We start from the raw sequence: 56,762 nt of genomic DNA on the forward strand, positions 1-56,762 counted from the left end.
GCTGCACGGCAACAATAAGTCGGCTGCAGAGTTGTCTGCGGCCGTCGCAGCGCGAATCGGGCTTGTTGTCGTGGACTCGATGACCGAGATCGAGCGACTCGATACCATCGCGGCCGGCGCCGGTGTGGTACAGGATGTGCTGGTGCGTGTCACCGTAGGTGTCGAAGCGCACACCCATGAGTTCATCTCGACCGCACACGAGGATCAAAAATTCGGGCTCTCGCTGGCCAGCGGCGCGGCGATGCACGCGGTGGAGCGGATCTTTGCCACCAGACACCTACGACTGGTGGGCCTGCATAGCCATATCGGCTCGCAGATTCTCGATATCGCCGGCTTCGAGATCGCCGCGCATCGGATCGTCAACCTGCTGGCTGATATCGCCGGAAAGTTCGGCACCGACAAGGCGGCACAGATTTCAATCGTGGACCTCGGCGGAGGCATGGGTATTTCGTATCTGCCAGGCGATGATCCGCCGCCTATGGGTGAGCTGGCAGCGAAGCTTAGCGCCATTGTGTGCAACGAGTCGGCGGCGATCGGCCTGCCAACACCCAGATTGGTGGTCGAGCCCGGACGCGCCATCGCAGGGCCTGGCACGATAACGGTATATGAGGTCGGCACCGTCAAGGACGTGAACGTGAGTGCCTCCGCGAACCGTCGCTATGTCAGCGTCGACGGCGGCATGAGCGACAACATCCGCACCGCACTCTACAATGCGCGGTACGACGTCCGTTTGGCATCCAGAGCCAGCGACGCGCCGCCGGTATTGGCCCGCATCGTCGGAAAGCACTGTGAGAGCGGAGATATCGTCGTGCGTGATGCGTGGGTTCCCGGTGACGTTTCGCCGGGGGATTTGCTTGCGGTGGCCGCGACCGGCGCGTACTGCTACTCACTATCCAGCCGCTATAACATGATCGGCCGGCCGGCTGTGGTAGCGGTGCGTGACGGACATGCCCGCCTCATCCTGCGCCGCGAGACGATCGACGATCTGCTGAGCCTGGAGGCATGGTGAGGGTATTCGGACCCGAAAAACCGGTCGGTGTGGCAGTACTTGGCCTGGGCAATGTAGGCAGCGAAGTTGTTCGCATCATCGAGAACAGCGCTGCGGATCTCGCAGCGCGCATCGGCGCCCCACTGGTGCTGCGCGGCATTGGTGTTCGCCGGGTGGCGGCTGATCGGGGAGTTCCGGTGGAGCTACTTACCGACAACATCGACGAACTGGTATCGCGGGAGGACGTCGACATCGTCGTAGAACTGATGGGTCCCGTGGACCCGGCACGCAAGGCGATCCTGTCCGCGCTCGAGGGCGGCAAATCTGTCGTCACCGCCAACAAAGCCTTGCTGTCGACATCCACCGGCGAGTTGGCTCAGGCCGCCGAAAATGCCAATGTCGACTTATATTTCGAAGCGGCTGTCGCAGGCGCTATTCCAGTCATCCGGCCACTGACCCAGTCACTGGCCGGCGACACGGTCCTGCGGGTGGTGGGCATTGTCAACGGCACTACCAACTACATCCTCTCCGAGATGGCGAGCACCGGACGCGATTACGCGCAGGCGCTGGCCGACGCGAGCGCACTCGGCTACGCGGAGGCCGATCCTACCGCCGACGTAGAAGGCTATGATGCAGCGGCCAAAGCCGCGATTCTGGCGTCCATCGCCTTCCATACCCGGGTAACCGCGGATGACGTCTATCGCGAGGGCATCACCGGAATCACCCCGGCCGATTTCGTCTCTGCGCGTGCCCTTGGGTGCACCATCAAATTATTGTCGATTTGTGAACGAATCATTACCGATGCAGGCCAACGTGTTTCGGCTCGTGTCTATCCGGCATTGGTTCCCTTGACGCATCCGTTGGCCGGCGTCAACGGCGCGTTCAACGCCGTGGTGGTCGAAGCCGAGGCGGCGGGGCGACTGATGTTCTACGGACAGGGTGCCGGTGGGGCGCCGACCGCCTCGGCGGTGGCCGGCGATCTGGTGATGGCGGCCCGCAACCGGGTACTCGGCAGCCGCGGACCGCGTGAGTCCAAATACGCCCAATTGCCGGTCATGCCGATCGGCTTCATCTCTGCCCGTTACTACATCAGCATGTATGTCACCGACAGGCCAGGCGTATTGTCCTCGGTTGCAGCAGAATTCGCGAAGCGCGAAGTGAGTATCGCCGAGGTGCGTCAGGAAGGTGTGGTCGATGACGGCGGCCAGCGGGTGGGAGCTCGCATCGTCGTGGTCACTCACCACGCCACCGATGCGGCGGTGTCGGAAACCGTGGCCGCGTTGGCTGACCTCGATGTGGTCCAGCGTGTCGCGAACGTACTGCGGCTGGAAGGAGCAGGTCCGTGAGCGCCCCGGAGACGGCCACTCGCCGGCCTTGGCCGGGGGTGATCGCGGCCTACCGCGACCGGCTGCCGGTGAACGAGGACTGGCGACCGGTCACGCTGTTTGAAGGCGGCACACCGCTCATTCCAGCGGTCAGGCTTTCCCAGCAGACAGGTTGCACGATTTATTTGAAGGTCGAGGGGCTTAATCCGACCGGTTCCTTTAAGGACCGGGGCATGACGATGGCCGTGAGCGATGCACTGGCTCGCGGGCAGCAGGCGGTGTTATGCGCGTCGACGGGAAACACCTCCGCATCGGCGGCGGCGTATGCGGCCCGTGCCGGTATCACCTGCGCGGTGCTGATACCGCAGGGCAAAATCGCGATGGGCAAGCTGGCGCAGGCCGTCATGCACGGTGCCAAGATCATCCAGATCGACGGCAATTTCGATGACTGCCTGGAGCTGGCTCGCAAATTATCCACCGAATTCCCGGCCATCTCGTTGGTCAACTCGATCAACCCGCTGCGCATCGAGGGACAGAAAACGGCCGCATTCGAGATCGTTGACGTCCTGGGCGCCGCGCCGGATGTGCACGCCCTCCCGGTCGGCAATGCCGGTAACATCACCGCGTACTGGAAGGGGTACGTTGAGTATCACGCTGCGGGCATAGCCGACAAGCTGCCTCGCATGCTGGGCACGCAGGCGGCGGGCGCAGCGCCGCTGGTGCTGGGTAAGCCGGTGCACCGGCCGGAAACCATCGCGACCGCGATTCGCATCGGCGCGCCGGCGTCGTGGGCGTCGGCCGTGGCGGCCCGGCAGCAGTCGAAGGGGCGCTTCTTGGCCGCCACCGACGAGGAGATCCTCGCCGCCTACCACCTGGTGGCCGGCGCCGAAGGCGTCTTCGTGGAACCCGCCTCAGCGGCGAGTATCGCCGGTTTGCTCAAAGCCGTCGAGGACGGTTGGGTGCCGCGCGGCTCGACGGTGGTGTGCACGGTGACCGGCAATGGTCTTAAGGACCCCGACACGGCGCTGCGGGACTTGCCGACCGTGTCACCCGTGCCCGTGGATCCGGTCGCCGTCGTCGAGAAACTGGGGCTTTCGTGAAAGGCCGCCGGTGACTCAGCTGTTGCCTGCAGGGCTGTTGGCCGGCGCCGTGGTGGCGGCGTCCAGCGCCAACCTGGGCCCGGGTTTCGACAGCATTGGCCTGGCGCTGAGTCTTTACGACGAGATCGTGGTCCAGACAACGGATTCCGGTCTTGTTGTGGAGGTCGAGGGCGAAGGTGCGGGCCAGGTACCGCTGGGACCGGCGCATCTGGTGGTCCGGGCAATTCACCGTGGGATGCAGGCTGCGGGAATCAGCGCCGCGGGCTTGGTGGTGCGATGCCGCAACGCTATCCCGCATTCCCGGGGTGTCGGCTCGTCCGCCGCCGCCGTTGTCGGTGGGCTGGCAGTAGTTAATGGTCTTGCCGCACAGGTAGAGTCGATACCGTTCAGTGAGCCGGAGCTGATCCAGCTCTCATCGGAGTTTGAGGGTCACCCCGACAACGCCGCCGCGGCCGTCTTGGGCGGCGCGGTGGTCTCGTGGACCGACCGCCGCTACGACCCTCCCGGCTACGCAGCCGTCCGGTTACGGCTGCACCCTGACATTCGTTTGTTCCTCGCGGTTCCCGAAGAACGCTCGTTGACTGCGGAAACCCGGGTGCTGCTGCCCGCACAGGTCAGCCACGACGACGCCCGGTTCAACCTCAGCCGCGCGGCGTTGTTGGTGGTGGCGCTCACCGAACGGCCGGATCTGCTGATGGCGGCCACCGAGGATGTCCTGCATCAGCCCCAGCGTGCTCCGGCGATGCCGGCATCGGCGGAATACCTGCGGCTATTGCGGCGTTATGACATCGCGGCAGTGCTTTCCGGTGCCGGGCCTGCGGTGATCGCATTGAGCACGGAGCCGGAGTTGCCTTTGGAGACGGTCGAGTACGGGGTTGCAAACGGGTTTACCGTCAGCAAGATGGCTCCCGGCGACGGGGTTCGCTGGAGTTCCGGAGTCACCGTCGCCCGTTAACCGCCATCGATGCGGGCTGCGGATCCTTGCGCCGGGCACCGAAGCGCGTTATCCTCGGACTCGTCCAGCACTCGCAGGGCCGGCATCTGCATCGATACTGTCTTGCCACTAGGACCACCAATTCCTCTCGTGACGATGGTTCGCCGTTTGAGCCGACAATCCGGACCCGTCGCAGAGTCGATGATTGGGAGTACTCAGCGATTTGGCTGAATGTAACGAACCCCTTGCATGACGCAATCAGCGAGGGAAGAAAGGAAATCCGTGACCGAAACGGACCTCATTACGGCTGGCGATAGCACCGAGAACAGTCAGCCGTCTCAATCCGTGATTACCCCCACCCCCGAGCCCGCCGCGCCCGGCGCGGAAACACCCACGCCCCCGGTGTCCGGTCCTGCCTTTCCCGGTGCCGACGCGCCCACACCGGTGGAGGCCGGCATCTCGCCGGACGGCTCGCTGGCCGGCATGGTGCTGCCTGAACTGCGTGCGCTTGCCAATCGGGCCGGGGTCAAGGGCACGTCCGGGATGCGTAAGAGCGAATTGATCGCAGCGATCCGGGAAATCCAACAACGGGCCAATGGCGCGCTGCCGCCCGGCGAGGATCGCTCGCAAGACGGCGGCTCCCAGGCCGGTGCCGAGACGCCGGCCGCTCAGGCGCGGGCCGAAGCGGTGACCGCGGTCCCCGAGCCGGCGCACCGCGCCGGCCGCGTGGAGGTGGGCACCCCCCCTGACACTGGGGATAAAGAGGGCGGTGACCAGCAGGGTGAGCCCCAAGCCCGTGGTGACGAGGACAGTGAGGGGCGTGCCGGGCGGCGCGGACGGCGGTTCCGTGATCGTCGGCGCCGCAGCGAACGGTCGGCCGACAGCACCGACGCGGAACTGCGTGAGGACGATATCGTCCAGCCGGTGGCGGGCGTCCTCGACGTCCTCGACAACTACGCCTTCGTGCGTACCTCGGGTTACCTCGCCGGCCCGCACGACGTGTACGTCTCGATGAACATGGTGCGCAAGTATGGCCTGCGCCGTGGTGATGCGGTAACCGGCGCGGTGCGGGTACCCAGGGAGGGCGAGCAGCCCAACCAGCGGCAAAAGTTCAATCCGCTGGTGCGCCTGGACAGCGTGAACGGCGGTCCGGTCGAAGACGCCAAGAAGCGCCCCGAATTCGGGAAATTGACGCCGCTGTACCCTAACCAGCGGCTGCGGCTGGAAACCACGAGCGACAAGCTGACCACCCGGGTCATCGACTTGATCATGCCGATCGGCAAGGGTCAGCGAGCTCTTATCGTGTCCCCACCCAAGGCGGGTAAGACGACGATCCTCAAGGACATCGCCAACGCGATCGCCACGAATAACCCGGAATGCCATCTGATGGTCGTGCTCGTCGACGAGCGGCCGGAAGAGGTCACCGATATGCAGCGCTCGGTCAAGGGCGAGGTCATCGCCTCGACATTCGACCGGCCGCCGTCGGATCACACCTCGGTGGCCGAGCTGGCAACCGAACGTGCCAAGCGGCTAGTCGAGCAGGGCAAGGACGTGGTGGTGCTGCTCGACTCGATTACCCGGTTGGGCCGAGCCTATAACAACGCGTCGCCGGCCTCGGGCCGCATCCTTTCCGGCGGGGTCGACTCCACGGCGCTGTACCCGCCGAAACGGTTTCTGGGCGCGGCACGCAACATCGAGGAAGGTGGCTCGCTCACCGTTATCGCCACGGCGATGGTCGAGACCGGCTCACAGGGTGACACGGTTATCTTCGAAGAGTTCAAGGGTACCGGCAACGCCGAGCTCAAGCTCGACCGCAAGATCGCCGAGCGGCGGGTTTTCCCCGCGGTCGACGTGAACCCCTCCGGTACCCGCAAGGACGAGTTGCTGTTGTCCCCCGACGAGTTCGCCGTCGTGCATAAACTGCGCCGGCTGCTCTCGGGCCTGGATTCCCACCAAGCCATCGACCTGCTGATCTCGCAGTTGCGCAAGACCAAGAACAACTATGAATTTCTGATGCAGGTGTCCAAGACGGCACCGGGCGGTTTGGATAACGACTAGGCTCCGTGGGAGCCCGGGCTGCCGCCGACACGACAGCGCCGACCCATTTGTGGGCCGTCACAACCACATCGGATGCCGCTGGTGAGTGGCTATGCCGCGGCGGGAACAAGGCAGGTGGGCTCGCCCGCCAGGGCGAGGGGCTATCGGGAAAACGGCCGGAACCGGCAGGCCCGGTGCCCGCAACCGGGCAGTGGGAATGCGCGAACTCATCCCGGTGTTTGGGATAATAATGGTTGACCTGGCATAATTGAGAGTTGACCACCTCCCCCATCCCAGTCTCTGGCTTAAACTCGGTTGCCGAGGCTCGGGGCTAATGATCGAAGAGGGTTTTATGAAATCTGGTATCCATCCCGCCTACGGCGAGACCACGGTGGTGTGTGGATGCGGAAACACCTTCCAGACGCGCAGCACCAAGCCGGGTGGCCGCATCAATGTTGAGGTGTGCTCGCAGTGTCACCCGTTCTACACGGGCAAGCAGAAGATCCTCGACAGCGGCGGTCGGGTGGCTCGCTTCGAGAAGCGCTACGGCAAGCGCCAGGTGGGCGAGCGGGCTAGCTCAGGGAAGGCAAGGGGGTCTGAGAAGACCCACAAGTAGCTGGTTTGCCGACGCCCGAACTGTGCGCCGATCCCGCACAGACCGGGCGTCGGTTCGTGTGTGGGGTTAGGAGGGTCGACATGGCGCAGAGCGTGCCGGCGATTGACGCGTTGCTCGCCGAACACGCCGACCTCGAGCGTCAGCTGGCAGACCCCGACCTGCACGGTAAGCCCGCCGCTGCCCGCAAGGCGGGTCGCCGGTTCGCGCAGCTGGCGCCGATCGTCGCCACCTACCGCAAGCTCGAGTCCGCGCGCGGCGACTTGGAGACCGCGCGCGAGCTGGCGTCGGCCGACGCATCGTTTGCCGCAGAGGTAGCCGAATTGGAAACCCGGGTGGCCCAACTGGACACCCAGCTGGCCGATATGCTGGCGCCCCGCGACCCGCACGATGCCGATGACATCATCTTGGAAGTCAAATCCGGCGAGGGCGGGGAGGAGTCGGCGCTATTCGCTGCCGATCTTGCTCGCATGTACATTCGTTATGCGGAGCGGCGGGGTTGGACGGTGACGGTGCTCGATGAGACTTTCTCGGATTTGGGCGGGTACAAGGATGCGACGTTGTCCATTGCAAGCAAAGGAAACTCCGCCGACGGAGTGTGGTCGCGCCTGAAGTTCGAGGGCGGGGTGCACCGGGTGCAACGGGTACCGGTGACCGAATCCCAGGGCCGGGTGCACACCTCGGCGGCCGGCGTGCTCGTCTATCCGGAGCCCGAGGAGCTCGGTGCGGTGCACATCGACGAATCAGATCTGCGCATCGACGTTTACCGCTCTTCCGGCAAGGGAGGGCAAGGCGTCAACACCACCGACTCGGCGGTGCGGATCACCCATCTCCCCACGGGTACCGTCGTCACCTGCCAGAACGAGCGCTCGCAATTGCAGAACAAGACCCGGGCATTGCAAGTGCTGGCCGCGCGTTTGCAGGCAATGGCCGAGGCGCAGGCGCTGGCCGACGCAGCCGCGGATCGGGCCAGTCAGATCCGTACCGTGGACCGCAGCGAACGCATTCGCACCTACAACTTCCCGGAAAACCGGGTCACCGACCACCGCGTCGGCTACAAAGCGCACAATCTCGATCAGGTCCTCGACGGCGACCTGGATGCATTGTTAGATGCACTGGCCGCCGCCGACCGGCAGTCCCGGCTGCAGCAGGAATGAGGACCCGACTACGGCGTGCTATCGAGTCCGCGGCTGCGGTGCTAGCCGACGCGGGAATCGATTCGGCCCGTTGCGATGCAGAGATGCTGGCAGCTCATCTGGCGGGAACCGACCGCGGCAGGCTGGCGTTGCTCGACCCACCCGATGAGTTCTTTACGCGCTACCATGACCTGGTCGACGCGCGTTCGCGCCGGATACCGTTGCAGCATCTCACCGAGACGGTGGCCTTCGGGCCGGTGGTGCTGCGCGTTGGGCCTGGTGTGTTCATACCTCGCCCGGAGACCGAAGCCCTGCTGGCATGGGCGATCACGCAACGTCTTCCGGCCCGGCCGGTGATCGTCGACGTTTGCACCGGATCGGGAGCTCTGGCGCTCGCACTGGCCCATCATTGGCCTGCGGCCTGGGTGCTCGGTATCGACGACTCCGAAAATGCTCTGGATTATGCGCGGCGCAATGCCGCGGGCACCGGGGTGCGGCTGGTGCACGCCGACGCGACTACTCCGGGGCTGCTCGCCGAACTCGACGGCTTGGTTGATCTGGTGGTGGCCAACCCACCTTATGTTCCAGACGGCACCGCTCTAGAACCCGAAGTGGCCCAATATGATCCACCTCACGCAGTGTTCGGCGGCCCGGATGGGATGACGGTGATTGCGGCGGTAGTCGGCCTGGCCGGGCGCTGGCTGCGCCCGGGCGGTATGTTCGCCGTCGAACACGACGAGACAAAGTCCGGCTGCACCGTCGAATTGATTTACCGTACAGGACTTTTCGATGACATCATTGCTCACAAAGACTTGCCGGGTCGGCAGAGGTTCGTGACAGCCCGCAGGAAAGAGCAACGCCGTTGACTCACCTGTTCGACTGCACCCAGCCCCATCAACGATCCCAAGGACTTGCGGCGGCGGTCAATGCGGTCAAAAGCGGGCGATTGGTAGTGCTGCCGACGGACACCGTCTACGGGGTCGGCGCCGACGCTTTCGACAGTGCCGCGGTGGCCGCGTTGCTCGCAGCCAAAGGTCGCGGGCGCGATATGCCGGTGGGCGTGCTGGTCGGTTCCTGGCACACCATCGAGGGCCTGGCGCTCACCCTGCCCGACGCGGCCCGTGATCTGGTGCGGGCATTCTGGCCGGGTGCGTTGAGCTTGGTGATCCGCCAGGCCCCGTCGCTGCAGTGGGATCTCGGTGATGCCCGGGGCACGGTGATGCTGCGGATGCCGTTGCACCCGGTGGCGATCGAATTGCTGCGTGAGGTGGGGCCGATGGCGGTATCCAGTGCGAACGTCTCCGGTCACGCACCCGCAGCCGATGCGGCTGAGGCCCGCCGCCAGTTCGGCGATCTCGTCGAAGTCTATCTTGACGCGGGCCCGGCCGGCCGGCAGGCCGCCTCGACCATCCTGGACCTGACCGGGTCCGCCCCCCGCATCCTGCGAGCGGGTCCGGTGAGCGCCGAGGATATCGCCGCGGTGCTCGGGATGGACCCCGCGCGATTGACGGCGTGATCCTCCCGCGGGGCACTAGCCGGCCAACCGTCTCGAGCCTGAGGGTGCTGCAGTACGGTGTTGTCGGTGCATAGCGGTATGGACACTCATAGCGGCGGTCTGCTCGCCCTGTCCGATCTGCCCGCGGGTGTTCCGTTGCGTGAACTGGCCCTGGTCGGGGGAACGGCCGCGATCATCACCTATTTCGCAACCGGACCGGTGCGGCTGCTGGCCACCCGGGTGGGCGCGGTGGCCTATCCGCGAGAACGCGATGTCCACGTGACACCCACACCGCGGATGGGCGGGTTGGCAATGTATCTCGGTGTTATTGCGGCTGTCTTCCTGGCATCCCAGCTTCCGGCTCTCACCCGGGGTTTCATGTATTCCTCCGGCATGCCGGCGGTGGCGGTAGCCGGTGCGGTGATTATGGGCATCGGTCTGATTGATGATCGGTGGGGTCTGGATGCGCTAACGAAGTTCGCGGGTCAGATCACCGCGGCCAGCGTGCTGGTCACCATGGGCGTCGCCTGGAGCGTGCTGTACATCCCGTTCGGCGGTATCGGCACCATTGTCTTGGACCAGGTGTCCTCGATCCTGCTCACGTTGGCGCTAACGGTGGCGATCGTCAACGCGATGAACTTTGTCGACGGTCTCGACGGGCTGGCAGCCGGGCTGGGGCTGATCACGGCGTTGGCGATCTGCATATTCTCCGTCGGTCTGCTTCGCGACCACGGTGGTGACGTGCTGTTCTACCCGCCGGCGGTGATTTCGGTAGTGCTTGCCGGCGTCTGTTTAGGGTTTTTGCCACATAACTTTCACCCCGCCAAGATATTCATGGGCGACTCCGGGTCCATGTTGATCGGCTTGATGCTTGCGGCCGCTTCGACCACCGCAGCCGGCCCCATTTCGCAGAACGCGTACGGCGCCCGCGACGTGTTTGCCCTGCTATCCCCGTTTCTCTTGGTGGTGGCCGTGATGTTTGTGCCGATGCTCGACCTTTTGCTGGCGATCGTGCGCCGGACCCGGGCCGGCCGCAGTGCATTCAGTCCCGACAAGATGCACCTGCATCACCGGCTCCTGCAGATCGGGCATTCGCATCGCCGCGTGGTCCTATTGATTTATCTGTGGGTGGGAATCGTGGCGTTCGGTACCGCAAGCACGATCTTCTTCAACCCGCGTGGCACCGCCGCGGTGATGCTGGGCGCACTCGTAGTCGCGCTGATCACGACCCTAATACCGCTTCTGCGCCGTCGCCAAGACCTCTACGACGGGGAGTAGTAACAGTCTGTCATTATATGATACGGTGCAGGTAGAATCCGAAAAACCCGCTCGGGTTGCCGGCCCCCGGCCGCCGGACGCAAGTCCGATTACGCCGATTGACGACCGACACAGGATGCTGGCCTTGGGTGATTCCGGAGCTACCAGAGCCTTCCGATACGCTCAGCGGGTCACCGATTTATCGGTCAGGCTCCATCTACCCGGGATTGAGGTACTGCAGTGACGACACCCGCGCAGGACGCGCCGTTGGTGTTGCCCTCGGTTGTCTTCCGGCCGATTCGCCTTCTTGTCATCTGCGTCGTGCTGGCCACGGCGGTCAGCATCACCGCCGGCGTGTTCGGCCGCGCGATCGTCGGGGGGTTCCTCGGCGTGGGGCTGTTGATGGGTTTGCTGAACGCCGCCCTGGTGCGGCGATCAGTCACGGCCATCACCGCCGAGGCGCATCCATTGAAAAAAAAGATGGCGCTGAATTCCGCGGGGCGGTTGTTGATCCTCACCGTGATTGGTTTGACGATTGCGTTTGTCTTCCGCCCCGACGGGCTCGCGGTGGTCTTTGGGCTGGCGCTTTTCCAAGTGTTGTTGGTGGCATCGACAGTATTGCCGGTCTGGAAAACGCTGCGCACTCCGGGCGCCGAGTCGCCGGCGACACCGGGTCACCCGACCCCGGGTGGCGAGGGCGCTGAGAGCAAAGGAACCCGTGATGAGTGAGACGATCTTGGCAGAGGCCCAAATCGAGGTCGGTGAGCATGTCACCGCCACCTGGCTCGGGATGACCGTCAACGTCGATACCATCCTGTCGACCGCGATCGCCGCGGTGATCGTCATCGCCCTTGCCCTCTTCTTGCGAGCCAAGGTCACCTCATCAGACGTGCCTAGCGGCGTGCAGTTGTTCTTCGAGGCGATCACCATCCAGATGCGGGATCAGATCGAGAGCACCATCGGCATGCGGGTGGCGCCGTTTGTGCTGCCGCTGGCGGTGACCATTTTTGTGTTCATCCTGGTTTCGAACTGGCTAGCGGTTCTCCCGCTGCAATACACCGATGCGGCCGGGCGAACCACCGAGTTGCTCAAGCCGGCGGCGGCGGACATCAACTACGTAATGGCGCTCACCGTATTTGTGTTCGTCTGTTATCACCTCGCAGGGATCTGGCGCAGCGGCCTCGCCGGGTATCCCGCCAAGGTGCTCAAGGGGCACGTATGGGAGACCCTGCCCAAGGCCGTCGGGGTGATCTTCTCGCCGATCAACGTCGTCGAAGAAGTCGCCAAGCCGATCTCGCTGTCACTCCGACTTTTCGGCAATATCTTCGCCGGTGGCATCATGGTGGCTCTGATCGCTCTTTTCCCGCCGTATATCCTGTGGGCACCCAACGCGGTATGGAAGGCCTTCGACTTGTTTGTCGGATTCATCCAGGCATTCATCTTCGCGTTATTGACGATCTTGTACTTCGGCCAGTCAATGGAGCTGGATGAAGAACACGGATAGAGAACACGGATAGAACGGCCAGTGGCCGGGCACACAACAGAAAACTGGTAGACCCCTACCAGACACCAAGGAGGATAAGGAATGGATCCCACAATCGCTGCCGGCGCCCTCATCGGCGGTGGACTGATCTTGGGCGGCGGCGCCGTCGGCGCCGCTATCGGCGACGGTGTAGCGGGCAATGCGCTGATTTCGGGTATCGCAAGGCAGCCAGAGGCCCAAGGGCGACTGTTCACTCCATTCTTCATCACCGTCGGCCTGGTGGAGGCGATGTACTTCATCAACTTGGCGTTCATGGCGCTGTTCGTGTTCGCAACACCGGTCAAGTAGTCAGCCGTGATGGATTTCACTACTCATGTACCAGGGTCACGTGAGCGCTGATGGTCTGGCCGCCGGCCGGGCAGTGGCGGAAGGCGGCAACAACTTCCTCATCCCCAACGGCACCTTTTTCTTTGTGCTGGTCATTTTCCTGATCGTGCTCGGCGTGATCGGCACCTTCGTGGTGCCGCCGATCATGAAGGTGCTGCGGGAACGCGAGAACATCGTCACCAGGACCCTGGCCGACAACAAGACGGCCGCCGAGCAGTTCGCCGCAGCGCAAGCCGACTACGAGCACGCGATGGGCGAGGCCCGCGCCCGGGCGTCGGCCCTGCGCGACGACGCCCGGGCGCAGGGCCGCAGAATCCTTGAGGACATGCGGGCGCGCGCCGAGGAGCAGGTGGTGGCGACCCTGCACAGCGCCGGTGAGCAACTAAAACGGGAGGGCGATGCGGTGGCCGCGGATCTGCGCTCGCGGGTGGAAGCCATGTCGGCGACCCTGGCCAGCCGCATCCTGGGCGTCGACATCACCACAGTGACCACCGCGACGGCAATCACCAGGACGGCGGGGCGGTAGCGGCCATGTCGACGTTTATCGGGCAACTGTTCGGGTTCGCGGTCATCGTGTTCCTGGTGTGGCGGTACGCCGCGCCGCCGGTGCGCAACCTGATGACGGCTCGGCAGAACGCAGTACGCACGGAGTTGGAAGAGGCCGCAAGCGCCGCGAAGCTACTGGCCCAGGCGAGCCAGGCTCACGCCAAAGCCCTCGAAGACGCCAAAGCTGACGCGCAGCGGGTCACCGAGGAGGCGCGCCTGGACGCCGAACGCATCATCGAACAACTCCGAGCTCAGGCCGACGCCGAGGTGGAGCGCATTAAGGTACAGGGGACGCGGCAGGTCGAGTTGCTGAGGGCGCAGCTGATCCGGCAGCTTCGCCAGGATCTCGGTTACGAATCCGTGCAGCGCGCAGGGGAATTAGTGCGTGAACACGTCGCTGATCCGGCGCGGCGGTCGGCCACCGTCGATCGTTTTCTCGACGAGTTGGATGCGATGGCTCCTTCGGCGGCGGATGTCAAGTATCCCGTGTTGGGCAGGATGCGTACCTCCAGCCGGCAGGCGCTGACCGGCCTGCTGGAGCGATTCGATGAGATAACGCCCGCCCTCGACGACAGGGGATTGGCGGTTCTGGCCGAGGAGCTGGCAGCGGTAGCCAAGCTGCTGGGTGGTGAACTCGTTATCACCCGGTATCTCACCCAGTCGAGCGAGGACGCGGCCCCCCGCATCCGGTTGATCGAGCGGCTGATTTCCGGCAAAGTCGGAGACCCTGCACTCGAGCTGTTGCGCAGCGCTGTGGCGGCACACTGGTCGGCCGATTCGGACCTGGTCGACGCGGTAGAATATATTGCGCGGCAGGCACTTTTGGTGCGGGCTGAACGCGCCGGTCAGGTCGACGAGGTAGAAGATCAGCTGTTCCGGTTTAGTCGCATTCTGGACGCCCAGCCGCGCCTTGCGCTCCTACTCGGCGACTACGGCGTACCCGCCGGGGAGCGGATCCAGCTGCTGCGCAACGTGTTGGAGAGCGCCAGTTCCGGCGTCAACCCGATCACCGTCGCGCTGCTGTCCCAGACCATCGAGCTGATCCGTGGCCGGCCTGCCGAGGAGGCGGTGCTGGAGCTGGCGGAAGTGGCGGTGGCTCGCCGCGGCGAAGTCGTGGCACGCGTCGGCGCGGCAGCCGAACTCAGCGAAGCTCAGCGCACTCGTCTCACCGGGGTGTTGAGCCGTATCTACGGTCATCCGGTGACCGTGCAGCTGCAGATCGACCCGGCGCTGCTGGGGGGGTTGTCGATCTGCGTCGGCGACGAGGTGATCGACGGTACGCTCTCGTCTCGTCTGACTGCCGCCGAAACCCGGTTACCCGACTGAACAATCACACCAATCAGGAAGACGAAAGATCATGGCAGAGTTGACAATCTCCGCGGATGAGATTCAGGGTGCGATCGAGGAATACGTTAGTTCCTTTACCTCAGACGCTACCCGCGAGGAGGTCGGCACGGTCATCGATGCCGGGGACGGCATCGCCCATATCGAGGGGTTACCGTCGGTGATGACCCAAGAGCTGCTTGAGTTCCCGGGCGGAATCCTTGGGGTGGCGCTCAACCTCGACGAGCACAGCGTCGGGGCGGTGATCCTCGGGGATTTCGAGCAGATCGAAGAAGGCCAGCAGGTCAAACGCACCGGAGAAGTGTTATCGGTCCCGGTCGGCGATGCGTTCCTCGGCCGGGTGATCAATCCGCTCGGGCAGCCGATCGACGGTGGCGGGGACATCGACGCCCAGGCTCGGCGCGCACTGGAAGTCCAGGCGCCGTCGGTGGTGCAGCGTCAAAGTGTCAAAGAACCACTGCAGACCGGTATCAAGGCCATCGACTCGATGACGCCGATCGGTCGCGGGCAGCGTCAGCTGATCATCGGCGACCGCAAGACGGGCAAGACCGCGGTCTGCGTTGACACCATCCTTAATCAGCGGAAGAACTGGGAAAGTGGAGATCCCAAACTGCAGGTGCGATGTGTGTACGTCGCGATCGGGCAGAAGGGCACCACGATCGCCGCGGTGCGCCGGGCTTTGCAAGAGGGCGGCGCTATGGACTACACCACAATTGTCGCCGCGCCCGCATCGGAATCCGCTGGCTTCAAATGGCTCGCTCCTTACACCGGTTCAGCGATCGGCCAGCACTGGATGTACGAGGGCAAGCATGTGCTGATCGTCTTCGACGACCTGACCAAACAGGCGGAAGCCTACCGTGCGATTTCGCTGTTGCTGCGGCGCCCGCCCGGCCGGGAAGCCTATCCCGGCGACGTGTTCTATTTGCACTCGCGTTTGCTGGAGCGCTGCGCGAAGCTCTCCGACGAGCTCGGTGGGGGTTCGCTGACCGGGCTGCCGATCATTGAGACCAAGGCCAACGACATTTCCGCCTACATCCCCACCAACGTGATCTCCATCACCGATGGCCAGTGCTTTTTGGAGACCGATTTGTTCAACCAGGGCGTGCGCCCAGCGATCAACGTCGGGGTGTCGGTGTCCCGGGTGGGCGGTAATGCGCAGATCAAAGCGATGAAAGACGTCGCAGGGTCGCTGCGCCTGGATCTCTCGCAGTATCGCGAACTCGAAGCCTTCGCCGCCTTCGCTTCCGATCTAGATGCCACGTCCAAGGCGCAGTTGGAGCGCGGCGCCAGGCTGGTCGAGCTGCTCAAACAACCCCAGTACCAGCCGATGCCCGTCGAGGAGCAGGTGGTGTCGATCTTTTTGGGCACGGCCGGCCATCTGGACTCGGTGCCCGTCGAAGATGTCAGTCGCTTCGAAACCGAGTTCCTGGATCATATGCGTGCCTCTGAACAGGAAATCCTCAGGGAGCTCAGGGAATCGCAGAAGCTCACCGATGAGCTCCGTGACAGGCTGACCGAGGTGGTCAATCACTTCAAGAAAGGGTTTGCTCCCACGGGCGGTGGCTCGGTGGTCCCGGAGGAGCACGTCGAAGCCCTTGACGAAGAAAAGCTGGGTAAAGAAGCGGTACAGGTCCGCAAGCCGCCGCCGCCGAAGAAGAAGAAGTAGTCGACTATGGCTGCCACACTCCGCGAATTGCGCGGACGCATCCGCTCCGCCGGTTCGATCAAGAAGATCACCAAGGCCCAAGAGCTGATCGCAACGTCACGCATAGCCAGGGCGCAGTCCCGGCTCGCGGCCGCCAGGCCGTACGCGTTTGAAATCACTCGCATGCTTACCACGCTGGCTGCCGAATCCGCGCTGGACCATCCGCTCTTGGTCGAGCGCCCTGAGCCAAAACGGGCGGGCGTCCTAGTGGTGTCGTCCGACCGTGGCCTGTGCGGTGCCTATAACGCCAACATTTTTCGCCGCGCCGAGGAGCTGTTCTCCTTGCTCCGACAGGAAGGCAAGACTCCGGTACTGTACGTGGTTGGTCGCAAAGCGTTGGGTTACTACACTTTCCGGAATTGGGACATTACCGAGTCGTGGGCAGGATTCTCCGAGCAGCCCCATTACGAGAATGCCACTGCGATCGCATCCACGCTGGTGGAAACGTTCATGGCCGGAGCCGACGACACCGGGGAGGACCCAGGCGCCGATGGCGTCATCGGTGTTGATGAGTTGCACATCGTTTACACCGAATTCAAATCGATGTTGTCACAGTCGGCGGAAGCTCGCCGGATCGCCCCAATGGTGGTGGAATACGTGGAGGAGGAGATCGGTCCACGCACGCTGTACTCCTTCGAACCGGATGCCACCACGCTCTTTGAGTCACTGTTGCCACGCTATCTGACCACCCGGGTCTATGCCGCGCTTTTGGAATCTGCGGCGTCGGAATTGGCATCGCGTCAACGAGCCATGAAGTCTGCTACCGATAATGCCGACGACCTCATTAAAGCCTTGACGCTGGAAGCCAACCGTGAACGGCAAGCCCAGATCACCCAGGAAATCAGCGAAATCGTCGGCGGTGCCAATGCACTCGCCGAGGCCGCAAAGTGAACTCCCATCGATAGGTCCCACGAGGAAGTGCAGAAGAAGATATGACTACTGCCGCTGAAAAGATTGTAAAGACCCACGGCGGGAACGCCAATGGCCGTGTGGTCCGGGTCACCGGACCTGTGGTCGACGTCGAGTTTCCCCGGGGTTCGATACCCGAGTTGTTCAACGCGCTGCACGTCGATGTCACCTTCAAATCGCTGGCGAAAACTTTGACGCTGGAGGTAGCACAGCACCTCGGTGACAACCTGGTGCGCTGTATTTCTATGCAGCCCACCGACGGCCTGGTGCGCGGCGTCGAGGTGATCGATACGGGCGGCCCGATTTCGGTGCCGGTCGGCGAAGGCGTCAAGGGTCACGTCTTTAACGTGCTAGGCGATTGCCTGGACGAGCCGGGGTACGGAAAAGATTTCGAGCACTGGTCTATTCACCGCAAGCCACCCTCTTTCGAGGATCTTGAGCCGAGAACGGAAATGCTCGAGACCGGTCTGAAGGTCATCGACCTGCTGACCCCGTATGTGCGTGGTGGCAAGATCGCACTGTTCGGTGGTGCCGGCGTGGGGAAGACGGTGTTGATCCAGGAGATGATCAACCGCATCGCCCGTAACTTCGGTGGAACCTCGGTATTCGCCGGTGTCGGTGAGCGTACCCGCGAGGGCAATGACCTGTGGGTGGAGCTGCGAGAAGCCAACGTCCTCAAGGACACCGCCCTGGTTTTCGGCCAGATGGATGAGCCGCCGGGTACCCGCATGCGAGTGGGGCTGTCGGCGCTGACCATGGCCGAATGGTTTCGTGACGAGCAAGGCCAGGACGTCTTGTTGTTCATCGACAACATCTTCCGGTTCACCCAAGCCGGTTCAGAAGTGTCGACGCTGCTGGGCCGGATGCCCTCGGCGGTGGGGTATCAACCCACGCTGGCCGATGAGATGGGCGAGCTGCAGGAACGTATTACCTCGACCCGGGGCCGTTCGATCACGTCGATGCAGGCGGTTTACGTGCCAGCCGACGACTACACCGACCCGGCACCCGCGACCACGTTCGCTCATCTGGACGCGACTACCGAGCTGTCCCGCGCGGTATTCTCCAAGGGCATTTTCCCGGCTGTAGATCCATTGGCATCGAGTTCGACCATTCTTGATCCGAGCATTGTTGGCGAGGAGCACTACCGCGTTGCACAGGAGGTAATTCGGATTTTGCAGCGCTACAAGGATCTACAGGACATCATCGCCATCCTGGGCATTGACGAGCTCTCTGAAGAGGACAAGCAGTTAGTCAACCGGGCCCGGCGCATTGAGCGGTTCCTCTCGCAGAACATGATGGCGGCTGAGCAGTTCACCGGCCAGCCGGGTTCGACGGTCCCCGTGAAAGAAACAATCGAGGCGTTCGATCGGTTGTGCAAGGGTGACTTCGACCATGTTCCCGAACAGGCGTTCTTCTTGATCGGTGGCCTTGACGACTTGGCCAAGAAAGCTAAGAGCTTTGGCGTCAAACTGTGATCTCACCATGACGAAAGGTGATGCGGCATGGCTGAAATGGATGTCGACATCGTCGACGTCGACCGGAAGATGTGGTCCGGTCGGGCTACATTCATCTTCACTCGCACCACCGTCGGCGAGATCGGCATCATGCCCCGTCATATCCCGTTAGTGGCACAGCTCGTCGAAGATGCCATGGTGCGGGTCGAGCGTGAGGGCCAGGAGGACTTGCGTATCGCGACACATGGCGGATATTTGACGGTAACCGAAGACGGGGGTGTCATCATCCTCGCCGAATCAGCGGAGTTCGCTTCGGAGATCGATGAGGCTACCGCCAGACATGACGCCCAGTCCGGGGATCCCAGGATTGCAGCTCGGGGACGGGCGAGGTTGCGCGCCTTGGGCGTACTCGAATAAGCCAGCCGCAGCCGATGAGCGCGCCCATGATCGCAGTGGCCGTGCTGGCCGCCGTGTTGTTGCTAATCGTCGTTGCGCTGAGCTATCGGTTGTGGAAGTTGCGCCAGGGCGGGATTGCGGCGATCATGCGGGATATCCCCGCGGTCGAGGGCCACGGGTGGCGGCACGGTGTCGTTCGTTATCACGGCGGGGAGGCAGTGTTTTACCGGCTTTCCAGTGTCCGTTTGTGGCCCGATCGCCGGCTTAGCAGGCGGGGAATCGAGGTTGTTTCGCGGCGGTCGCCGCGAGGCGACGAGTTCGACATCATGACCGACGAAATCGTAGTTTTAGAGCTGCGCGACACCACGCAGGTTCGCCGGAGTGGTTATGAGATCGCATTGGACCGTGGAGCATTGACCGCGTTTTTGTCGTGGCTGGAATCCCGCCCTTCGCCGCGCGCACGCAGAAGCAGTGCGTGATCGGCGGGGTGTTCAGGTCTCGGGCCGCGTTGTCGGCGTGGCAGCGCCGGGTTGCCACAGTACATCGCCGCCCGAGTTCGCCCGCCGTGCCAGAATAAACAGCAGATCCGAGAGACGGTTCAGATACCTGGCCGGCATTGCACTTACGGTTTCCGGGTAGGCTTCGATCGCGGCCCACGCTGAGCGCTCAGCACGGCGAACGATGGTGCGGGCGAAGTGCAGTAAGGCTGAGAGCGCTGATCCACCGGGTAGCACAAAAGAATTCAGTGCGGGCAAGTCTGCGTTGTGTTCGTCACACCATTTCTCGAGCCGCTCGATGTAGGGCTGAGTGATTCGCAAGGGCGGCGACTTTGGATCCTTAACGACCGGGGTGGAAAGGTCCGCTCCGGCGTCGAACAAGTCATTCTGTACCTGCTGAAGCACATGCATGACTTGCTGGTCGGGGTTTCCGAGCGCGAGCGCGAGGCCGATCGCTGCGTTCGCCTCGTCGCAGTCTGCGTACGCCGCCAACCGAACGTCCGTCTTGGCGATCCGGGAGAAATCACTTAAGCCGGTGGTACCGTCATCGCCGGTACGCGTATAAATGCGCGTCAAGTGTACAGCCATACGTCAAACGGTACCGGCCGGTGACCGGGCTGACTGACAGGGCGATACCCTCTCGCTAAACTAACCCGAGTGGCTGAGCGTTTCGTGGTTACCGGCGGCAATCGGTTGTCGGGCGAAGTTGCGGTCGGTGGCGCCAAGAACAGTGTGCTGAAGCTGATGGCCGCGGCGTTGTTGGCCGAGGGCACCACCACGATCACCAACTGCCCCGACATCCTCGACGTCCCGTTGATGGCGGAAGTACTGCGCGGGCTCGGCGCCCAGGTGGAACTGGCTGGCGACACCGTCCGAATCACTTCTCCGGATGAACCCAAATATGATGCCGACTTCGCTGCGGTGCGGCAGTTCCGCGCCTCGGTCTGCGTGCTGGGACCGCTGGTCGCCCGGTGCAGACGGGCCAAGGTTGCTCTGCCCGGGGGCGATGCGATCGGCTCGCGTCCGCTCGACATGCACCAGGCCGGCCTCCGCCAACTGGGTGCCAACTGCAATATCGAGCACGGTTGCGTCGTGGCTCAGGCGGACACCCTGCGCGGCACAGAGATTCAACTCGAGTTCCCCTCGGTGGGGGCTACCGAGAACATCCTGATGGCAGCCGTCCTGGCCGAGGGTGTCACCACCATTCACAACGCGGCCCGGGAGCCCGATGTGGTCGATCTCTGCACGATGCTCAACCAGATGGGCGCGAAGGTCCAAGGCGCGGGCTCACCGACGATGACGATTACCGGCGTACCGCGGCTATATCCGACCGAGCACCGCGTAATCGGAGACCGCATCGTGGCGGCCACCTGGGGCATCGCCGCGGTGATGACCCGCGGCGACATCACGGTGACCGGGGTTGATCCAGCCCACTTGCAGGTGGTGCTGCACAAGCTGCACGACGCCGGTGCCACCGTCACCCAGACCGACGACAGTTTCCGGGTCACGCAGTACGAGCGGCCGAAGGCGGTCAATGTCGCGACACTGCCGTTCCCCGGGTTCCCCACCGATCTGCAGCCGATGGCGATCGCGTTGGCCTCGATCGCTGACGGAACATCCATGATAACCGAGAACGTGTTCGAATCCCGGTTCCGATTCGTCGAGGAGATGATCCGCCTGGGCGCCGATGCGCGCACCGACGGACACCACGCCGTCGTGCGTGGTCTCCCGCAGCTCTCGAGCGCTCCGGTGTGGAGTTCGGACATCCGTGCAGGTGCCGGCCTGGTGCTTGCGGGGCTGGTCGCCGATGGCGACACCGAGGTACACGATGTCTTCCACATCGATCGTGGCTATCCCCGCTTCGTGGAAAACCTCGTCAGCCTTGGTCCAGGCGCCGCGCCTCAAGGACGCCGAACGCGCCGTCAGCGACCTGCCCATCCCCAGTGAGCGGCTGCTCGCGCAGGTCGACGACGTCGTAGAAAGCGCAGGCGTGACGCAGCCGCGCGAAGAATTCCCGGCCCGACGCGGGAAAGTGCGCCGATATCGGGTGTTGCACCCGGTCCAGGGACAGGCGCTGCACGATGCCGGGCACACCAAGACAGTGGTCACCGTGGAAATGGCTGAGGCACAGCCGGGTCACGCTGGTCGCCGGGATACCGGCCAGCGTCAGTTGCCGCTGGCTTCCCTCGCCTGGATCGAACAACAGCCCCTCACCGTCCCAGCGCAGCAGGTATCCGTTCTGGTTGCGACGACGGGTGGGCACCTGACTGGCGGTACCGAGCACGATCAGCTCCCGGATCGACACCTATCGAGACTACGGTCCACCGCGGCGTCGGGGGCGTCGGGATGACGGGTTCTGGCAACCGCTTTCCCGCCGTCGGCACCGACAGCGGCCCGAGCCCCCAATGTGACTTTGGGCCACGGCGGCGGTGACCTGCGGCCCTGCCGGTGAACCGACCGTCAGCGCATGATCACAACCGGCGTGCAGGAAGGAGGCAGGCAATGCGAGCCCGGCCAGGGGATGTGGTTATCCGGAATAGGTATGCCTGGTGATGCCGACGTGACCGGCGGGTGAGCAGATGCGGCCCGCCTATCGTGAGCAGCTGGCCGAGCTGAGCGGACAGTTGGCGCAGATGTGCGAACTGGCCGGTGTGGCCATGGAACGCGCGACTCACGCGTTGTTGCAGGCCGATCTGGTGCTGGCCGAGCAGGTGATCAGCGACCACGAGAAGATTGCTGCAATCAGCGCGCGCGCCGAGAAGAAAGCGTTCCTGTTGCTGGCCCTGCAGGCCCCGGTCGCCGGTGACCTGCGGGCGATCGTCAGTTCGATTCAAAACGTCGCCGAACTCGAACGGATGGGGGGGTTGGCGTTGCACGTCGCCAAGATCGTCCGGCGCCGTCACCCACAACACGCTCTTCCGGAAGAGGTCAACGGATACTTCGCAGAGATGGGCCGATTAGCGGTCGAGTTGGCGGCCGAGGCCCAGGAAGTGTTGCTGTCCGGGGATCCGGACAAAGCCGCCCGAATCCGCCGAGAAGATGACGCGATGGATGATTTGCATCGGCAGCTATTCGCGGTCTTGATGGACCGCCGCTGGAAACATGGTGTGGAGGCGGCCGTGGACATGACGCTGCTGGGCAGGTTCTACGAACGCTTCGCTGACCACGCTGTGAACGTGGCCCGCCGCGTGATCTTCCAGGCGACCGGAACACATCCCAACGACGAAACCCGGTTCAGCGCCGGCTGAACCGCTCCGCCACTGCGGGTGGCGCTACCCGCCGACAACCAAGCGACAAGCCGGCCACGGCAAGTCAGTCAACAGTTGGGATGGCAAGCAAGCCCGATCGTTTAGGCCGGCCTCAGCTGCCGGCATCTGCCGGGCTCATCTGGGGCCGGGTGGTGCTGCTCAGGGGCATGACTTCCAGCAGGTCGTCGGGTCGCGCCACGACGCGGATCCCGAACCGGCGACTGGTGCGCTCCACGGTGGCGCGAAGCCACTCGGTGTCGGTCTGCGAGGCGCGCTCAAGCCGGATCCGCCGTACCCGCAACGGGATCAACCGCAGCGAGACCAATTCACCGCTGGCCGGATCGGTACTGGTCAAATACAGCAGGCCGAGATCACCGCGGAATGACTCGTGTCCGCCGATGCCCTCGTAATCATTGATGACGTCGCCGCAGCCGTACAGGATCGGTTTGCCGCGGTATATCTCGATGGGCCTGGGGTGGTGTGAGGAATGCCCGTGAACTATGTCCACGCCGGCATCGATGAGCCGGTGCGCGAACCCGATTTCGTCCGGTGTGACGGCGTAGCCCCAGTTGGGCCCCCAATGCACGGAAACGATCGCCACGTCGCCGTCACGCTTGTGCGCGAGCACCCCTGCCGCCACGTCGTCGGCGACCCGGCTTGACAGGTCCCGGACCAACCACACCCCGGCCCGGTCGCGCTGTGCGGCCCACGACTCGGGAACGCCGGACGATTTCGTCGCCACCGAGCCGACGAGCACCCGGTGTCCACCGGGAACCGTCACCGCCGCCGGGCGGCGCGCGATGAGCTGATCGGCTCCCGCCCCGGCAGCCTGGATTCCTGGCGGGGTGAGGGCCAAGATCGTATCGGCTAACCCTTGATAGCCGAAATCGAGAATGTGGTTGTTGGCCAGGGCGCACACGTCGGGCCGAAACACCGTGAGCACCGGCAGGTTGTCGGGGTGCATTCGATAGCACACCGTTTTGTGCTCGGCGAACTCGCCATCGGCGGTGATCGTTGTTTCCAGGTTGATCACGCGAACATCGGGTGCAACATCGTCAAGGAGCGCCAGTACGTCACCCCAGGGCCAGCTCCAATCCACCGGACGGGGAATCGGCCCGTTCGCTCGCTCGGCGAGGTGAACATACTCTCGCGCATCCCGCACGTACGGCTCGCGCAAGTACGGGTCACCGGGGTGCGCCAAAATCTGATCGACGCCGCGCCCGAGCATGACGTCGCCACCCAGCAGCACTGTGATCATCGCGGGTTCACCTGCCACCCCCGATCACCGCCTCCCATAGGTTAATCGATCGGCCACCTCACTGCCGCCACCTTCGCATCACCCCCGGACGACGGCAACGGCCAAACGTTGGCGGCTAAAAGGCCTAATGGCCCTACCACGGCTGAAAACCGGCACCTAGATTATGGGTTGCCGATTCTCAATCACCCAGGCACAGCATGAATTTCAGGAGAACACCATGACGACGGCCAAAGACATCATGCAGCGTGGGGTGACCTATATCGGTGAACATGAGACGATGACCGCCGCGGCCCGGCACATGCGCGACTCGGGTGTGGGGGCATTGCCGATCTGGGGGGACGACAACCGTCTGCTCGGCATGCTCACCGACCGCGACATTGTCGTCAAATGCATCGCCGTCGGTCGTGATCCCAACACCACCACGGCCGGTGAGCTGGCGCAGGGCCGGGTCTATCACATCGGCGGTGAGGCCAGTATCGAACAGATGCTCAGCATGATGGAGGAGCATCAGATCCGGCGGCTGCCGGTCATCGAAAACCACCGGCTTGTCGGAATCGTCAGTGAAGCCGATATCGCCCGTCATCTCCCCGAGCACGCCATCGCCGAGTTCGTCAAGGCCATCTACGCACCGTAGTAGATAACGTAATAGACGAGTTGTTATCGGGTTGCGCCGCTCAGTCGCCCCGTTGCCGACGGTTCGAGGGCCGCGGCGTCGGGTCACGGCTATCACGGTGTCCCCGGCGTGGCGCCCACCGGGGCGGGAAAGCGGTCGCTGACCCCGGTGCTGCCGGCTTGCCGGGCGCAGTGCGCAGAGCAGTAAATCGTCCCCTCGGCCTCTACCCCATGGCCTAGGACCCGACAGCCGCAGTGCGCGCACGTGGGAGCCAATTTCATTGCCGCGCACTCAATGCTGTCGAAGGTTGCGCTATGGCCATCCACCCAGGTGACGGTGAATGCTTTATCGTAGTCATTGCCGCAGGTAGCGCAGATAGCCATCGGAATCGACTCCTTTCCTCACCGGTAGGGGATCACAAATCCGGGGTTGGTCACGTTCACGGCCCGACCGGCGTTCCGCCGCGCCGTGTCGCCGCGCCGGGTTGCCAGCGCCCGGGTATCGATGCGGTTTTGCTCCATGACGCAGAGCAACCGCAACGGGATGTCGGAACCGGCCACCTTCTCGGCGGCCCACCGCGCAGCGCCAACCGCTGTCTGCGACCCATCGGTGCCAACGACCACCGACGTCGGCGGACCATACTCCATCATGTGCGCCCTTGGGCAGTGGTCAACGGGAGAACGCAAAAACGCTATCGAACACGTCGCAATAGGTCAGGAGGCTTTAGTCCTCACTTGGTGATTCGTTGTTCCTTATTCCGGTGGTCCCTGTCCCGGCGGCCCGCGCTGACGATGGGAGCGCTCGCAGGGCGTTAGCCGCGCGGCTCGGCAAGCTTCAGCTTGACGAAGTTGGCGATTCCCAAACGCCGATACAGTCGCCGACGTCCCGCCGATAGCTGTGGCGCCGCCGATTCCGCACCGATAATTTCGGGCTCGACGACAGCGTAGGTCTGGTCCCTGACCCGAATCGTTGCCTGCCCAGCGCTTAGCACGTTACGCAGCCAATCGACGTGTGTGCCGTAGGGCAACGGGACGATAAACCCATCCGACACCGTCTCTGCGACCACCGGTGTCGCGTACCGCCGGCCCGAGTGACGTCCGGTGTGCCCGATCACCGACGCATACCAGTGTTTGCGCCCGGCCAGTCGCATCATCGCCGGGTTGAGCATGAACTTGTTGAACACGCGCAGCGTGTCCCGGATCGACCATCTGCTGGGGTGGTCCATGCCCCGATGGTGTGCCCCCGCCGTCTCCTCGGGGCAGGGTCATCCGGCCGCACCCTTTGGTGACCTTGGTCCCTATCCCGGCTCGCCCGGCACGGAAACGATGAAGACAACACCCGGCTAGGACCCAGCATGCAGATCATTCACAAGAGCGCCGACGATCTTGTCGTCACGCCGAATTTCACCGACTATCAGCAGATCTGCTCAACCTTCGACTGGGCCGATGTGCCGCCGTTGTGCGAAGGCATGGGCGGCGGCTGCAACATCGCCTACGCCGCCGTCGACCGCCACGCCGAGGGTCCGGCGCGAACCCGCACGGCACTGCGGTTCATCACCGATCCCGGCCCCGACGGCCGGATCGCGACCAGGCAATTCAGCTACGGCGAACTGGCCGGGCTGTCGAGGCGGTTCACCGGCGTCCTGCGCTCGCTCGGCATCGGCAAGGGAGACCGGGTCTTCACGGTCATGGGTCGAATCCCCGAACTGTACATCGCGATCATGGGCGCCCTGCGCAACGGCAGCGTCGTGTGCCCGATGTTCTCGGCCTTCGGGCCCGAACCCATCGCCACCCGGGTCGGCATCGGTCAGGCCGATGTTTTGGTGACCACCACCTCGCTTTACCGGCGAAAGATCGCCCAGGTCCGCGACCGCCTGACATCGGTTCGACACATCGTGCTGGTCGACGGTCGGAACACCCCCGAGGGGGTGTCGAGCTTCTGGCATCTGATGAGCGCATCCGACGAGAACTCCCCGATCGAGCCCACAACTGCCGACGACCCGGCACTGCTGCACTTCACCAGCGGCACCACCGGGACGCCGAAAGGCGCCATCCACGTGCACGGCGCCGTCGCGATGCACTACGTCACCGGCCGGTATGCGCTCGACCTGCATCCCGACGATATTTTCTGGTGCACCGCCGATCCGGGCTGGGTGACCGGAACCTCCTATGGTGTGATCGCCCCGTTGTTGCTCGGCGTGACGTCGATCGTCGACGAGGCGGAATTCGACGCCGAGCGCTGGTACACCATCCTGCAAGATCAGGGCGTGACGGTGTGGTACACCGCACCCACCGCGATCCGGATGCTGATCAAAGCGGGTCCCGAACTCCCCGCGCAGTACCGGTTTCCGCGTCTGCGTTTCATCGCCAGTGTCGGTGAACCACTAAACCCGGAGGCGGTCTGGTGGGGGAAACGCGTTCTGGGCCTGCCGATTCACGACAACTGGTGGCAGACCGAAACCGGCGGAATCATGATCGCGAACACACCCGCGTTCGATATCAAACCCGGATCGATGGGCCGGCCGCTGCCCGGCGTGCACGCATACATAGTGCGACACAATGACGACGGCAGCGTTTCGGTGATCGACGAGCCGGATGTCGAAGGTGAGCTTGCGCTCAAGACCGGCTGGCCGTCGATGTTCCGGGGTTATCTGCACGACGAAGAGCGCTACCGCAAGTCGTTCACCGACGGGCTGTACCTCACCGGGGATCTGGCGAAAAAGGATGCCGACGGCTATTTCTGGTTCGTCGGCAGGGCAGACGACGTCATCAAGTCGGCCGGGCATCTGATCGGCCCGTTCGAAGTCGAAAACACCCTGACCGAGCATCCCGCGGTCGCCGAGGCGGCGGTCATCGGCAAACCGGATCCGGTGGTGGGCGAGATCGTCAAGGCGTTCGTCACGCTGAAGGACGGCTTTACCGGCGACGAGGAGCTGCGGCTGGCGTTGCTGGCTCATGCCCGCAAGAAGCTGGGCGCCGCGGTCGCCCCCAAGGAGATCGAGTTCGCCGACTCGCTGCCGCATACCCGCAGCGGAAAGATGCCCGACGTGGCGACCGAACAAGTCGCGCACGCGTTCCCGCTCGCGGAGTCCGTCGACCATCGCATTGAACCCGCGCTGCAGCTCACCAAGTTCGGTGCCATCGAACACGACCAAATCGCCACGTAAATCACCCTGCTCGACCCGCTTGAGCGCGGACCGCACCACCCGTACCGGCGTCGCGATCAGCCACGACAGGACCCACATCAGGACGGATCCGAAGATCAGCGTCATCATCGAGATGAGCAGCACTGCGACCCCGAACTGGGTCTCGGTCAAATTGTGCAGCAACAGCACGAAAATCACGGTGACGGCGATGCCGATGACAGGCACACCGGACCCGAGTAGCCACACTGTCATGATCCGGCCCACGATGCCCGTGGCCAGGCGCCGCGGCGGAGGTCCGGCCTCGAGAGCTTGGGCGGCTACCGGGCGCAGGGCGAACTCGGTCAACAGGTAGCAGCCGGTGGCGACTAGGACGCCACAAAAGCTCACCGCGAACAGGAACCGCGGGATGAACTCGCTGTTGACCAGGCCGTAGAGGGTCGTCAACAATGCCGCGCCGACACCCCACAGGACGAGGTGCACCATCGCCACCCGCCACGGAGCCAGGAAGGTGTCGCGCTCATTGGCTCGGGTCGGTTTGCGTTCCTCGATCGCCCACCGCATCGCCGCCACGGTTCTTCGGGTGATCCAGTAGGTGCCCACCGCCAGCACAATTACCAGCCAAAGCGGGACAATCGCGAAAGTAAGCCATACCGGCGCGTCGCTGAACACACTGGGCACTGGAAAAGCCACCGTCACCAGCAACAGGGCGACACCGATCCCGATCAGGTTCGCGGCCAGCATGAAGACGGTGAGGATGACCTGAATGCGCACCCGGCGGTGGCGCTGGCTGTCCGACACCCGGCCCAGCAGCCAGGATCCGTAGGCGGGGGTTTCCGGGAGGCGGCCGCTCTGGTGGGTCAGCGCCTCAAGCACCCGGCCCAGGTGTTGGGTCACCGTCTTCCTGGCCGTCATGGTGGCGCCAGCTTAATTTGTCTCCGCCTATTCCGAAGCCGGTGGCTTATGGTGGGTCGGGTGCGACTCGTGATCGCCCAGTGTACGGTCGACTACCTCGGTCGGCTTACCGCGCACCTGCCGCCCGCGCGCCGGCTGCTGTTGTTCAAGGCTGACGGGTCGGTTAGTGTGCACGCCGATGGCCGCGCCTACAAGCCGCTGAACTGGATGAGTCCGCCGTGCTGGCTCACCGAGGAACTCGGCGGGCCGCAGCCGGTCTGGGTGGTGCAGAACAAAGCCGGAGAGCAACTGCGGATCACCGTTGAGCAGATCGAGCATGATTCCAGCCACGAGCTGGGTATCGACCCGGGACTGGTTAAGGACGGCGTCGAGGCCCACCTGCAGGCGCTGCTCGCCGAGCATGTCGAGCTACTGGGGACGGGATATACGCTGATCCGCCGGGAGTACATGACCGCGATCGGGCCGGTTGACTTGCTGTGCCGCGACGAGCACGGCCACTCGGTGGCAGTTGAGATCAAGCGTCGTGGCGAGATCGATGGTGTTGAGCAGCTGACCCGCTATCTCGAATTGCTCAACCGTGATAGCGTGCTCGCGCCGGTGAAGGGAGTTCTTGCCGCCCAGCAAATCAAACCGCAGGCCCGCACGTTGGCTGCTGACCGCGGTATCCGTTGCGTCACAATCGATTACGATAAGATGCGCGGTCTGGACAGCGGTGAGTACCGGCTGTTTTGAGTTTCGCGGAGAAATTATGGGTTAGGCTGATGATATGCCCCGCCGCCGCACCTCAGCTCGTCGGCAGCAGCCGCTCTGGTTGTTGCCGGTTGCCCGTAAAGCGGAGACCGGACCCGACGGCCACGACTACGAAGTGCGGCCGGTCGCCGGGGCCCGCGCCTCTAAGAGCTATAGGTGTCCGGGTTGCGATCACCAAATCCGCTCCGGTGCAGCACATGTAGTGGTGTGGCCCGTTGATTCACCATTCGCCGGGGTAGCTGATCGGCGTCACTGGCATACGACCTGCTGGGCCGAACGCACCCGGCGGCGTCCAACCCGAACGCGGTTCTAGATCCGCGAGTCTGACACGGAAGCTGGTTCAACCAACTCGATCAACACGCCGCCCGCGTCCTTGGGGTGAATGAAGTTGATTCGCGAGTTCGCCGTTCCGCGCCTGGGTGTCTCGTAGATCAGCCGAACACCTTGAGCGCGCAATCGCTCGGTCAGCGCTTCGAGATCACTGACCCGGTACGCCAGTTGCTGCATGCCGGGCCCGCGTTTGTCTAAGAACTTCGCGATCGCCGACGACTCGTCGAGCGGGGCCATCAACTGGAGTTGCGCGCTGCCGGCGGGAGCACCTCGTACCGCCAGCATCGCTTCGTGAATTCCCTGCTCCTCGTTGACCTCCTCGTGCACCAGGATCATGCCGAGGTGGTCGTGGTACCACATGATCGCCGCGTCCAGGTCGGGAACCGCCAGTCCGACGTGATCGATAGCCGTAACCAACGCGGTGGCCAGGGCGGGAGGTGCGTCGATTTGATCGGTGGTCATAACCTAACGGTAACCTGACGGCGAAGATTGTGCTTCACCGGCCGGTGGACCGGCCGCTCGCACCCGCCCAGGAGGTAGTTATGACGACATCGGTGATCGTTGCTGGAGCGCGCACCCCGATCGGCAAGCTGATGGGTTCCCTGAAGGACTTCTCGGCCACTGACCTGGGCGCCATCGCGATTGCGGCGGCGCTGGAGAAGGCACAGGTTCCACCTTCGCTGGTCGAGTACGTGATCATGGGCCAGGTGCTGACCGCGGGTGCCGGCCAGATGCCCGCGCGTCAGGCCGCGGTGGCGGCCGGCATCGGCTGGGATGTGCCCGCGTTGACCATCAACAAGATGTGCCTCTCCGGCCTGGATGCCATCGCCCTTGCCGATCAGCTCATCCGGGCCGGGGAGTTCGACGTGGTGGTGGCCGGGGGACAGGAATCGATGACCAGGGCGCCGCACCTGCTGATGAACAGCAGGGCCGGCTACAAGTACGGGAATGTCACGGTTTTAGACCATCTGGCCTACGACGGTTTGCACGACGTCTTTACCGACCAGCCGATGGGCGCGCTTGCCGAGCAGCGCAACGAAGTCGATAAATTCACCCGTGAGGAACAGGACGAATACGCCGCGCGCTCACATCAGAGAGCGGCCGCGGCGTGGAAGGACGGTCTCTTCGACGACGAGGTGGTGCCGGTCAGCGTCCCGCAACGTAAGGGTGATCCCTTGCAGTTCAGCGCGGACGAGGGCATTCGCCCCGATATCACCGTCGAATCGCTGGCCGGGCTGCCGCCGGCATTCCGGCCGGACGGCACGATCACCGCGGGGTCGGCGTCACAGCTTTCCGACGGTGCTGCCGCGGTTGTGGTGATGAACCAGGACACGGCCCGAAAGCTGGGGCTTACCTGGCTAGCCGAGATCGGCGCACACGGTGTGGTGGCCGGCCCGGATTCGACGCTGCAATCACAACCGGCCAACGCGATCAAGAAAGCTCTCGCCCGGGAAGGCATTACGCTGGATCAGCTCGCAGTTGTGGAGATCAACGAGGCGTTCGCGGCGGTGGCCCTGGCCTCGATACGGGAACTCGGTGTGGACCCGGAAATCGTTAACGTCAACGGCGGCGCGATCGCGGTAGGGCATCCGCTTGGCATGTCGGGGGCCCGCATCACGTTGCACGCCGCCCTGGAGTTGGCGCGCCGCGGTTCCGGCTACGCGGTTGCCGGCCTATGTGGCGCCGGCGGCCAGGGTGATGCCCTGATCCTGCGGGCCGGCTAACGCCGAGCCGCCGCGGGTGTTTGCCGGCCGATGTGGTGCGGGCCACATGTGAGTTTCGCCATAACGGCGGATGGTAGTGCCGCTTGAGGGTGTTCACCTCGTGCCGACACCGGGATCCCGGTCTGCGCAACCGGCTGGAGGGGCATCCGAGGCGCATGACAGACTTGACACTGTGACACGTCCTGGACCCCGGATTGGGCCCGCCATGGCCGGAGCCGTCGATCTGTCGGCGCTGAAAGAGCGAGCCCAGCGGAAGGCGTCACCCGGCGGCAACGCGGCCGCTGGGGCGTCGGCGGAAGCGGTCGGCACCGAGGTCACCGAGGCCAATTTCGAAGAAGAGGTGCTGGTCCGCTCCGGGCAGGTGCCGGTCGTGGTGCTGCTGTGGTCTCCGCGCAGCGACGTCTGCCGCCAGTTGGCCGACGCCCTGGCGGGCCTGGCCGCCGCCGACAGCGGTAAGTGGTCACTGGTTACGGTCAACGTCGAAGCCATGCCCAGGGTGGCCCAGATTTTCGGCGTCCAAGTGGTCCCCACTGTGGTGGCGCTGGCCGCGGGACAGCCGATCTCCAGCTTCCAGGGCATGCAGCCAGCGGCGCAATTGCGCCGCTGGCTGGATTCCCTGCTGTCTGCGACGGCTGGCAAGCTCACCGGTGCACCGGGTTCCGAACAACGGATCGACCCGGCGCTGGCGCAGGCACGAGAACAACTGCAGGCTGGTGATTTGGTGGCCGCGCGTCACTCCTATCAGGCGATCCTGGACGCCGATCCGAACAGTGGTGAAGCCAAGGCGGCGATCCGCCAGATCGATTTTCTGACCCGGGCCACCGCACAGCGGCCCGACGCTGTAGCGGTTGCCGATGCGACCCCGGACGACATCGATGCCGCATTTGCCGCGGCCGACGTGCAGATCCTCAACCAGGACGTCAGCGCCGCGTTCGAGCGCCTGATCGCACTGGTGCGACGCACGTCCGGCGACGAGCGCACCAAAGTGCGCACTCGGCTGATCGAACTGTTCGACCTTTTCGACCCGTCGGATCCCGAGGTCATCGCCGCGCGGCGTAGCCTTGCCAATGCGCTTTACTGAGGTGCGGTCATCGGAAACCGGGTCACGGATATGCGTTGGCTCCCGCCGGGCGCCACTCAGCGGGTTCTAGCCACACAGCCGACAGGGGTGGTAACACCAGCACCGCCGACGCCGGGCGGCCGTGCCACGGCTCGTCGGTAGCGTCGACGCCGCCCAAGTTGCCGACGCCGGAACCCTGATAGGCCGTGGCATCGGTGTTGAGCACTTCGCGCCACCGGCCGGCGCTGGGTAAGCCGAGCCGGTAGCCGGTGTGCTCCGTGCCGGCGAAATTGAACACGCAGGCGAGTACCGAGCCGTCGCTGCCGTAGCGTAAGAAGCTCAGCACGTTGTTGGCCGAGTCGTTGGCGTCGATCCAGGAATACCCGTCGGGGGTGGAGTCCCGGCTCCACAGCGCGGGGTGGCTACGGTAGATGGCGTTGAGGTCGCGCACCAGTCGCTGGATCCCAAGCGAAAAACCCTCCTCCTCGAGTTGAAACCAGTCCACGCCGCGCTGTTCGGACCATTCGGCTCGCTGGCCAAACTCCTGACCCATGAATAGCAGTTGCTTGCCCGGGTGCGCCCACTGGTAAGCCAACAGGCTGCGTAGCCCGGCGGCTTTCAGGTGATCGTTGCCCGGCATCCGTGCCCATAGGCTGCCCTTGCCGTGCACCACCTCGTCGTGGCTGAGCGGCAGCACGAAATTCTCGCTGAACGCATAGAGCATGGAAAACGTCATCTCGTGGTGGTGGTAGCTGCGATAGATCGGATCGTGGCTAAGGTAGCCAAGAGTATCGTGCATCCATCCCATGTTCCATTTCATCGAAAAACCCAGGCCACCAAGGCTTGTCGGTCGTGACACACCTGGCCACGACGTCGATTCCTCGGCGATGGTGACAATGCCAGGAGCTACCCTGTGCGCAGTGGCGTTCATTTCCTGCAGGAATCGCACCGCTTCGAGGTTCTCCCTGCCGCCGTAGATATTCGGCGTCCAGGCACCCGGAGGTCGTGAGTAATCCAGATAAAGCATCGACGCCACCGCATCCACCCGTAGGCCGTCGACGTGAAACTCTTGTATCCAGTATAGCGCATTGGCCACCAGGAAATTGCGCACCTCGTGTCGGCCGAAATTGAACACATAAGTACCCCAGTCGAGTTGCTCGCCACGCGCGGGATCGGCATGCTCATAAAGCGGTGTGCCGTCGAAACGGCCCAGCGCCCAGGAGTCCTTGGGGAAGTGGGCTGGTACCCAGTCGACAATGACACCGATGCCGGCTTGATGCAGCGCGTCGACGAGAGCGCGGAAATCGTCGGGGGTGCCAAACCGAGAGGTCGGTGCGTAGTAAGAGGTTACCTGGTATCCCCACGATCCGGCGTACGGATGCTCAGCCACAGGCAGCATCTCGACATGGGTAAACCCCTGCGCCACTACATAATCGGTTAGCTCTCGGGCAAGCTCACGATAGCTCAGTCCGGGACGCCACGATCCCAGATGGACTTCGTAGGTACTCATCGGCTCGACCACCGGATTTTTCTGGGCGCGCTGCCTCATCCAGTCATCATCTTTCCACGTGTAGTTGCTCGACGTGACTCGCGAGGCGGTATGCGGCGGCACCTCGGTAGCGAACGCGAACGGGTCAGCCCGGTCAGTAACCACGCCATCGGCGCCATGAACCCGAAACTTGTAGAGGCCATCACGGGGGAAGTCGGGCCAGAACAATTCCCATACTCCCGAAGAGCCCAGCACCCGCATCGGGGCATCGTTACCGTTCCAGCCGTTGAAGTCGCCGATGAGGCTGACACCCTTGGCATTGGGTGCCCACACAGCGAACGACACGCCCTCGACTACACCGTCGGCGGTGGTGAACGAGCGGGGATGCGCACCCAATACCTCCCATAACCGCTCATGGCGGCCCTCGGCGAACAGATGCAGGTCGATCTCACCTAACGTCGGCAGGAAGCGGTAGGCATCGGCAACGGTATAGACGCCGGAATCGGCGTAGCTTATCTGCAGCCGATAGTCCATGAGACCGACGAACGGTAGCGCAACTGCGAACAGCCCGGACTCGATGTGCTGCAACGTGAACCGCTCACCCCCGATAAGCGCGACGACTTCGGTCGCGTGCGGTCGGAACGCTCGGATTATGGTGTGGTCGCCGTACTCGTGGGCGCCTAAGACGCCGTGGGGATTGTGATGTACACCAGCCACCAGCCGTGCCAGGTCGCCGGGATCCGGAGCCAGGTCGGCCACCGTGAAGCGTTCAGTCGGTGTCATTTCGGGAATCACCTCCTGCGCAGCAAGGTGAATCGGGATTCTTCCGGGACCGGGGGCATGTTGATGATGTGGGCAACCGCGCGAGCCGGATCGATGCGAACGTAGTTGGCTTGCCCCCATTGGTATTGCTCGCCAGTTATTTCATCGCGAACCCAAAATCGTTCGTAGGGCTCCCTGCCCAGTGCTGCCATGTCCAACCACAAGGTTGCCTCTTCGGGAGCAAATGCGTTGAGCGTAACTACTACCAGCACGCAGTCTCCGGTAATGGGGTCGAACTTGCTATAGGCGAGTAGCGCGTCGTTGTCGATATGGTGGAAATGGATGGTGCGCAACTGCTGCAACGCTGGATGCAGTCGGCGGATTGCGTTGAGCCGTGCAATAAATGGTTCCAAAGATCGTCCTTGCGCGAGAGCGCTGGCGAAGTCGCGGGGTCGCAACTCGTATTTCTCGGAATTCAGGTATTCCTCACTACCCTCATGCAGTGCGTGATGCTCGAAAAGTTCGTAGCCGGAATACATTCCCCATGACGGACCCATGGTCGCCGCCAGCACCGCCCGGATGGCGAACATCCCGGGTCCGTTGTGCTGCAGTACCGCGTGCAGGATGTCCGGGGTGTTGACGAACAGGTTGGGCCGACGATAGTCGGCGAGTTCGGCAATCTCGCGGCCGAACTCGGTGAGCTCCCCCTTCGACGTGCGCCAGGTGAAGTAGGTGTAGGACTGGGTGAAACCGAGTTTGGCGAGTCCGTACTGGCGTACCGGCGGGGTGAAGGCCTCGGATAAGAACAGCACGTCGGGGTCGGCCGCTTTGACCTGGGCGATCAACCAGGCCCAGAAATCGGGCGGCTTGGTGTGCGGATTGTCGACCCGGAAGAACTTCACGCCGTGATCCACCCAGTAGCGCACCACGCGCAGCACTTCGCCATACAAGCCGGCCGGGTCATTGCTGAAGTTCAGCGGATAGATGTCCTGGTATTTCTTGGGTGGATTCTCCGCATAGGCGATGGTGCCGTCGGGCAGTTCGGTGAACCACTGCCGGTGGTCCCGGGCCCAGGGATGATCGGGTGCGCATTGCAGCGCAAGGTCGAGCGCTACCTCCATTCCCAGTTCGCGTGCTGCCGCGACGAACCGGTCGAAATCCTCGATCGTGCCCAGTTGGGGGTGGATAGCATCGTGACCGCCCTCATCGCTGCCGATCGCCCACGGAGAGCCGACATCGCCAGGCGCGGCAGTTACGGCGTTGTTGCGGCCCTTACGGTGGATCTTGCCGATGGGATGAATCGGCGGCAGATAAACCACGTCGAAACCCATATTGGCGATGCGCGGCAGCGCCGCCGCCGCGGTGGCAAAGGTGCCATGCACCGGATTGCCGTCGGCGTCCCAGCCGCCGGTAGAGCGCGGAAACATCTCGTACCACGCGCCGAAACGCGCCAGGGGCCGATCCACCCAGACGCCGTATTGCTCACCGCGGGTCACCAGTTCGCGCAACGGATAGCGGGCCAGCAGCTCGCCGATCTCAGGTGTCAGCGCCGGCGCGGCCCGGGTCACCGGATCACCCGGCGCGCGCAACGCAGCCGCGGCCGCCAGCAGCGGCTCGCGTTGCGCACGCGGCACCCCGGCGGCGGCGCGCTCGAAGAGCCGGGCACCCACCAGCAGATCGTTGGACAGTTCCGTCTCTCCCTGGCCGGCATCCAGTTTGGCCACCGTCGCGCGGCGCCAGGTGTGGATCGGGTCACCCCACCCGTCGACCCGGAAGGTCCACAATCCAACGCGGTCCGGGATGAACTGGCCATGAAAGACGAAAGGTTCCGCACCCATCGTCATCGGCAGCAGCAGCGGTTTGACACGGAGGTGAGCACCGGGGGCTTCCGGGTCAAGGACCGGCACAGCCGGGGTGCCGCGCAGTTCGGGAACTTGCGGGTAGCGTGGCCCCAGATAGCGCACGACCAGGGTCGCCGCAACGGCCTCATGACCTTCCCGCCATACCGCGGCGCGGACCGGCACGACCTCGCCGACCACCGCTTTGGCGGGGTACTTGCCGCAGGAAACCACGGGCTGGACGTCATCAATCACGATCCGACCGGGCACCCGTTACTCCGTTCCGTTCCGATTGCCGGGCTCCTCCCGGACCGGGTGACGGCCCACATCGTCGCCGGGGTTTTGCCGTTTTCGTCGCCGCGACCAACCCGTGCAGTGCTCCTTTGCGACAATCTGTTCCTCGCTGTTTCTCGGCAACACCCGTCCCGCGGTACCCACCGGCGATACCCACCGTAGTGCCCGGGCACTCCGTGAGTGCCAAGCAGCCGCTTCGACGCGCTGCGGTGAGCCGAGCCGTCAGTAAGGTAGTGATCCGTGAAAGCTCTCCGCCGGTTTACCGTCCGCGCTCACCTGCCGCAGCGGCTGGCCGCGCTGGATCAGCTGTCGACCAACTTGCGATGGTCCTGGGAGAAGCCGACGCAGGATCTCTTCGCGGCCATCGACCCGACGCTATGGGAACAATGCGGCCATGACCCGGTGGCACTGCTGGGCGCGGTGAGCCCCGCCCGGCTCGACGAGTTGGCCGTCGACGCCGATTTCGTGGCCAGGCTCGACGAATTGGCGGCCGACCTGAACGACTATTTGACCCGTCCGCTCTGGTATCAGCAGCAGGAGCGCGACGGCCTTGCCATGCCCACCGGGATCGCCTATTTTTCGATGGAATTCGGGGTGGCCGAGGTGCTGCCCAACTATTCGGGGGGCCTTGGCATCCTCGCCGGAGACCACCTGAAGTCGGCATCCGACCTGGGAGTGCCGCTGATCGGGGTGGGACTGTACTACCGCTCCGGGTATTTCCGCCAGTCGCTGAGCGCCGACGGTTGGCAGCGCGAGACATACCCTTCACTGGATCCGCAGGGGTTGCCGTTGCGGTTGCTGAGCGACGGCGGCGAGCCGGTGCTGATCGAGCTGGCTTTGCCGGACTCCGCGCAGCTTCGGGCGCGAATCTGGGTAGCGCAGGTGGGGAGGGTTCCGTTGCTTTTGTTGGACTCCGACATCCCGGAGAACGAGCACGGCCTGCGCAGTGTCACCGACCGCCTCTACGGCGGCGACCAGGAGCACCGCATCAAGCAGGAGATCCTGGCCGGTATCGGCGGGGTGCGGGCGATCCGGGCGTTCACCGCCATCGAAGGCCTGCCCGTGCCTGAGGTGTTCCACATGAACGAGGGGCACGCCGGATTCCTCGGGATCGAACGCATCCGGGAACTGATCACCGAGTCGGGGTTGGATTTCGACACCGCGCTGGCAGTGGTGCGGTCCAGCACGGTGTTCACCACGCACACCCCGGTGCCGGCCGGCATCGACCGCTTTCCGGTAGAGATGGTTCGACGCTACTTCGACGACACCGGGTCAGCTGCGCTGCTGCCCGGTGTGCCGACCGACCGGGTTCTCGCGCTGGGAGCCGAGGATGACCCGGGAACGTTCAATATGGCGCATATGGGTCTGCGGCTGGCGCAACGGGCCAACGGGGTCTCACGGTTGCACGGCCGGGTGAGCCGGTTCATGTTCAACCAGCTGTGGCGTGGGTTCGACCCCGAGGAGGTGCCGATCGGGTCGATCACCAACGGCGTGCACGGGCCCACCTGGGCCGCACCGCAGTGGTTGCAGCTGGGGCGTGAACTGGCCGGCTCGGATTCGGCGTTGCGGGAGCCCGCGGTGTGGCAGCGACTGCAGCAGATCGACCCGGCGCAGCTGTGGAAAATCCGCTCGCAACTGCGAGCGCTGCTGATCGACGATGTTCGGGTACGGCTGCGCCGATCCTGGCTGGAGCGGGGCGCGGCCGAGGCTGAATTAGGTTGGATCGCAACGGCATTCGATCCAGAGGTGCTAACAGTCGGGTTCGCGCGGCGGGTCCCGACGTACAAGCGGCTGACGTTGATGCTGCGGGACCCGTACCGGTTGGAACGGCTGCTGCTCGATGAGGAACGGCCGATTCAGATGATCGTTGCCGGCAAGTCGCATCCGGCCGACGAGGGCGGTAAGGCGCTGATCCAGCAGGTGGTTCGGTTCGCCGACCGCCCGGAGGTGCGTCATCGCATCGCTTTTTTGCCCGACTATGACATGTCGATGGCCCGGCTGTTGTACTGGGGCTGCGATGTCTGGCTGAACAACCCGCTGCGCCCTTTGGAGGCGTGCGGCACATCGGGGATGAAAAGTGCCCTTAACGGCGGGTTGAATCTGTCCATCCGCGATGGCTGGTGGGACGAATGGTACGACGGTGAAAACGGCTGGGAGATACCGTCTGCCGACGGTGTGATGGCAGAAGACCGTCGGGACGACCTGGAAGCCAGCGCCCTCTATCAGCTGCTGGAGCAGGCGGTGGCACCGAAGTTTTACGAGCGTGACGAGCGCGGGGTGCCACCGCGATGGATCGAAATGGTGCGCCACACGCTGCAGGCGCTGGGCCCCAAGGTGTTGGCGTCTCGCATGGTGCGCGAGTATGTCGAGCAGTACTATCGTCCGGCGGCTCAGTCGCTGCGCAGGACCGTTGGTGCCGGCGCCGACGGTGCCGAGTTCGGACCGGCTCGAGAGCTGGCCGCTTACCGCCGACGCGTCGAAGAGGCATGGCCGAAAATCCAGATCACCGACGTCGACAGCACCGGACTGCCCGACACGCCGCTGCTGGGGTCGAAGTTGACCCTGACCGCGACCGTGCAGCTGGCCGGGCTGCGACCGGATGAGGTGGCGGTGCAGGCGGTGCTGGGCAGGGTGGACGCCAATGATGCGCTTGTGGATCCGGTCACCGTCGAGATGGCGCACCTGCGCAGCGCCGGTGCCGGCAAAGAGGTCTTCTCGATGACCACAGCGCTGCCGGTAGCCGGGGCGGTCGGTTACACGGTTCGGGTGCTGCCACAGCACCCACTGCTGGCCGCGCCCAGCGAACTTGGCCTGGTCACCCTGGCATGACGTCGAGTGACGCGCGCAGCCGTTGGAGCGCCCTGCGAACCTGCGTCGGATCGGTGGTCGGCCAGAACGGCGGCAGTGAGGCGCGCAGGTAACCGCCGTAGCGGGCGGTCACCATTCGGCAGTCAAGCACCGCGATCACCCCGCGGTCGCCGACGGTGCGCAGCAGCCGGCCCGCTCCCTGCGCCAGCAGCAGCGCGGCGTGGCTGGCGGCGATCGCCATGAACCCGTTGCCGCCGTGCGCGGACACCGCACGCTGCCGGGCGCTCAGCAGTGGGTCGTCGGGCCGCGGAAAGGGGATCCGGTCGATGATGACCAGCGACAGCGACGGTCCGGGGACGTCGATGCCCTGCCACAGCGACAGCGTGCCAAACAGCGAGGTCGCAGGGTCGGCGGCGAACTGATCGATCAGCGCGGCGGTGCTGTCGTCGCCCTGGCACAGCACCGGGGTGGACAGCCGCTCCCGCATGGCCTCGGCGGTGACGCGGGCCGCCCGCATCGACGAGAACAGTCCCAGCGTGCGCCCCCCGGCCGCGCTGACGAGTTCGGCGATTTCGGTGAGCTGCTCAGCGGAGCCGGTGCCGTCAAGGCCCGGAGGCGGCAGGTGGGCGGCGACGTAGAGGATTCCCGCCTTGGCGTGCTGAAACGGTGAGCCCACGTCGAGTCCCCGCCAGCGCGGGCGGTCCGGCTCCGCGGCGGTCGGTGGGCCGCTGAGACCCCAGGCCGTGGCCATCGCGTCGAAGGATCCCCCGAGAGCCAGCGTGGCCGAGGTCAACACCGTCGTCGAGCGGGTGAACACCTGGCTGCGCAGCACCCCGGCCACCGACAGCGGCGCCACCCGCAGCGCGGCCCGTGGCAGATCGTGGCTATCCTCGCGGTCCAGCCAGACCACGTCGCCGCGATCGGGGACCGCGGGGCCAAATGACGCCAAAATGCGTGACGCCGTTTCGGAGATTTCGGTAAGGCCGGTGACCGCCTGGGCGCGCGCCGCTGCCGCCGCGGTGTCCGCAGGTGATGTGTCGATCGCCGACCGCGCCGCGCCCGCAGCGTCGCGCAGCGCGGTGAGGTGCGTCGCCAACGGGTCGCCGAGGCGATCGATGCGGCCGGGAGGCATCTCGTCGATCGCCACGGTGAAGGCCGCCGACGCCGCTTGCAGCCGTTGGATCAGTTCCGGTTCAACCAGCCGGACGACCCGCCGGGTGGTGACGGCGAGCGCCGTTGGCGTCAACTCCCCGGTGGCCACCGCTGTGACGCGGTCCACCAGCTCGTGGGCCTCGTCGACCACCAGCAGCCGGTGCTCGGGCAGCACCGCCGACTCGCTCAGGGCATCGATGGCCAGCAACGCGTGGTTGGTGACCACGACGTCGACGGTGAAGGCCCGGTCCCGCGCCCGCTCGGCGAAGCACTGAGCGCCGAACGGGCAGCGAGGGGCGCCCAGACATTCCCGCGCCGAGACGCTGACCTGAGCCCAGGCCCGATCCGACACACCGGGCCGCAGATCGTCCCAGTCCCCGGACGCGGTGCTCGACGCCCACGCGGTGAGCCGCTGCATGTCGCGGACCGACGCGGGGGCCCCGGGCGGCTCAAAGAGCTCATCTTGCGGGTCGTTCCCGGCGTCGGCGTGGTCCGCGGCACCATTGTGTATCTTGTTCAGGCACAGATAGTTTCGCCGGCCCTTGAGAAGTGCGAACCGGGGCCGGCGGGGCAGCTCATCGGACAGCGCGTCGGCCAGCCGCGGCAGATCGCGATCGATGAGTTGGCGCTGTAATGCGATGGTCGCGGTGGACACCACCACCGGCGTGTCGGCCGAGACCGCATGCATGATCGCCGGGACGAGATACGCCAGCGACTTGCCGGTGCCGGTCCCGGCCTGGACCACAAGGTGCTCACCGGTGTCGAAGGCGTGCGCGACCGCTTCGGCCATCAACAGTTGGCCGCGGCGCTCGCTGCCGCCGATCGCGGCCACCGCGGTGGCCAGCAGCCGGGGCACGGACAAATCTGGCGTGGCTTCTCCCAAGTGGCGGCGGTGTTATCCGGCGGGGATGTGCAGTGTCGGGATCGCCGGCTCACCGTGCGACAAGTTCAGACCCTCCCACGGTAGGCTGCGCAAACCGGATTCCACCAGCTTGCGCGCGGCAGTCAGGTCCACGTCGACCACCGCTCGCCCGGCGCGGACCAGCGGGGTGGTCAACACTCGGTGCGGCTCCGCGACGTCGGGCGGGCGGCCCGCCGGGTGCACGATCTCCTCGGTGATGGTGCCGGTGGGACGCGCCAGCCGCAACGCCTCCTTGCGGCCGCCCAGGGACTCTTTGCGGCTGCTGCGCTTCTGCACCGGCCGGCCGTCCACTTCCACCAGCTTGTACACCATGTTCGCGGTCGGTGCACCCGATCCCGTCACCAGCGCCGTGCCGACCCCATAGCTATCCACCGGCTCGGCGCGCAGTCCGGCGATGGCGAATTCGTCGAGATCACCGGACACCACAATTTTGGTCTGCGTGGCGCCCAACCGGTCGAGCTGCTCGCGCACCTGACGGGCCAGCACCCCCAACTCGCCGGAATCAATGCGCACCGCGCCGAGTGCGGTTCCGGCGGCCGCTACGGCGTTGGCCACCCCGGTTGTCACGTCGTAGGTGTCCACCAGCAGCGTGGTGTTGGGGCCCAGCGCGTCGACCTGCGCACGAAACGCGGCCAGCTCGTCAGGTCCGTCGGCGCGGGTGTGCAGCAAGGTGAACGCATGGGCGGCGGTGCCCTCCGCCGGAACGCCATATCGGCGCTGGGCCTCCAGGTTGGACGACCCGGCGAAGCCGGCGATATAGGCCGCACGGGCCGCCGCAACGGCGGCCCGCTCGTGCGTGCGCCTAGAGCCCATCTCGATGAGCGGGCGGCCGTGGGCGGCACTGACCATACGGGCCGCCGCTGAGGCGATGGCGCTATCGTGGTTAAAGATCGACAGCGCCAGGGTTTCCAGCACCACACATTCGGCGAAACTGCCGTGCACCGAAAGCACGGGCGATCCGGGGAAATACAGTTCCCCCTCCAGGTAACCGTCGACGTCGCCGCGAAACTGAAAATCCCGCAGATACGCCAGCGTTTCCCGGTCGAGGAATTCGGCCAGCATGTCCAGAGCGACGTCGTCGAACCGGAATTCCGGCAGCACTTCCAAAAACCGGCCGGTGCCGGCGACCACGCCATAACGGCGCCCTTCGGGCAGGCGGCGGGCGAACAGCTCGAAGGTGGTCCGGCGATTTGCGGTGCCGTCGCGCAGCGCCGCCGCGAGCATGGTCAGCTCGTACTTGTCGGTCAGCAGCCCGACAGGAGACGAGTCGTGCACAGCGCAACGGTATCGGGCGCGGCAACCCGCCCGGTATCCTGGAGTCATGGTTGCCTCAGCGCCTACCAAGCCCGACACCACCGGGCAACGGCATGTCGATGCGGGCGATGCCACGGCAGGTCCGTGGGTCACCATCGTGTGGGACGATCCCATCAACCTGATGAGCTATGTGACATATGTCTTCCAGAAGCTGTTCGGCTACAGCGAGCCGCACGCCACCAAGCTGATGCTGCAGGTGCACAACGAAGGCAAGGCCGTGGTGTCGTCGGGCAGTCGGGAGGCCATGGAAGTCGACGTGTCCAGGCTGCATGCCGCCGGGTTGTGGGCAACGATGCAGCAGGACCGATAGCTCTCAAAGGACTTTCGGGATCGCCGTGCGCAAGTGGAAGCGGGTCGAGACGGCCGAGGGCCCCCGCTTTCGATCCGCATTGGACCCGCACGAGGCGGCGTTGCTCAAGACCATGGTCGGCTCGTTGATCGCCATGCTCGACGAGCGGGAGTCGTCCGCGCCCCCGGACGAACTCGAGCAGATCACCGGCCTACACACCGGAAACGCCGAACCGCCCAGCGACGCGACACTACGCCGGTTGCTACCTGATTTCCACAAGGCCGACGGTTCGGAGAACACCGATAGCCTGAACGCCGCGCTGCGCAGCCTGCATGAGCCGGAGATCATTGACGCCAAACGTGTTGCCGCACAACAGTTATTGGACTCCGTCCCGGACGCTGGCGGCCGGTTCGAGCTGACCGAGGAAGGCGCGAACGCCTGGATCGCCGCGGTCAACGACGTCCGGCTGGCGCTGGGCACCATGCTGGGCGTCGGCCCCGACGGGCCGGAGCGGCTGCCCGACGGCCATCCGCTGGCTGCGCATCTCGAGGTGTATCAGTGGCTGACCGTCTTGCAGGAATACCTAGTATTGGCGTTGATGGGTAAGCCTGCCCGATGAATTGCCTATGAATTCCATCACCGACGTAGGGGGCATCCTCGTCGGCCACTTTCAGCAACTGGACCCCGATGTCACCATGGGCAGCGGTTGGGCGACGGGCGTCACCGTGGTGTTGGCTCCGCCTGGCACGGTGGGTGCCGTCGATTCCCGAGGCGGCGCTCCCGGCAGCCGGGAGACCGATCTGCTCGACCCCGCCAACACCGTGCGATACGTCGATGCGGTGCTGATCGCCGGCGGCAGTGCCTACGGGCTGGCGGCCGCGGACGGCGTCATGCGCTGGTTGGAGGAACGCGCTCGCGGTGTCGCGCTGGCCGGCGGGGTAGTCCCCATCGTGCCGGCCGCGGTGATCTTCGATCTGGATGTCGGTGCCTGGAAGCGGCGGCCGACCGCCGAGTTCGGGTACGCGGCCTGCGAGGCGGCGGGGGTGGACATTGCCGTCGGGACGGTCGGTGCGGGGGTGGGCGCCCGCGCCGGCGCGCTTAAGGGCGGTGTCGGGACCGCGTCGGCGACGCTGGAGTGTGGGGTCACCGTCGGCGCACTCGCCGCGGTGAACTGTGCGGGCGACGTCATCGACCGGGCTACCGGCCTGCCGTGGCTGGCGTACCTGGTCGACGAGTTCGGGCTGATACCGCCGCCGGCCGAGCAAATCGCCGCGCTGGCGCGGCTGAAAACCCCATCAAGCTTGCTGAACACGACGGTGGCGGTGGTGGCCACCGACGCCGTGCTCAGTCCGTCCGGGTGCCGGCAGGTCGCCAGTGCCGCCCACGACGGACTGGCCCGGGCGATCCGGCCGGCACACACCCCCGTCGACGGCGATATGGTGTTCGCGCTGGCCACCGGCGCCGTCGCCGGGGCGCCGTCGGCTATCGAGACGCCGGCGGCATTTTCTCCCGAGACGGCGCTGCTGAGCGCGGTCGCCGCGGCGGCGGCCGACTGCCTGGCCCGTGCCGTGCTGGCCGGTGTGCTCACCGCCGAGTCAGTGGCCGGAATACCGACGTATCGCGGCATGTTGCCGGGAGCGTTCGAGCAACCGAAGGGAAACCGGTGACGTGCTGCTGATTCGAGCTGATTTGGTGGACGCGATGATCGCACATGCCCGCTCCGACCACCCGGACGAAGCCTGCGGAGTGCTCGCCGGCCCGGAAGGATCCGACCGGCCGGAGCGCCACATCGCCATGGCGAACGCCGAGCGGTCGCCGACGTTCTACCGGTTCGATTCGGCCGAACAACTCAAGGTGTGGCGTGCCATGGAAGACGCAGGTGAGGCCCCGATCGTCATCTATCATTCGCACACCGCGACCGAGGCCTACCCGAGCCGGACCGACGTGAGCCTGGCCGCCGAACCGGATGCGCACTATGTGGTGGTGTCCACCCGAGACCCGGACCGGCCCGAGGTGCGCAGCTTTCGCATCGTCAACGGCACTGTCACCGAAGAGCCGGTCAAGATCGTCAAGCAGTATCAGAGGCACTATCAGATCAGGGAAGAATCCGAGCCATGAGTGTCATCGTGTCCATTCCGACTATCCTGCGCGCCCACACCGGCGGCAAGAAGCGCGTCGAAGCCAAGGGCGACACGCTGGCCGCCGTCATCGACGACCTGGAGGCGCGTTACTCGGGCATCTCCGAGCGCCTCATCGCTGACGGGAAGCTGCACCGCTTCATCAACATTTACGTCAACGACGAAGACGTGCGATTCTCCGGCGGCCTGGACACCGCTATCGCCGACGGCGATTCGGTCACCATCTTGCCCGCGGTCGCCGGTGGGAGCAGATGACCCGATACACCTCACTGCTGCAGGCCCTGGGTAACACGCCCCTGGTCGGGCTGCCGCATCTATCACCGCGCTGGGACGATTTGGTTGATCGGGATCCCCCGGCACCGCACGTGCGGCTGTGGGCCAAACTCGAGGATCGCAACCCCACCGGGTCGATCAAGGACCGGCCGGCGCTGCGGATGATCGAGCAGGCCGAGGCTGACGGGCTGCTGCGGCCCGGGGCCACCATCCTGGAGCCCACTAGCGGCAACACCGGCATCTCGCTGGCGATGGCGGCCAAGCTGAAGGGCTACCGGCTGATCTGCGTGATGCCGGAGAACACCTCGGTGGAGCGGCGCCAGATGCTCGAACTCTACGGTGCCCGGGTTATCTATTCACCTGCCGAAGGCGGCTCCAATACCGCGGTGGCTACCGCGAAAGAACTGGCCGCGGCCAACCCGTCGTGGGTGATGCTCTACCAGTACGGCAATACGGCCAACACCGACGCGCACTACTACGGCACCGGCCCCGAGCTGCTGGCTGACCTGCCCGAGATCACCCATTTCGTCGCGGGGCTGGGTACTACCGGCACGCTGATGGGCACCGGCCGATTCCTGCGAGAGCGTGTTCCCGGCGTCCAGATCGTGGCCGCCGAACCCCGCTACGGTGAAGACGTCTATGCGCTGCGCAATATCGACGAGGGCTTCGTTCCCGAGCTCTATGACTCCGACGTGCTCACCGCCCGGTACTCCGTCGGCGCCGCCGACGCAGTGCGCCGGACCCGCGAGTTGATCGACGCCGAAGGCATTTTCGCGGGTATTTCTACGGGCGCGGCGCTGCACGCCGCGCTCGCGGCAGCCGCGAAGGCCGTCAACGCCGGTGAGCGCGCAGACATCGCGTTCGTCGTCGCCGATGCGGGCTGGAAGTATCTGTCCACCGGTGCCTACGCCGGGACCGTGGATGAGGCCGAGCATGCCCTGGAAGGGCAGCTGTGGGCGTGATCCGCGCCACGACGCGATGCCGGCGTAGCCGGGATCAAGGAGTGGCGCTCATGATCCGCGCCACGACGCGATGCCGGCGTAGCCGGGATCAAGGAGTGGCGCTCATGATCGACGCCGACGACGATGATGCCGGCGTGGCCGGGATCACGGAGTGGCGCTAAATGGCCGCCCGGCGGGCCGGACAGTCGTCGGCGCAGCAACCACAGGCCAAGAAACCGCCCCGCTGGGTGCTTGGTGCCGCGACGATTGTCACCTTTGTGGCGCTGCTCTACGTGGTCGAATTGTTCGATCAGCTGACGGGTCATTCGCTGGACTACGACGGCATCCGGCCGCTGGAAACCGACGGCCTCTGGGGGATCATCCTCGCGCCGCTCCTGCATGCGAGCTGGGCTCACCTGATTGCCAATACCCCTCCAGCGCTGGTTCTCGGTTTCCTGGCGACCTTGACGGGTTTGGCCCGGTTCGTCGGGGCGACCGCGATCATATGGATCCTCGGCGGCGTCGGCACCTGGCTGATCGGCAATGTGGGATCGACCTGCGGTGAGACCGACCACATCGGGGCCTCCGGCCTGATCTTCGGCTGGCTGGCCTTCCTGGTGGTCTTCGGTTTCTTCACCCGCACCGTCTGGCAGATCGTTCTCGGTATGGTAGCGGTGGTCTTGTACGGCGGCATCATTTGGGGCGCACTACCGGTGCTTCACATGTGTGGAGGCGTGTCCTGGCAGGCGCATCTGTGCGGCGCGCTCGCCGGTGTGCTGGCGGCTTACCTGCTGTCCGGGCCGGAACGCCATGCCCGGCTCCGCCGCAGAGCCGAAGTGGTGCGCCGGTGATATCGCCCCTAGCTCCCATCGGCATCTTCGACTCGGGCGTCGGAGGGCTGACGGTGGCACGCGCAATCATCGACCAATTGCCCGACGAAGACATCATCTATGTGGGCGACACCGCCAACGGCCCCTACGGACCGCTGCGCATCCCCGAGATCCGCGCGCACGCGTTGGCGCTCGGCGACGATCTCGTCGCTCGTGGCGTTAAAGCACTGGTGATCGCCTGCAACTCGGCATCGGCGGCGTGCCTGCGAGACGCCCGCGAACGCTACGACGTGCCCGTCATCGAGGTGATCCTGCCCGCGGTACGGCGCGCGGTGGCCGCCACCCGCAACGGCCGCATCGGAGTGATCGGCACCCGGGCGACCATCGCCTCACGGGCCTATCAGGACGCGTTCGCCGCCGCCCGCGACACCGAGATCACCGCTGCGGCCTGCCCGCGGTTTGTCGATTTCGTCGAACGCGGGATCACCAGCGGGCGTCAGGTGCTCGGTCTGGCAGAAGGCTACCTGGAACCGCTGCAGCGCGCCGGAGTGGACACCGTGGTGCTCGGCTGCACACACTATCCCTTGCTGTCCGGCATCATCCAGTTGGCAATGGGAGACAGCGTCACGCTGGTTTCCAGCGCCGAGGAGACCGCGAAGGAGCTGGTGCGGGTGCTTACCGAGCTGGATCTGCTGCGTCCGCACCATGCGCCGCCGGCAACCCGGCTATTCGAGGCCACCGGCGACCCGGAGGATTTCATCAGACTGGCGAGCAGGTTCTTAGGACCGGCCATTACCGGTGTTCAACCTGTTCGCCGTCACCTGGATGTGCGGTAGGCGCGAAGAATGATCGCCGGTGCAGCAGCGGTGTTCGCCATCGCGGCGGTGGGCGTGGCACAGTAGTGACCGTGCAGATCACCGTGCTCGGTTGTTCGGGCAGTGTCGTCGGCCCGGACTCACCGGCATCGGGTTATCTGTTGCGGGCGCCGGACACCCCGCCACTGGTGATCGACTTCGGCGGAGGAGTTCTCGGGGCGTTGCAGCGCCACATTGATCCCGGTTCGGTCAATGTGCTGCTGTCTCATCTGCACGCGGATCATTGTCTGGATCTCCCGGGACTTTTCGTGTGGCGTCGCTACCATCCGACCCCGCCTACGGGTAAGGCGCTGATGTACGGGCCGAGTGACACCTGGGCGCGGCTGGGTGCGGCGTCATCGCCATACGGTGGGGAGATCGACGATTGCTCGGATATCTTCGATATTCGCCAGTGGGTCGACGGTCAGCCGGTGACGCTGGGGGCGTTGACGGTGACGCCACGGGTAGTGGCGCACCCCACCGAGTCCTATGGTCTGCGGATCACCGATCCCGCCGGGGCATGTTTCGTCTACAGCGGCGACACCGGCAGCTGCGAGTCACTCGTCGAGTTGGCCCGTGACGCCGACGTTTTCCTCTGCGAAGCATCCTGGACGCATGCACCGGACCGCCCCTTCAATTTGCACATGTCGGGAACCGAGGCCGGTCGGGTGGCGGCGGCGGCCGGTGTGCGCGAGCTGTTGCTCACCCACATTCCGCCGTGGACGTCGCGCGAGGACGTGATCAGCGAAGCCAAGGCCGAGTTCGACGGTCCGGTGCACGCGGTGGTGTGCGGTGAAACGTTCAACGTTCCGCGCTGATGCCGGGCTGCCGAATCCGAACACAGCGCCACGCCCACGGCCGGGCCGGGCCGTTCGAACCCGCATCGGCCCCCGGCTAATGTTGGCGGGGTGTCTAAACGAGAAGACGGCCGCCTCGACGACGAGCTTCGCCCGGTCGTCATCACCCGCGGGTTCACCTCGTACCCGGCGGGCTCGGTGCTCGTCGAATTCGGCCAGACACGGGTGATGTGCACGGCCAGCGTTATCGAGGGGGTGCCGCGCTGGCGTAAGGGGTCGGGTTTGGGCTGGCTCACCGCCGAATACGCGATGCTGCCCGCGGCGACACACACTCGCGCCGACCGGGAATCGGTGAAGGGCCGCGTCAGCGGGCGCACCCAGGAGATCAGCCGGCTCATCGGCCGGGCGTTGCGGGCCGCGATCGACCTGGGGGCGTTCGGGGAGAACACCATCGTGATCGACTGCGACGTGTTGCAGGCCGACGGGGGAACTCGCACCGCGGCGATCACGGGCGGCTACGTGGCGTTGGCCGATGCGGTGACCTACCTGTCCGCGGCGGGTCAGCTTTCCGATCCGCGGCCGTTGTCGTGCGCGATCGCGGCGGTCAGCGTCGGTGTAGTCGAGGGCCGGATCCGGGTGGACTTGAACTACGAGGAAGACGCGCGCGCCGAAGTCGACATGAATGTCGTTGCCACCGACACCGGAACCCTGGTGGAAATCCAAGGGACTGGTGAGGGTGCGACGTTTCCGCGCTCGACGCTGGACAAAATGCTCGACGCCGCGTTCCGGGCTTGTGACAAGCTGTTCGCCGCCCAACACGAGGCGCTGGCCTCGCCGTATCCCGGGGTGTTGCCCGAAGGACCCGCCGGCCAGAAGGCGTCGGGAAACTGACTCGGCTGCTGGTCGTCAGCCGCAACCGGAAGAAACTGGCCGAGCTGCGCCGGGTGCTGGAGCGGGCGGGTATCTCCGGGTTGACGCTGCTGTCGCTCGATGACGTCGCGCCATTTCCTGACACGCCGGAAACCGGTGCGACGTTCGAGGACAACGCGCTGACCAAGGCGCGTGACGCGTTCGTTGCGACGGGCCTGGCGAGCCTTGCCGACGACTCGGGGCTGGAGGTGGCGGCGCTCAACGGCATGCCCGGCGTGCTGTCGGCGCGATGGTCGGGCGGACACGGCGACGACGCGAGCAACATTGCTCTGCTGCTGGCGCAGTTGCGCGATGTGCCCGACGGGCGCCGGGGCGCGATGTTCGTCTCGGCCTGCGCGCTGGTGTCCGAATTCGGCGAGGTGGTGGTGCGCGGTGAATGGCCCGGCACCATTGCGCACGCGGCGCGCGGCGAGGGCGGCTTCGGCTATGACCCGGTGTTTATTCCCCAGGGCTGCGACCGCACCGCCGCGCAGTTGAGCCCGGCGGAAAAGGATGCGATATCTCATCGCGGCCGGGCCCTGGCGGCCTTACTGCCGGCTTTACGCCGGCTGGCTGAGGGTTGAGCCGGGCTCCTCCTCGGGCCGTTCCGGCCCGCCTCGTCGCCCGGCCGAGGGTGGCTACAGGTTGAAGCGCGCCTTGACGGCCCGGGTCTGGAAGTGTTCAACGATGATGCCCAGCAGCGGTATGGTCCCGGACAGCAGCACACCGATCGTCTTTGCGATCGGCCAGCGAACCTTGACGGCAAGGTTGAAAGCTGCCAGCACGTAGGTGAAATACACCCAGCCGTGCACGATTTCGATCCAGCGGATTTCGTGATGAAAGACCAGGTGCGAGACAATCTCGTAGCACAGCGCAATCAGCCAGATACCCGTCGCCCAGGCCATGACCCGGTAGCCGAGCAGTGCCACACGGATCTTCTCGACGGGTGTGACCGACGTGGTCTGCGGTGTCTCGGGTGTGGTCATGCGGTGGTCCTGCCCTGTTGTTCGGTGTCACGCTCGGCGAGCTCGGCCAGGTAGGCGTTGTACTGTCTGAGCACCGGGTCGTCGGGTTGCTCCCGGGCCGGGTGGGGCCGCTCGGGCAACAGCCCGGGTGGAATCTCGGTCATCACGCGGTTTTTGCGCGGCTCGGGCGGCGTTTCCTCGTAGCGGACGAACTTGCCGTAGGCGTACACGAAAAACCAGGCGAACAGCGGCCACTGGAGTGCGTACCCGAGGTTCTGGAAGGTTCCCGATCCCGACTCAAACCGCGTCCACTGCCACCAACCTAGTGCCAGGCAGCCGCCGGCGGCGACGATCACCAGCGCCATCAGCGCTGGCCTGTGGCGACGCGTAGTGGACATGCTTAGACGGTACCGCGCGATCGCTCGGGGGCGGTCAAGCGTGTCATGACCAGGGCCCGATGTGAGATACCCATCGCCCAAGCACAAGCCGGCAGATAGCACGTTCGCCAGGAGGGCGGGGACCTCATGATCGACCCCCACCGGCCGATCCGGCCACCAGCCTTCACCGAATTGGTGGCCGACGGCCAGTGCACACCACTGAGGATTTTCCCGGCGATCGAAGCGATAAAATCACTAGGCCCCGCGGGCGTGGCGAAACAGGTATACGCGCCGGCTTTAGGTGCCGGTGCTCGAGAGAGCGTGAGGGTTCGAGTCCCTCCGCCCGCACCCTATCTGCATGAGCATCACGGCAGCTCAGCGTGTCATTCCGATGTCGATCGGGATCCACGGGTGTCCGGTCAGCGCGCAGAACCGCGCCGGGTGGTCCTCGGCTCTGCTGCGGGTTGGTGGTCACCAGTGTGAGGATTCCTTTGCACCGCAGTCGCTTTGCATGATTATCCCGCTATTCGACCGTGCACCACGGTAGGAGCCGGCACGCTTGGGTCAGCGTCGCCGCCGGGCCGCCCTGACGAGATTCGATCCGATGATCAAACGCTGAATCTCGCTGGTTCCCTCGTAGAGTCGCAACAGTCGAACATCGCGATAGATCCGCTCCACCGGAACGCCGCGGATGTACCCGCTGCCGCCATGGATCTGCACGGCAAGATCGGCGACCCGGCCGGCCATTTCGGTGCAGAAGAGTTTCGCCGCCGATGGAGCGATCCGGCGATCCTCGCCGCTGACCCACAGTCGCGCCGCGTCACGGACCAGGGCCCGCCCGGCCAGCACCCCGGTTTGCTGGTCGGCGATCATCGCCTGCACCAACTGGAACTCCCCGATCGGTGTGCCGCCCTGTGTCGCCGTGGCGGCATAGGCGACGGATTCATCCAGTGCCCGCTGCGCGGTCCCCACGGCCAGGGCAGCGATGTGAATCCGCCCGCGCGCCAACGAGATCATCGCTGCCCGGTAACCGATGTCTTCGTCGCCGCCGACCAGGGCAGCAGCCGGAACGCGGACATCGGTGAAGCTGACGTCGGCGGTCCACGCGCCTTCCTGTCCCATCTTGGCGTCTTTTGTCCCCACCTGCACCCCCGGTGTGTCCGCGGGCACCAGGAAAACCGCGATGCCCGCCCCGTTGTCGTCGGCGGGGCGGGTTCGGGCAAAAACCACGAACAGGTCGGCAACCGGCGCATTGGTGATGAACCGCTTCTGCCCGGAAATCACCCATGCACCGTTTTTTGCCGAGTCGTCACGAACAGCTTTGGTGCGCAGGCCCGCCGGATTGGATCCGGCGCCCGGTTCTGTCAGCGCGAAGGAAGCGATCACCTCTCCGGCGGCCATCGGCTCCAGCCAGCGGGCTTTCTGCTCGTCGGTGCCGAAGCCGACCAAAACTTGACCGGCGATGCCGTTGTTGGTGCCGAACATCGAGCGTACCGCCAGCGACGTATAACCCAGCTCCATGGCCAACTCGACGTCCTGGACCAGGTCCAGGCCGAGTCCACCCCACTGCTGGGGAATGGCATACCCGAAAAGGCCCATCTTTTTGGCCTGGTCCCGCAGGTCGTCGGGTACCCGGTCGCGGGCCAGGATTTCCTGTTCGCGGGGAACGACGGCGTTACGGACGAACCGTCGGGTTTGCGCCAGAATTTCCCGGAAGTCCTCGTCGTCGACGGCAGCGGCCATGGACTGTCAAAGGTTCCTTTTGAAGCTGGGCAACGCGTACCTCAAGCCGTCGGAACCGCGAAACAGGTCCCGAGCGGTTGCGGAAATCATATAAGAAATATGATGCCCGACCAAAGGTCGAGCAGGCGGGAGGATGATAGCCGGTGTCATTGCTGCGCGGTCAGACCGCGATAGTCACAGGCGGTGCGCAAGGACTGGGTTTTGCCATCGCGGAGCGCTTTGTCGCCGAGGGTGCGCGCGTGGTGCTCGGCGACCTGAATCGTGCGGGTGCCGAAACCGCGGCCAAGCAACTCGGCGACGACGTCGCGGTGGCGGTGAGCTGTGATGTGACCGTCGCGGCCGACGTCGACGCGCTGGTTGCAACCGCGGTCCGGCATTTCGGCGGCCTGGACATCATGGTCAACAACGCCGGGATCACCCGCGACGCCACGATGCGCACGATGACCGAGGAGCAGTTCGACGAGGTCATCGCGGTGCATTTGAAGGGAACCTGGAACGGTATCCGCAAGTCCGCGGCGATCATGCGGGAGAACAAACGCGGCGCGATCGTGAACATGTCGTCGCTGTCGGGCAAGGTCGGCCTGGTGGGCCAAACCAATTACTCGGCCGCCAAGGCCGGCATTGTCGGCATGACCAAGGCCGCCGCCAAGGAGCTTGCCCACCTGGGTGTGCGAGTCAACGCGATCGCGCCAGGATTGATCCGATCAGCGATGACTGAAGCCTTGCCGCAACGTATTTGGGATCAGAAGATCGCCGAGGTCCCGATGGGCCGGGCCGGGGAGCCCAGCGAGGTGGCGAACGTCGCGCTGTTTTTGGCCTCCGATCTGTCGTCATATATGACCGGCACCGTCATTGAGGTAACCGGCGGGAGGTTTATGTGAGTGCACGTCAAGCCGTAATCTGTGAGCCGGTGCGCACTCCGATCGGCCGCTACGGGGGAATGTTCAAGTCGCAGACGGCGGTTGATCTCGGTGTTGCCGCATTAAAGGGGGTGCTGGCCAGGACTGCAATCCCGCCCGAATCGGTGCAGGACGTCATCCTCGGACACTGCTACCCCAACAGCGAAGCCCCGGCGATCGGCAGGGTGGTCGCGTTGGATGCCGGCCTGCCGGTGACGGTTCCCGGCATGCAGGTCGACCGCCGTTGCGGGTCGGGCCTCCAGGCCGTCATCCAGGCATGTTTGCAGGTGAGCGCGGGTGATCACGACCTGGTGATCGCCGGCGGCACGGAAAGCATGAGCAATGTCGCCTTCTACTCCACGGCTATGCGCTGGGGCGGGCATCGTGACGGCATCATGGTGCACGACGGGCTGACCCGCGGACGTATCACCGCGGGTGGGCGGCGCCATCCGGTTCCGGGCGGCATGCTGGAGACCGCCGAGAATCTGCGCCGGCGATACGACATTTCGCGCACCGAGCAGGATGAGCTCGCGGTGACGTCCCACCAGCGCGCGGTTGCGGCGCAAAAAAACGGCATTTTCGCCGAGGAGATAATACCGGTCGCGGTGCGCACACGTCAGGGTGAGGAACTGATCGACACCGATGAACACCCTCGAGCGGACGCGTCCATGGAATCATTGAGTAAGCTCAAACCGGTTCTGCTCGCACAGGATCCGGAAGCAACGGTTACCGCTGGCAACGCCAGCGGGCAAAACGATGCGGCGGCCATGTGTGTGGTGACAACGCCGGCAAAGGCGGACGAGCTGGGCTTGACGCCCCTGGTACGGCTGGTGTCGTGGGCGGTGGCGGGCGTGCCGCCCAGCGTCATGGGACTCGGGCCGGTGCCCGCGACCGAGGTAGCGCTGGCCAAGGCGGGGCTGCGGCTGAGCGAGATCGACCTTATCGAATTAAATGAAGCTTTTGCCGCGCAAGTGCTCGCGGTGATGCGGGAATGGAATTTCACTGCCGCGGATCGCGAGCGAACCAATGTGCACGGCTCCGGGATCTCGCTGGGGCACCCGGTTGGGGCGACCGGCGCGAGGATGCTGGCCACGCTCGCCCGCGAGCTCAACCGCCGCCAGGGCCGCTACGGCCTGGAGACGATGTGCATCGGCGGAGGGCAGGGGCTCGCCGCAGTTTTCGAACGGGTTTCAACCAGGTGAGTCATTCCGCGGTGCGACCACTGGCTGATGTGAAAATTGTCGAGGTGTCCAGCTTCGTCGCCGCACCGTTGTGCGGTATGACGTTGGGTCAGCTTGGCGCCGAGGTCATCCGGGTGGACCCGATCGGTGGGGCATCTGATATCCGACGGTGGCCGCTGGCAAAAAGCGGTACGTCGATTTACTGGACCGGTTTGAACAAGGGAAAACGTTCGGTAACAATCGATTTTCGCTCCCTGGAGGGACAGCGGCTGATTCAGCGGCTTATCGTTGAAGGCGGCGGCATCGTGGTGACCAACGCCGCCGGCCTGCCCTGGCTGGCTTACGAGCAACTCGCGCCAATGCGATCCGATGTTATCCACCTGCAGCTGCTGGGCCGTCGTGACGGCTCGACGGCCGTGGACTACACCGTCAATGCCGGGATCGGCTATCCGCTCGTCACCGGCCCGGTGAACTACGCGGGTCCGGTCAACCACGTGCTGCCGGCGTGGGACGTGTGCTGTGGGTTATACGCGGCGCTGGTGGTCGTCGCCGCGGTGCGCCGCCGTGAGATGTCCGGGGCCGGTGCGCGCATCAGCCTGGCGCTGGAGGACGTGGCACTGGCCACCGCTGGAAATCTCGGGTTGTTGACCGAGCCTCAGGTGAACGGCACCCAACGGCAGCGTCTGGGCAACGCCATCTACGGCCAATACGGGCAGGACTTCACCAGTCGCGACGGCGTTGCGTTCATGGTTGTGACATTGACCGGCCGCCACTTTCGCGACCTGGTGCGGGTAACCGGTACCGAGGCGGCGGTGACGGCGCTCGCCGGCGCAGTCGGTGCGAACTTCGAGGAGGAAGGGGACCGCTACCGGCATCGCGACGCGCTTACCGCCCTGTTCACCGGCTGGTTCGCCGAGCATACCGCCGAGGAGATCACCGAGGCGCTGTCGGGCACCACCGTGTTGTTCGAGCGTTACCGGACTTTCTCCGAGGTCGCCGCGGACGAGAGGGTGACGTCCAATCCGCTGTTCACCCGGCTGCACCAGGAGGGCGTCGGTGACTACCTGGCCGCCGGCATGCCAGCGGCATTCGACGGCGTCCACCCGCTCAGTGCTGCCGCTCCCAGGTTGGGGCAAGACACCGTCGACGTCCTTGGCGGGGACTTGGGATTGAGCCCGGCGGACATCGCGCGTCTGGCCGACGCGAAAACAATCGCCTGCTAAGCAGGGCATCCTACTGAGTGGGGCAGACAGAAAGGCACCGCATGACCAAACTCGCTCAGACGCTCGGCCTCACTGAGTTTCAAGCCGACATCGTATCCGCGGTGAGACACTTCGTGGA

General features: G+C 64.9%; 57 protein-coding genes, 1 tRNA gene and 2 pseudogenes (2 of these 60 cut by a window edge). 45 read left to right on the top strand and 15 right to left on the bottom strand.

Going from position 1 to position 56,762, the window contains the following annotated elements; genetic code table 11:
* The 20 genes from lysA to QJR12_RS15115 form a co-directional block, all read left to right on the top strand.
* Positions 1-1,009 carry the 3' portion of a diaminopimelate decarboxylase gene (gene lysA / locus QJR12_RS15020; protein ID WP_300584017.1) on the top strand. Its footprint begins 359 nt before the window's first position, so 1,009 of the gene's 1,368 nt are visible here — the last part of the coding sequence; the start codon falls outside the window, past its left edge; the stop codon is at positions 1,007-1,009.
* On the top strand, positions 1,003-2,334 hold the full coding sequence (locus tag QJR12_RS15025) for a homoserine dehydrogenase (RefSeq protein WP_300583868.1): 1,332 nt from the start codon (positions 1,003-1,005) through the stop codon (positions 2,332-2,334). The genes lysA and QJR12_RS15025 overlap by 7 nt, the downstream gene beginning before the upstream one ends.
* Complete coding sequence (thrC, locus tag QJR12_RS15030; RefSeq protein WP_300583870.1) at positions 2,331-3,413, top strand: threonine synthase; 1,083 nt, start codon at positions 2,331-2,333, stop codon at positions 3,411-3,413. The genes QJR12_RS15025 and thrC overlap by 4 nt, the downstream gene beginning before the upstream one ends.
* A gap of 10 nt (positions 3,414-3,423) precedes the next feature.
* The gene (gene thrB / locus QJR12_RS15035) at positions 3,424-4,368 is read left to right on the top strand and encodes a homoserine kinase (protein WP_300583872.1); all 945 of its coding nucleotides are present in this window, start codon (positions 3,424-3,426) and stop codon (positions 4,366-4,368) included.
* Between the two features lie 261 nt (positions 4,369-4,629).
* Entirely contained in the window at positions 4,630-6,405 is a 1,776-nt protein-coding gene (rho, locus tag QJR12_RS15040; protein ID WP_300583874.1) for a transcription termination factor Rho, read from the top strand.
* A gap of 331 nt (positions 6,406-6,736) precedes the next feature.
* The gene (rpmE, locus tag QJR12_RS15045; protein ID WP_300584019.1) at positions 6,737-7,000 is read left to right on the top strand and encodes a 50S ribosomal protein L31; all 264 of its coding nucleotides are present in this window, start codon (positions 6,737-6,739) and stop codon (positions 6,998-7,000) included.
* An 80-nt stretch (positions 7,001-7,080) separates the two neighbouring features.
* Positions 7,081-8,154 carry a peptide chain release factor 1 gene (prfA, locus tag QJR12_RS15050; protein ID WP_300583875.1) on the top strand — a complete coding sequence of 358 codons (1,074 nt, stop codon included), beginning with the start codon at positions 7,081-7,083 and terminating at the stop codon, positions 8,152-8,154.
* Entirely contained in the window at positions 8,151-8,999 is an 849-nt protein-coding gene (gene prmC, locus QJR12_RS15055) for a peptide chain release factor N(5)-glutamine methyltransferase (protein ID WP_300583877.1), read from the top strand. Before prfA ends, prmC begins: the two co-directional genes overlap by 4 nt.
* Positions 8,996-9,649, top strand: a complete 654-nt coding sequence (locus QJR12_RS15060; RefSeq protein ID WP_300583879.1) for an L-threonylcarbamoyladenylate synthase — start codon at positions 8,996-8,998, stop codon at positions 9,647-9,649. Before prmC ends, QJR12_RS15060 begins: the two co-directional genes overlap by 4 nt.
* Before the next feature lie 78 nt (positions 9,650-9,727).
* Positions 9,728-10,906, top strand: coding sequence for an undecaprenyl-phosphate alpha-N-acetylglucosaminyl 1-phosphate transferase (locus tag QJR12_RS15065; RefSeq protein WP_300584021.1), 1,179 nt, complete (start codon positions 9,728-9,730; stop codon positions 10,904-10,906).
* A gap of 219 nt (positions 10,907-11,125) precedes the next feature.
* Positions 11,126-11,614, top strand: coding sequence for an ATP synthase subunit I (locus QJR12_RS15070; protein ID WP_300583881.1), 489 nt, complete (start codon positions 11,126-11,128; stop codon positions 11,612-11,614).
* Entirely contained in the window at positions 11,607-12,389 is a 783-nt protein-coding gene (gene atpB / locus QJR12_RS15075; protein ID WP_300584023.1) for a F0F1 ATP synthase subunit A, read from the top strand. Before QJR12_RS15070 ends, atpB begins: the two co-directional genes overlap by 8 nt.
* Before the next feature lie 81 nt (positions 12,390-12,470).
* A complete protein-coding gene (locus QJR12_RS15080; RefSeq protein ID WP_163757639.1) occupies positions 12,471-12,716 on the top strand; it encodes a F0F1 ATP synthase subunit C in 246 nt (81 codons plus the stop codon).
* 25 nt (positions 12,717-12,741) lie between these two features.
* Positions 12,742-13,281 (top strand): F0F1 ATP synthase subunit B, encoded by a 540-nt coding sequence (locus tag QJR12_RS15085; protein ID WP_300583885.1) that lies wholly within the window; start codon positions 12,742-12,744, stop codon positions 13,279-13,281.
* Positions 13,282-13,286: 5 nt separating this feature from the next.
* Complete coding sequence (locus QJR12_RS15090) at positions 13,287-14,627, top strand: F0F1 ATP synthase subunit B/delta (protein WP_300583887.1); 1,341 nt, start codon at positions 13,287-13,289, stop codon at positions 14,625-14,627.
* A gap of 31 nt (positions 14,628-14,658) precedes the next feature.
* Positions 14,659-16,311, top strand: coding sequence for a F0F1 ATP synthase subunit alpha (atpA, locus tag QJR12_RS15095; protein WP_300583889.1), 1,653 nt, complete (start codon positions 14,659-14,661; stop codon positions 16,309-16,311).
* Between the two features lie 6 nt (positions 16,312-16,317).
* Positions 16,318-17,241 (top strand): F0F1 ATP synthase subunit gamma, encoded by a 924-nt coding sequence (locus tag QJR12_RS15100; RefSeq protein ID WP_300583892.1) that lies wholly within the window; start codon positions 16,318-16,320, stop codon positions 17,239-17,241.
* 41 nt (positions 17,242-17,282) lie between these two features.
* A complete protein-coding gene (gene atpD / locus QJR12_RS15105; protein WP_300583895.1) occupies positions 17,283-18,734 on the top strand; it encodes a F0F1 ATP synthase subunit beta in 1,452 nt (483 codons plus the stop codon).
* 27 nt (positions 18,735-18,761) lie between these two features.
* Positions 18,762-19,130 (top strand): ATP synthase F1 subunit epsilon, encoded by a 369-nt coding sequence (gene atpC, locus QJR12_RS15110; RefSeq protein ID WP_300583897.1) that lies wholly within the window; start codon positions 18,762-18,764, stop codon positions 19,128-19,130.
* A gap of 14 nt (positions 19,131-19,144) precedes the next feature.
* Complete coding sequence (locus tag QJR12_RS15115; protein ID WP_300583899.1) at positions 19,145-19,588, top strand: DUF2550 domain-containing protein; 444 nt, start codon at positions 19,145-19,147, stop codon at positions 19,586-19,588.
* Between the two features lie 12 nt (positions 19,589-19,600).
* Here QJR12_RS15115 and QJR12_RS15120 read toward each other — a convergent pair whose 3' ends face one another.
* On the bottom strand, positions 19,601-20,194 hold the full coding sequence (locus tag QJR12_RS15120; RefSeq protein ID WP_300583901.1) for a cob(I)yrinic acid a,c-diamide adenosyltransferase: 594 nt from the start codon (positions 20,192-20,194) through the stop codon (positions 19,601-19,603).
* A gap of 69 nt (positions 20,195-20,263) precedes the next feature.
* Between QJR12_RS15120 and murA the strand changes: the two genes are divergently transcribed.
* Positions 20,264-21,553 carry a UDP-N-acetylglucosamine 1-carboxyvinyltransferase gene (gene murA / locus QJR12_RS15125; protein WP_300583905.1) on the top strand — a complete coding sequence of 430 codons (1,290 nt, stop codon included), beginning with the start codon at positions 20,264-20,266 and terminating at the stop codon, positions 21,551-21,553.
* On the opposite strand, the pseudogene QJR12_RS15130 reads toward murA, so the two are convergent.
* Positions 21,492-21,911, bottom strand: a pseudogene (locus QJR12_RS15130) (MBL fold metallo-hydrolase); the annotation flags it as partial. The gene murA and the pseudogene QJR12_RS15130 sit on opposite strands and share 62 nt — an antisense overlap.
* A gap of 274 nt (positions 21,912-22,185) precedes the next feature.
* On the opposite strand from QJR12_RS15130, the gene phoU reads away from it, so the two are divergent.
* Positions 22,186-22,854 carry a phosphate signaling complex protein PhoU gene (phoU, locus tag QJR12_RS15135; protein WP_300583230.1) on the top strand — a complete coding sequence of 223 codons (669 nt, stop codon included), beginning with the start codon at positions 22,186-22,188 and terminating at the stop codon, positions 22,852-22,854.
* Between the two features lie 112 nt (positions 22,855-22,966).
* Here the strand turns inward: phoU and QJR12_RS15140 are convergent, their stop codons facing one another.
* The gene (locus tag QJR12_RS15140) at positions 22,967-24,130 is read right to left on the bottom strand and encodes a CapA family protein (RefSeq protein WP_300583227.1); all 1,164 of its coding nucleotides are present in this window, start codon (positions 24,128-24,130) and stop codon (positions 22,967-22,969) included.
* Positions 24,131-24,329: 199 nt separating this feature from the next.
* Between QJR12_RS15140 and QJR12_RS15145 the strand changes: the two genes are divergently transcribed.
* Positions 24,330-24,746 carry a CBS domain-containing protein gene (locus QJR12_RS15145; RefSeq protein ID WP_300583225.1) on the top strand — a complete coding sequence of 139 codons (417 nt, stop codon included), beginning with the start codon at positions 24,330-24,332 and terminating at the stop codon, positions 24,744-24,746.
* A 92-nt stretch (positions 24,747-24,838) separates the two neighbouring features.
* Here the strand turns inward: QJR12_RS15145 and QJR12_RS15150 are convergent, their stop codons facing one another.
* The 3 genes from QJR12_RS15150 to QJR12_RS15160 all read right to left on the bottom strand — a co-directional run bounded on the left by QJR12_RS15150 (position 24,839) and on the right by QJR12_RS15160 (position 25,950).
* Positions 24,839-25,108: a hypothetical protein gene (locus QJR12_RS15150; RefSeq protein ID WP_300583223.1), complete on the bottom strand. Its 270-nt coding sequence runs from the start codon at positions 25,106-25,108 to the stop codon at positions 24,839-24,841.
* An 18-nt stretch (positions 25,109-25,126) separates the two neighbouring features.
* On the bottom strand, positions 25,127-25,372 hold the full coding sequence (locus QJR12_RS15155; RefSeq protein ID WP_300583220.1) for a universal stress protein: 246 nt from the start codon (positions 25,370-25,372) through the stop codon (positions 25,127-25,129).
* Between the two features lie 164 nt (positions 25,373-25,536).
* Positions 25,537-25,950, bottom strand: coding sequence for a nitroreductase (locus tag QJR12_RS15160; protein WP_300583218.1), 414 nt, complete (start codon positions 25,948-25,950; stop codon positions 25,537-25,539).
* Between the two features lie 129 nt (positions 25,951-26,079).
* Between QJR12_RS15160 and acsA the strand changes: the two genes are divergently transcribed.
* Positions 26,080-27,891, top strand: coding sequence for an acetate--CoA ligase (gene acsA / locus QJR12_RS15165; RefSeq protein ID WP_300583907.1), 1,812 nt, complete (start codon positions 26,080-26,082; stop codon positions 27,889-27,891).
* Here acsA and QJR12_RS17775 read toward each other — a convergent pair.
* Positions 27,865-28,782 (bottom strand): annotated as a pseudogene (locus tag QJR12_RS17775) (hypothetical protein); the annotation flags it as partial. The gene acsA and the pseudogene QJR12_RS17775 overlap by 27 nt on opposite strands.
* 60 nt (positions 28,783-28,842) lie before the next feature.
* Between QJR12_RS17775 and nucS the strand changes: the two are divergent.
* The gene (gene nucS, locus QJR12_RS15175; protein WP_300583909.1) at positions 28,843-29,514 is read left to right on the top strand and encodes an endonuclease NucS; all 672 of its coding nucleotides are present in this window, start codon (positions 28,843-28,845) and stop codon (positions 29,512-29,514) included.
* Positions 29,515-29,548: 34 nt separating this feature from the next.
* Positions 29,549-29,845: a hypothetical protein gene (locus QJR12_RS15180; protein WP_300583911.1), complete on the top strand. Its 297-nt coding sequence runs from the start codon at positions 29,549-29,551 to the stop codon at positions 29,843-29,845.
* Here QJR12_RS15180 and mce read toward each other — a convergent pair.
* The gene (gene mce / locus QJR12_RS15185) at positions 29,842-30,324 is read right to left on the bottom strand and encodes a methylmalonyl-CoA epimerase (RefSeq protein ID WP_300583913.1); all 483 of its coding nucleotides are present in this window, start codon (positions 30,322-30,324) and stop codon (positions 29,842-29,844) included. The two genes, QJR12_RS15180 and mce, sit on opposite strands and share 4 nt — an antisense overlap.
* Positions 30,325-30,404: 80 nt before the next feature.
* On the opposite strand from mce, the gene QJR12_RS15190 reads away from it, so the two are divergent.
* Entirely contained in the window at positions 30,405-31,586 is a 1,182-nt protein-coding gene (locus QJR12_RS15190; RefSeq protein ID WP_300583915.1) for an acetyl-CoA C-acetyltransferase, read from the top strand.
* A gap of 172 nt (positions 31,587-31,758) precedes the next feature.
* Positions 31,759-32,667 (top strand): tetratricopeptide repeat protein, encoded by a 909-nt coding sequence (locus tag QJR12_RS15195; RefSeq protein WP_300583917.1) that lies wholly within the window; start codon positions 31,759-31,761, stop codon positions 32,665-32,667.
* A gap of 22 nt (positions 32,668-32,689) precedes the next feature.
* Here QJR12_RS15195 and glgB read toward each other — a convergent pair whose 3' ends face one another.
* Both glgB and QJR12_RS15205 read right to left on the bottom strand, forming a co-directional pair.
* Positions 32,690-34,918 (bottom strand): 1,4-alpha-glucan branching protein GlgB, encoded by a 2,229-nt coding sequence (gene glgB / locus QJR12_RS15200; RefSeq protein WP_300583919.1) that lies wholly within the window; start codon positions 34,916-34,918, stop codon positions 32,690-32,692.
* 8 nt (positions 34,919-34,926) lie between these two features.
* Positions 34,927-37,005, bottom strand: a complete 2,079-nt coding sequence (locus QJR12_RS15205) for an alpha-1,4-glucan--maltose-1-phosphate maltosyltransferase (protein ID WP_300583921.1) — start codon at positions 37,003-37,005, stop codon at positions 34,927-34,929.
* Between the two features lie 264 nt (positions 37,006-37,269).
* Here QJR12_RS15205 and QJR12_RS15210 point away from each other — a divergent pair, with 264 nt between their 5' ends.
* Positions 37,270-39,858, top strand: a complete 2,589-nt coding sequence (locus QJR12_RS15210) for a glycosyltransferase family 1 protein (protein WP_300583923.1) — start codon at positions 37,270-37,272, stop codon at positions 39,856-39,858.
* Here QJR12_RS15210 and QJR12_RS15215 read toward each other — a convergent pair.
* Together QJR12_RS15215 and QJR12_RS15220 are read right to left on the bottom strand one after the other, a co-directional pair.
* Positions 39,845-41,851, bottom strand: coding sequence for an ATP-dependent DNA helicase (locus QJR12_RS15215; protein WP_300583925.1), 2,007 nt, complete (start codon positions 41,849-41,851; stop codon positions 39,845-39,847). The two genes, QJR12_RS15210 and QJR12_RS15215, sit on opposite strands and share 14 nt — an antisense overlap.
* Positions 41,852-41,884: 33 nt before the next feature.
* Positions 41,885-43,186, bottom strand: a complete 1,302-nt coding sequence (locus QJR12_RS15220; protein ID WP_300583927.1) for a nicotinate phosphoribosyltransferase — start codon at positions 43,184-43,186, stop codon at positions 41,885-41,887.
* Positions 43,187-43,232: 46 nt separating this feature from the next.
* On the opposite strand from QJR12_RS15220, the gene clpS reads away from it, so the two are divergent.
* From clpS to rdgB, 11 genes are all read left to right on the top strand, one after another.
* Positions 43,233-43,535: an ATP-dependent Clp protease adapter ClpS gene (clpS, locus tag QJR12_RS15225; protein ID WP_300583929.1), complete on the top strand. Its 303-nt coding sequence runs from the start codon at positions 43,233-43,235 to the stop codon at positions 43,533-43,535.
* 25 nt (positions 43,536-43,560) lie between these two features.
* Positions 43,561-44,133 carry a DUF2017 domain-containing protein gene (locus QJR12_RS15230; RefSeq protein WP_300583931.1) on the top strand — a complete coding sequence of 191 codons (573 nt, stop codon included), beginning with the start codon at positions 43,561-43,563 and terminating at the stop codon, positions 44,131-44,133.
* Between the two features lie 7 nt (positions 44,134-44,140).
* Positions 44,141-45,181 (top strand): P1 family peptidase, encoded by a 1,041-nt coding sequence (locus QJR12_RS15235; protein ID WP_300583933.1) that lies wholly within the window; start codon positions 44,141-44,143, stop codon positions 45,179-45,181.
* A 1-nt stretch (position 45,182) separates the two neighbouring features.
* On the top strand, positions 45,183-45,632 hold the full coding sequence (locus QJR12_RS15240; protein WP_300583934.1) for a M67 family metallopeptidase: 450 nt from the start codon (positions 45,183-45,185) through the stop codon (positions 45,630-45,632).
* Positions 45,629-45,907, top strand: coding sequence for a MoaD/ThiS family protein (locus tag QJR12_RS15245; RefSeq protein WP_300583936.1), 279 nt, complete (start codon positions 45,629-45,631; stop codon positions 45,905-45,907). The genes QJR12_RS15240 and QJR12_RS15245 overlap by 4 nt, the downstream gene beginning before the upstream one ends.
* Positions 45,904-46,887: a cysteine synthase gene (locus tag QJR12_RS15250; RefSeq protein ID WP_300583938.1), complete on the top strand. Its 984-nt coding sequence runs from the start codon at positions 45,904-45,906 to the stop codon at positions 46,885-46,887. Before QJR12_RS15245 ends, QJR12_RS15250 begins: the two co-directional genes overlap by 4 nt.
* Before the next feature lie 161 nt (positions 46,888-47,048).
* Positions 47,049-47,717 (top strand): rhomboid family intramembrane serine protease, encoded by a 669-nt coding sequence (locus tag QJR12_RS15255; RefSeq protein WP_300583940.1) that lies wholly within the window; start codon positions 47,049-47,051, stop codon positions 47,715-47,717.
* Positions 47,714-48,532 (top strand): glutamate racemase, encoded by an 819-nt coding sequence (gene murI / locus QJR12_RS15260; RefSeq protein WP_300583942.1) that lies wholly within the window; start codon positions 47,714-47,716, stop codon positions 48,530-48,532. Before QJR12_RS15255 ends, murI begins: the two co-directional genes overlap by 4 nt.
* Before the next feature lie 65 nt (positions 48,533-48,597).
* Complete coding sequence (locus QJR12_RS15265; RefSeq protein WP_300583944.1) at positions 48,598-49,368, top strand: cyclic nucleotide-degrading phosphodiesterase; 771 nt, start codon at positions 48,598-48,600, stop codon at positions 49,366-49,368.
* 90 nt (positions 49,369-49,458) lie between these two features.
* Positions 49,459-50,238, top strand: a complete 780-nt coding sequence (gene rph / locus QJR12_RS15270) for a ribonuclease PH (RefSeq protein WP_300583946.1) — start codon at positions 49,459-49,461, stop codon at positions 50,236-50,238.
* Positions 50,235-50,840, top strand: a complete 606-nt coding sequence (gene rdgB / locus QJR12_RS15275; protein WP_300584025.1) for an RdgB/HAM1 family non-canonical purine NTP pyrophosphatase — start codon at positions 50,235-50,237, stop codon at positions 50,838-50,840. The genes rph and rdgB overlap by 4 nt, the downstream gene beginning before the upstream one ends.
* 54 nt (positions 50,841-50,894) lie before the next feature.
* Here the strand turns inward: rdgB and QJR12_RS15280 are convergent, their stop codons facing one another.
* Entirely contained in the window at positions 50,895-51,242 is a 348-nt protein-coding gene (locus tag QJR12_RS15280) for a DUF3817 domain-containing protein (protein WP_300583948.1), read from the bottom strand.
* Positions 51,239-51,619 (bottom strand): hypothetical protein, encoded by a 381-nt coding sequence (locus tag QJR12_RS15285; protein ID WP_300583950.1) that lies wholly within the window; start codon positions 51,617-51,619, stop codon positions 51,239-51,241. The genes QJR12_RS15280 and QJR12_RS15285 overlap by 4 nt, the downstream gene beginning before the upstream one ends.
* A gap of 243 nt (positions 51,620-51,862) precedes the next feature.
* Here QJR12_RS15285 and QJR12_RS15290 point away from each other — a divergent pair.
* A tRNA-Leu gene (locus QJR12_RS15290) sits at positions 51,863-51,946 on the top strand.
* A 216-nt stretch (positions 51,947-52,162) separates the two neighbouring features.
* On the opposite strand, the gene QJR12_RS15295 is transcribed toward QJR12_RS15290, so the two are convergent.
* Entirely contained in the window at positions 52,163-53,341 is a 1,179-nt protein-coding gene (locus QJR12_RS15295; protein ID WP_300583952.1) for an acyl-CoA dehydrogenase family protein, read from the bottom strand.
* Positions 53,342-53,484: 143 nt separating this feature from the next.
* Here QJR12_RS15295 and fabG point away from each other — a divergent pair, with 143 nt between their 5' ends.
* The 4 genes in view from fabG to QJR12_RS15315 are tightly spaced (at most 41 nt apart) and all read left to right on the top strand, a layout consistent with a single transcriptional unit that may run on beyond the window.
* Positions 53,485-54,222: a 3-oxoacyl-ACP reductase FabG gene (gene fabG, locus QJR12_RS15300; RefSeq protein ID WP_300583954.1), complete on the top strand. Its 738-nt coding sequence runs from the start codon at positions 53,485-53,487 to the stop codon at positions 54,220-54,222.
* Positions 54,219-55,442, top strand: coding sequence for an acetyl-CoA C-acetyltransferase (locus tag QJR12_RS15305; protein ID WP_300583956.1), 1,224 nt, complete (start codon positions 54,219-54,221; stop codon positions 55,440-55,442). The genes fabG and QJR12_RS15305 overlap by 4 nt, the downstream gene beginning before the upstream one ends.
* Complete coding sequence (locus tag QJR12_RS15310) at positions 55,439-56,644, top strand: CoA transferase (RefSeq protein WP_300583958.1); 1,206 nt, start codon at positions 55,439-55,441, stop codon at positions 56,642-56,644. Before QJR12_RS15305 ends, QJR12_RS15310 begins: the two co-directional genes overlap by 4 nt.
* A 41-nt stretch (positions 56,645-56,685) precedes the next feature.
* A protein-coding gene (locus QJR12_RS15315) for an acyl-CoA dehydrogenase family protein (protein WP_300583960.1) crosses the window boundary here: on the top strand, positions 56,686-56,762 show its beginning. It continues 1,117 nt past the right edge of the window; only the first 77 of its 1,194 coding nucleotides appear in the window; its start codon is at positions 56,686-56,688; its stop codon lies beyond the right edge, outside the window.

Origin of the sequence: Mycobacterium sp. (assembly GCF_029961025.1) — a bacterium.
Lineage (GTDB): Bacteria > Actinomycetota > Actinomycetes > Mycobacteriales > Mycobacteriaceae > Mycobacterium.

Excerpts from the sequence above, each read along its gene's own strand:
- QJR12_RS15025 (WP_300583868.1), top strand. The coding sequence starts at position 1,003 with ATGGTGAGGGTATTCGGACCCGAAAAACCGGTCGGTGTGGCAGTACTT.
- rpmE (WP_300584019.1), top strand. The coding sequence starts at position 6,737 with ATGAAATCTGGTATCCATCCCGCCTACGGCGAGACCACGGTGGTGTGT.
- prfA (WP_300583875.1), top strand. The coding sequence starts at position 7,081 with ATGGCGCAGAGCGTGCCGGCGATTGACGCGTTGCTCGCCGAACACGCC.
- prmC (WP_300583877.1), top strand. The coding sequence starts at position 8,151 with ATGAGGACCCGACTACGGCGTGCTATCGAGTCCGCGGCTGCGGTGCTA.
- QJR12_RS15065 (WP_300584021.1), top strand. The coding sequence starts at position 9,728 with ATGGACACTCATAGCGGCGGTCTGCTCGCCCTGTCCGATCTGCCCGCG.
- atpB (WP_300584023.1), top strand. The coding sequence starts at position 11,607 with ATGAGTGAGACGATCTTGGCAGAGGCCCAAATCGAGGTCGGTGAGCAT.
- QJR12_RS15080 (WP_163757639.1), top strand. The coding sequence starts at position 12,471 with ATGGATCCCACAATCGCTGCCGGCGCCCTCATCGGCGGTGGACTGATC.
- QJR12_RS15085 (WP_300583885.1), top strand. The coding sequence starts at position 12,742 with ATGTACCAGGGTCACGTGAGCGCTGATGGTCTGGCCGCCGGCCGGGCA.
- QJR12_RS15090 (WP_300583887.1), top strand. The coding sequence starts at position 13,287 with ATGTCGACGTTTATCGGGCAACTGTTCGGGTTCGCGGTCATCGTGTTC.
- atpA (WP_300583889.1), top strand. The coding sequence starts at position 14,659 with ATGGCAGAGTTGACAATCTCCGCGGATGAGATTCAGGGTGCGATCGAG.
- QJR12_RS15100 (WP_300583892.1), top strand. The coding sequence starts at position 16,318 with ATGGCTGCCACACTCCGCGAATTGCGCGGACGCATCCGCTCCGCCGGT.
- atpD (WP_300583895.1), top strand. The coding sequence starts at position 17,283 with ATGACTACTGCCGCTGAAAAGATTGTAAAGACCCACGGCGGGAACGCC.
- atpC (WP_300583897.1), top strand. The coding sequence starts at position 18,762 with ATGGCTGAAATGGATGTCGACATCGTCGACGTCGACCGGAAGATGTGG.
- QJR12_RS15115 (WP_300583899.1), top strand. The coding sequence starts at position 19,145 with ATGAGCGCGCCCATGATCGCAGTGGCCGTGCTGGCCGCCGTGTTGTTG.
- QJR12_RS15120 (WP_300583901.1), bottom strand. The coding sequence starts at position 20,194 with ATGGCTGTACACTTGACGCGCATTTATACGCGTACCGGCGATGACGGT.
- phoU (WP_300583230.1), top strand. The coding sequence starts at position 22,186 with ATGCGGCCCGCCTATCGTGAGCAGCTGGCCGAGCTGAGCGGACAGTTG.
- QJR12_RS15145 (WP_300583225.1), top strand. The coding sequence starts at position 24,330 with ATGACGACGGCCAAAGACATCATGCAGCGTGGGGTGACCTATATCGGT.
- QJR12_RS15150 (WP_300583223.1), bottom strand. The coding sequence starts at position 25,108 with ATGGCTATCTGCGCTACCTGCGGCAATGACTACGATAAAGCATTCACC.
- QJR12_RS15155 (WP_300583220.1), bottom strand. The coding sequence starts at position 25,372 with ATGGAGTATGGTCCGCCGACGTCGGTGGTCGTTGGCACCGATGGGTCG.
- QJR12_RS15160 (WP_300583218.1), bottom strand. The coding sequence starts at position 25,950 with ATGGACCACCCCAGCAGATGGTCGATCCGGGACACGCTGCGCGTGTTC.
- acsA (WP_300583907.1), top strand. The coding sequence starts at position 26,080 with ATGCAGATCATTCACAAGAGCGCCGACGATCTTGTCGTCACGCCGAAT.
- QJR12_RS15180 (WP_300583911.1), top strand. The coding sequence starts at position 29,549 with ATGCCCCGCCGCCGCACCTCAGCTCGTCGGCAGCAGCCGCTCTGGTTG.
- mce (WP_300583913.1), bottom strand. The coding sequence starts at position 30,324 with ATGACCACCGATCAAATCGACGCACCTCCCGCCCTGGCCACCGCGTTG.
- QJR12_RS15190 (WP_300583915.1), top strand. The coding sequence starts at position 30,405 with ATGACGACATCGGTGATCGTTGCTGGAGCGCGCACCCCGATCGGCAAG.
- glgB (WP_300583919.1), bottom strand. The coding sequence starts at position 34,918 with ATGACACCGACTGAACGCTTCACGGTGGCCGACCTGGCTCCGGATCCC.
- clpS (WP_300583929.1), top strand. The coding sequence starts at position 43,233 with ATGGTTGCCTCAGCGCCTACCAAGCCCGACACCACCGGGCAACGGCAT.
- QJR12_RS15235 (WP_300583933.1), top strand. The coding sequence starts at position 44,141 with ATGAATTCCATCACCGACGTAGGGGGCATCCTCGTCGGCCACTTTCAG.
- QJR12_RS15245 (WP_300583936.1), top strand. The coding sequence starts at position 45,629 with ATGAGTGTCATCGTGTCCATTCCGACTATCCTGCGCGCCCACACCGGC.
- QJR12_RS15250 (WP_300583938.1), top strand. The coding sequence starts at position 45,904 with ATGACCCGATACACCTCACTGCTGCAGGCCCTGGGTAACACGCCCCTG.
- QJR12_RS15255 (WP_300583940.1), top strand. The coding sequence starts at position 47,049 with ATGGCCGCCCGGCGGGCCGGACAGTCGTCGGCGCAGCAACCACAGGCC.
- QJR12_RS15280 (WP_300583948.1), bottom strand. The coding sequence starts at position 51,242 with ATGACCACACCCGAGACACCGCAGACCACGTCGGTCACACCCGTCGAG.
- QJR12_RS15285 (WP_300583950.1), bottom strand. The coding sequence starts at position 51,619 with ATGTCCACTACGCGTCGCCACAGGCCAGCGCTGATGGCGCTGGTGATC.
- QJR12_RS15295 (WP_300583952.1), bottom strand. The coding sequence starts at position 53,341 with ATGGCCGCTGCCGTCGACGACGAGGACTTCCGGGAAATTCTGGCGCAA.